Raw genomic sequence first — 57671 nt, 5'->3', positions numbered from 1 at the left:
AATCCATTACGCCTAATTTACCTTCGCGCAAAGCAGCAGCCAATGCATGTGGTACTTCTGATTCAGCTTCAACTACACGTGCCTGCATTTCCTGGGTATATGCTTTCATTTCCTGTTCTTTGGCAACAGCCATGGCTCGTCTTTCCTCAGCTTTGGCTTGTGCAATGCGTTTGTCAGCATCAGCCTGATCGGTTTGCAATTGAGCACCAATGTTTCTGCCTACATCAATATCGGCAATATCAATAGATAATATCTCAAAAGCAGTACCCGCGTCAAGACCTTTGCCTAAAACGGTTTTAGAAATATCATCAGGATTAGCCAGTACATCTGAATGGCTGATTGATGAACCGACAGTTGTTACAATTCCTTCACCAACACGAGCAATGATTGTTGGTTCACCGGCACCACCGACTAACCTATCAATATTAGCACGAACTGTTACACGGGCTTTGATTTTTAATTCAATACCATTTTGGGCAACTGCTGAAACAACAGGAGTTTCAATAACTTTAGGATTTACACTCATTTGAACTGCTTCAAGAACATCTCGTCCGGCGAGGTCAATAGCTGCTGCTCGTTCAAACGGTAAGGTGATTTGTGCACGTTGTGAAGCAATTAAAGCATCAACCACTTTGTCAACGTTACCACCAGCTAGATAATGAGCTTCAAGCTGGTTAGAATTGACGGTAAGGCCGGCTTTGTTGGCTTTTATAAGTGGCAAAATTATTTTTTGCGGCACTACACGGCGCATGCGCATACCAACTAAATTAAAAATACCAACCGAAACATTGGCAGCTAGTGCTGAAATCCATAATCCTAATGGAACAAAATATAAAAACATCATAACCGCAACAATAATTATGACAAGTAAGAAACCTGAGCCTAGTAATAATTCCATAATGTAACCTCCAAAATTTATATTTTTCTTACGATGATTCGACTGCCATCAATCTTTATTATACGAACAGATGCGCCTTTATTTATATAGACGCCTTCAGAAACAACATCAATAGGCTGTCCGTCAACCAATATTGTACCAGCAGGATGAAGCTCTGTTAGAACAATACCTTCACGCTGTAGTAAAGATGATTGATTGGTACTGCTTATATAACCTTGTTCAGAGGTAGAAGAATTCTGTAAAACAACTTTTTTCCATAATCTGCTCGAAGGTAAATGTTTTACGATAATAATAAAGATAATCACAGCGATAATTAAGGCACCTAAAAGCATGTAAATAGCACTAATGTTACCACCAAGAGCTAAAACCATACTGTACAGCATTAGAAAAATGCCGATAGCTGCCAGTATACCGGTGGCTGGTGTGATTAACTCAATAACTATTAGTAGTATGCCACCTAAAAATAAGGCAATTTGGTAAATACTTACTAAACCGTTTACATAGCTACTGCCCCAAAATACAGCAGCTGCCACTAAACCTAATAGAGCACCAATACCTAATCCACCAGTTTTTATTTCAATCATTATTGATAAGAAAATGATAGCCAGTAAAATTAATTGCAGGGCTGGCATATCAACAATTAGATTCATTATTATCACTCCTAGTTTATACAAGGAAATAATAGAACAACTTATTTTGATATATTACTATCTTACACTAAATTTACTTTAAGATAAAGTGAAAACTGACTTAGATTCATAAAATAAATTGGAAAAATTTTAGTCCTCAGATACTACCTGATTTGTGGCAGAAGGTGGTTTTTTAATATGGGCTGTAAGAAAAATAACTATTTCACTTTGAGTTTTAGAATTTTTGATATTGCGGAAAAAATTACCTATAATTGGCAGGTCACCCAAAAAAGGAATTTTACTCATGCTTTTTGCCTCTTCAGTGTCTATAAGACCTCCAATAACCATTGTTTCACCATCTTTAAGACGGACTACAGTATCAGCTGAACGGGTTTGGAAACGATAGGCTTTTAAATCAGCAACGTAAATAGGACTGCTGACTTCAGTATGAATAGAAGCAGTTATATATTTATCATTATTTATGCGTGGGGTATAGCGTAGTATAATACCGGTTTCATGATATTCATATGAGGTGGTGGTAGTAGAATCGGTAGTGCTTAATTTAGGGATAGGCACGCTGCCGCCGATATTTATAACAGCTTCGTGATTGTTTTGGGCAATTATGTTGGGTTTGGCGAGAACAGAGGCTTTACCATCAGTTACTAGAGCATTTATTTTAGCACCGTAATAAAATTCGAAAGGGACACCCTCAGGGCCTTTGCCGAATTGGATTATGCCAGGAATATTGCTCGAACCATTAAAAGTGCGTGTTACTGTATTGTGAGGGATATTTTCACTGATAGTCTGATAATTGCCGGCACTGTTTACAACAGAGTGCTCAATAGTTTGATAGGATTCACTGATTTGCGGATATTGCGGCAATTCCGACCAATTCCATTCAATACCAAGGTTTTTTGTAGCATCTTTTTGTATGGCGATGACTTTTGCTTCAAGCATTACCTGCTTGCAAGGTATATCTATTTTATTAATAAAAACTTTTAAAGCAGCTGCTTGTTGGGCAGTACCGTAAAAGAGCAGCGAATTATTGTCAGCATCAATAGTGATGTTGGTAGAAGCTGAAGTATTATTGTTTTTATCCTTTATTGCTGCTGGGGGATTAGCGTTTTGCTGCATATACATTTTTATGGTAGCAGCTAAAATTTTTAAATCGGCATATTTGATTTTAAAAATATGAAGAGAATTAAAATTTTGATTATTGCTTTGTTTGCTGCAAATAAAAATTATGCCGTTTTCTTCAGTGCAGATAAGATTTTTCATTTGGGCAATTGTTTTAATTGCATCATGTGGAGAAATATCATTTAAATTAATTGATATATTGCCAGTGACATCATCATTTATCAGAATATTGATATTATCACTGGCAGCTAAAGAAGTTAACAAATTGCGGACATCAATATTAGAGGCATGAATTGAAGCGGCATCAACAAGCACAGCAGGTACGATAAAAAGAGCAGTAATCAAGCTTATAATGAAAGTTTTATAGCGCATAATTTTCCCCTTAAAATTTATTGGAAATCATTTATATGCCACGTTTCTAAATGATTTATAATGTTTTTGGTTATGACGGAATCATTTCTTATTTCAATTACAGTTAGATTGGAAACCTGCTCACCAACTTTTACAGAGAAGACCTTCTTGTTTTGGGCAAAAATAGCAATTGATTTATTTTTATTTGTTATGATGCCAATAAGATGAATATCAGTATTAATAGGAGAAATAGTTTTTTCGGGGAGGGAAGTGACAGTAGATGCGATTTTATCATCTGTTTTTTTAGTAATAAGGTTATTTTGCGCTAGATGGAAAGGATCATGCAAATGTGCAGGCAGGGCTGCAAAATGATATGTATGGTCAACTGTCGCAGTAGCAACTGGTGGTATGGGTAATGTTTTTGGCATATTATCAGCATGGATTTTGCCAATGAGCAGAGAAAATATAAGCAACAGTAAAAGAATAAAAACAATGTGCATTTTTCTTGTTTTGATATATTGCAGAAAAGGAATATTGAAAAAATTTTTATTAAAATGCATTTGACACCATCCTTTTATAATGCAATAATATAGCAAAGAATATAATAAGTTATCAGTGATTTTGTTAATAAAATTATATGTTTTTTCATAAAAAGTGTCAATATTTAGATTATTTTGCAATATTGAACGATAATTGAGGAGTGGTATAAAACAAATAAACAAAAAATAATACTTTTAAAAGGATTTTTAATTCTATTGGAGAATATATAATATAAGCTCCAAGAATCAAAGAAAGGTGTTGAAGACATATGGCAACATTTATTATCCGAGGAAAAAATATCGAAATTACTCCAGCTTTGCATGATTATGTGGAAAAAAGGGTCGGCAAGGTCACAAAATATTTTGACACCGTAGGAGAGATAACTGTATTATTAACTGTTACTAAAGGGCGTCATATTGTAGAAGTTACGGTACCTGTTGAGGGCGTGTTGCTCCGTGGTGAAGAATCTACTATGGATATGTATACTTCTATAGATTTGGTTATAGATAAATTGGAACGACAAATTCGCAAACATAAAACAAAATTGGCAAGACGCTTCCGTAATGGTAATTTTCGTCCAGATGTATCAGCTCCAGCAGCTGCTGCTGAAGAAATTGACAGCAGTGACGATGATGAATATCCTGTAGTTAAAACTAAACGTTTTGCGGTTAAACCGATGGATGTGCAGGAAGCCATTATGCAGATGAATTTAATCAATCATGAGTTCTTTGTATTCCGTGATGCTAAATCTGAGGATGTCAGTGTTGTTTATCGTCGTAAAGATGGCAATTATGGTTTAATTGAACCTAGTCGTTGATTATAATAAATAAATAAAAATTTAGCCGGTTGCTGATAATAGGCACCGGCTTAATTTTTTGTTAAATATAATTATAAAATTGACATATTTACAATTTTTTTTCTTGACAAAGATAAAAGATGCTGGTATATTTCTATACAAGATGAAATGCAGTGAACAAGAGAAGTATATTAAGCAGTATTTTCCAGAGAGTCATGGGGCGGTGGAACATGATAAATGCGTTAATAGAAATACACTTGTGAGCAGCAGGCTGAAATTATAGTAGGCTGTGCCGGATTGCCTCCGTTATCTTGGGCTAGGATATGTTAGTATCCGAAAAAGTGGCTTGCAAAAAGCAAGTAGGGTGGTACCACGGGTAATTTATGCTCGTCCCTTTTTAGGGGCGGGTTTTTTTGTGCATTCATCTAAAAAATTATCTTAATTTTAGGAGGAAATATAAATGATTATTGTAATGGGACCAGATGCTACACAGGAAGATTTAGTAAAAGTAGAGAAAAAAATTGAAGCAGAAGGTTTATCTTATCATTTATCAAAGGGTGCAAGTCGTACCATTGTTGGTGTTATCGGAGATAAAAAAGTTATTTCAGGTTTGCAGATGAACGCGTTCAAGGGAGTAGAAAAAGCAGTGCGTATTACGGAAAAATATAAATTGGTAAGCAGAGAATTTCGTCGCGAAGATACAGTAGTTGATGTTAACGGTGTAAAAATCGGTGGAGCACATTTAGCAGTTATGGCCGGCCCTTGTGCAGTAGAAAGCCGTGAACAATTATTGGAAGCAGCTGAGTGTGTTAAACGCGGCGGAGCAGGATTTTTACGCGGCGGTGCATTTAAACCACGTACTTCTCCCTATGATTTTCAGGGATTGGCTGAAGAAGGATTGAAAATGCTTAGAGAAGCCGGTGACAAGTTCGATTTAAGAGTAGTTACTGAAATAGTTAATCAAAATGATATAGATTTAGTAAGTAAATATGCTGATGTTTTGCAGGTTGGTGCCCGTAATATGCAAAACTTCCAGCTATTAAAAGAAGTAGGCAGGACAAATAAACCTGTTTTATTAAAAAGAGGCTTATCGGCAACTATAAGTGAATGGCTTAATGCTGCTGAATATATTGCCAGCGAGGGTAATTATAATATAATTTTATGTGAACGTGGTATTAGAACATATGAAACATTTACAAGAAATACCTTAGATTTAAGCGCAGTTGCGGCTGTAAAGGAATTATCACATTTACCTGTAATTGTTGACCCAAGCCATGGCACTGGCAGATGGCAGATGGTACAGCCAATGGCTAGAGCTGCTATCGCTGCAGGAGCCAATGGTCTTATAATTGAAGTTCATCCGCATCCAGAAAGTGCGTTAAGCGATGGTGATCAGTCTTTAACACCAGAAAACTTCGAAGCAACTATGGCTGAGGTTAAGAAAATTGCGGCGATGATGGGAAAAGCATGAAATGACTAAATTAAAATTAGCTATCTTGGGCGTAGGCCTCATTGGCGGATCATTTGGTTTGGCTTTAAAAGATAAATTAGGTGATGATATTTTTATTACAGGGACGACTCGTACGGAAAATTCCTATAAAACAGCTGAAAAAATGGGTGCTATCGATAAAGGCTATGTAGATTCCAAAATGGCCGTACAAGATGCTGATATAATTTATTTAAGTACACCTGTATTACAGATGGTGCCGGTAGTACAGGAAATATTACCATATATAAAGAGTGGCGCTGTAATAACCGATGCGGGAAGCACTAAACAATATGTCGCAGACAAATTGCATGCTATGCTGCCAGCTGATATATATTATGTGTCGGCCCATCCGATGGCTGGACGGGAAAAAAGTGGTGTTACAGCAGCTACCAAGGATTTATTTAAAAATAAATGCTATGTTATAATTAAAGATGATAAAATGCAGGTGCCGGAACATATTGGTAAAAAGATTTATGAACTCATTGCTTTAACTGAGGCCAATATAGTGGAACTTGATTTGGCTAAACATGATCGCTGTGCATCAATGATAAGCCATGTGCCGCATATAGCAGCTGCGGCTTTGGTAACGCTTTTAAAGCATAATTACGCTGATATTGATGACTGTATAAAACTTGCCGGCGGGGGTTTTAAGGATACAACCCGTATTGCATCATCCAATGCCGATATGTGGGCGGATATCTGCATATCAAATCCGGCAGCAATAATTAATAATTTAAAGACTATGCAGGAAATAATAAATAATGTAATAACAGCGATAGACAGTAAAGATCGTGATAAACTATATGATTATTTTTCCTTAGCAAAAAAAACGCGTGACCAGGTAATTAATGAAACAAAAGATATCTATGAAATAGAATGACAAAAAAGATTCGAGGCAGCAGCTTCGAATCTTTTTTGTTTTAATCATATGACAATAATAATAAAATCCGTTATAATAAAATTTACGTGTGCTTTAACAACATGATAAAAAAATATATTTTAAATTATGTTGTGTTAGTTAATAGAAGAGTGTAGCCTTTAAAGTCGTCCCTTTAGGGAAGGTGACTTGACGAAGTCAAGCCGGAAGGGTTAACCCCTCAGGCAGCTTTGCTGCCAGCTCCGCACACTGTGTGTACTATATTTCTGCTCTGCTTACTACATTTCTAAGCACTAAAGTGCAAAGAACTGTAGCATAAGCGCTAAAGCGCAAATAACTATAGTATACAGGGGAGCCTTTAAAGAATATAAAATTTAATTAGCACAAATAGGATTTTAAATAATAAGGAGCGTTTATATGGAATGGATGCAGGTTTCAGTTCGAACATCACATGAGGCTATGGACATTATAGCAGAAATTTTTTCTGATCTGGGAGCTAATGGTGTATCAATGGATGATCCGGCAATTGTTAATGATTATATTAATTCCAATTTATGGGATTATACAGATATTCCCTTGCAGGAAAATACAACAGTAGTAACAGTAACTGCTTGGCTGGCTAAAGATGAGAAGATAGATGCTAAAATGATGCAGCTTAATACCCGCTTGGAAAAATTATCGAAAGAAATTTATACAGCACCTTGTGAGCTTATTGTATCTACGATTAAAGAAGAAGACTGGGCTAATAATTGGAAACAATATTTCCATCCGACCAAGATTGCCGATAGAATTGTTGTTAAACCTTCCTGGGAAGAATATCAGACGCAGGCAGACGAAGTCATTGTGGAACTTGACCCAGGCTGTGCTTTTGGTACAGGTACGCATCCTACAACATCAATGTGTGTTGGTTTTATGGAACAATATCTGCATGAAGATACAAAATTATTTGATGTAGGAACAGGGTCAGGAATACTGGCTATTTGTGCTGCTAAGCTGGGGCTTAAGGATATACAGGCAGCTGATTATGATGATGTGGCTGTAAAAGTAGCTAATCAAAATATCAAACAAAATAAAGTGGAAGATAAAATAGAGTGTTTTCAAAGTGATTTGCTAAAAAACTTTAAGGGCAAGGCAAATTTCATATCAGCTAATATAATTGCTGATATAATTATCCGTTTATTTGATGAACTGCCAGATAAATTGGAACATGATGGAATTTTATTAGCCAGCGGCATAATTGAGGACCGTCTGGCAGATATTGAACAGGCGGCGCAGCAGCATTCTATGTACATTGCTGAAATGCATAAAAAAGGCGGCTGGGTGGCACTTATAATAAAATTTAAGGATCATAAATAATGCGGCGTTTATTTATTGAAGATAAACTAAGTGAAATTATAAATATAACAGGTGAAGATGCTGTACATTTGCTTTACGCAATGCGGGCTAAGCCGGGACAGAAAATAATTGTTGCCGATAAGGATGGGCAGGTTGCTCAAACAGTGATAAGTGAATGTGCTGACAAAAAGGTTACGCTTAAGCTGATAAAAATATTAGACGAAAAACAAAACGAATCATTTGTGGAAATAATATTAATGCAGTGTCTGCCCAAGGGCGATAAAATGGATTATATTGTACAAAAAGCGGTGGAGCTTGGAATAAATAAGATTGTGCCCGTAAGCAGCCATAACTGCGTGGTCAAATACGATGCTGGCAAGAAAGAAAAGCGCCGGCAAAAATGGCAGAAGATAGCGCAGGAAGCGGCTAAACAATGCGGCCGTACTTTTATTCCTGAGGTGGAGGAAATCATTAGCATTGACCAGTGTATCAACAGCTTTAAGGATGTTGATAATGTAATTATTTGCTATGAAAATGAATTACAGCAATCTTTTAAAAATTATTTGCAGGCTGCAACAGGAAATAAATATGCTGTATTAATTGGGCCGGAAGGCGGGTTTACAACTGCTGAGGTTGAAAAATGTATCAATGGCGGGGCTGTTTGTGCCTCTTTGGGGCGGCGGATACTGCGCACGGAAACGGCATCGTTGGCTGCCATCAGCCTGATACAATATGAAAAAGGCGATTTAGGAATTTAAAAAGATAGATGTTTTATGGATAAATAGAAGGGACTTATATGGCTAAAGTTGCACTTACTACATTAGGATGTAAAGTAAATCAGTTTGAAACGGAAACAATGGCAGGCCTTTTCCGGCAAAGAGGCTATGAAATTGTTGATTTTGCTGAAAAAGCTGATGTATATATAATAAATACCTGTTCAGTTACACATTTAGGTGAGCGTAAATCACGTCAGCTTATTCGTCGGGCAGGGCATTTAAATGAACAGGCAGTTATTGCTGTTACCGGCTGTTATGCACAGGTTGCTCCCGAAGAAATAGAGAAAATTGAAGGAGTAAATGCTGTAATTGGCACTAATGAACGTAAAAATATTGTTGATATTGTGGAAAAAGCAGCCCAAAAGCAAGAGGTTGTGCTGGACATAAAGGATATTATGCAGGAACATGAATTTGAAGATATACCGATGTTTGGCATGCAGTCACGCACACGAGCTTTTCTTAAAATTCAGGATGGCTGTAATAATTTTTGCTCATACTGTATAATTCCATATGCGCGTGGTCCTTTGCGTTCACGTAATTTGGACAGCATAAAAAATGAAACACAGAAATTAATTGCTAATGGTTTTCATGAAATAGTATTTTCAGGTATACATTTAGGTGCTTATGGAAAGGAAAGCCCGGAAAATATAACATTAGCTGATGCAGTTAAAACAGTATTATCGTTGAATGGGTTAAAGCGGCTTCGCTTGGGATCGATGGAATCAATTGAAGTAGCTGATGAATTATTGGAATTATTAGCAGCAGATGATAAGTTTGCCCATCATTTGCACTTGCCGTTGCAGGCAGGACATGATGATGTGCTTACAGCAATGAACAGGCATTATACGACGCAGGAATTTGCTGATTTGCTGGCTAAAATAACTGCTAAAGTTCCAGATATAGCAATAACGACTGATATTATTGCCGGCTTTCCAGGGGAAACAGATGAACAGTTTGCGCAAAGCTTGGATTTTATACGTTCATTACCAATCAGCCGTATTCATGCCTTCCCTTATTCCAAGCGCAAGGGGACACCAGCGGCAATTATGGAAAATCAAGTCGATGAGCAGATAAAAAAACAGCGTGTACATGAATTGCAGAAAATCAGTCAGGAAAAATTAGCAGCATTTGAAGCGAAGTTTATTAATAAAACATTACAAGTATTAATAGAACAGATAAATGACGGCGTAGCCGATGGACATACGGGTAATTACATAAAGGTTTATACCGATGAAAAAATGGAAAAGGGTGAAATATATAATTTGAAAATGACCAAATTATATAAAGATGGCCTGTGGGGAACTAAATTATTTTAATAAATAAGAAGGTATTGTTAAAATAAAGCCGAATTATAATATTTAGGATTTTTCCTCGAACGGGGGTGTTGTTATGCCAGATTGTATTTTTTGTAAAATAGTTTCTAAAGAGATACCGTCTAATATGGTGTATGAAGATGATGTTGTAGTTGCATTTAAAGATTTGGAGCCGCAAGCACCAGTTCATGTGTTAATTGTTCCTAAAAAGCATATAAGAAGTTTAAATGATACCACAGCAGCGGATAAAGATTTATTATCTCATATAACAATAGATGTTATTCCAAAGTTGGCACAGCAGTGTGATATTGCTGATAGTGGCTATAGAATTGTAATAAATACTGGGGTCGAAGGTGGACAGACAGTGGATCATCTCCATTTTCATCTCATTGGCGGCAGGTCGATGCAATGGCCGCCAGGTTAATTATTATTGACAAGTATGGTGCTTGTCAGGTATAATATCTTGGTGTAGCGAATAAATACACTCCCATTGCGTGTGGAGGGGAGGGAAAATATAGATGTCAGAAGTTAAAGTTGGAAAAAACGAAACTATTGATAGTGCTCTTCGCCGTTTTAAACGCACCTGTCAAAAAGCTGGTACCCTCGCTGAAGTCAGAAAACGTGAGCATTATGAAAAACCTAGCGTAAAACGTAAGAAAAAATCTGAAGCTGCTCGTAAACGCAGATTTAGAGCATAATTCTTGGAGGCGCAGGTAAATGTCTATTAAAGACACATTGATGGCTGATATGAAAACAGCCATGAAAGCAAAACAAGCAGATCGTCTTACTGTTATCCGTTCAATTCGTTCAGCTATACGTCAAATCGAAATTGATAAAAAAGTAGATCTTGATGACGCTGGCGTAATCAGCATTATAAGTAAAGAACTTAAAATGCGTCAGGATTCTTTAGCAGAATTCAAAAAGGCTGACAGAGATGATTTGGTACAAAAGACAGAACAAGAAATTGCGACGATTATGCCTTATTTGCCAGAGCAGATGTCAGAAGCAGATGTACGCGAACTGGTAAAGGATACTATAGAAAAGGTTGGCGCAGCTGATGCTAAGGATATGGGTAAAGTTATGAAAGAACTGATGCCTAAGACTAAAGGTAAAGCTGACGGCAAATTAGTAAATAGTGTTGTTAAAGAATTGCTTGGCTAAATAGGACAGAGCATATTTCTATATTAAAATAAAGACTTCTATTCTTTGGAATAGAAGTCTTTATTTTTTTATTAATACAGAAATAATAAAAAATTATGAAATAACATAATGTTTATCAAAGGTGTTCTCGTAGGTTATGGTAGTGAGTTGTTTTTGATATTTGCGTGGCGAAATACCTTTATAGCGTTTAAAAATTTTAATGAAATAACTTAAATCATTAAAACCAGTAGAATAGGCAATATCGGTAATGGAAAGGTCACTACTAGACAGTTTTTGACAGGCAATTTCTATACGATAGTAATTTAAATAATCAATAGGTGTTCTATGGGTCATTTTTTGGAAAAATTTGCAAAAATAATTAGGTGACAGCCCGGCAGCAGTTGATAAATCATTAAGGGTAAGAGGCAGGGCGTATTGAGTGTTGATGAGATTAAAGGCTTGTTTTATCTGGCAGATATGATGACGGTTTATTGCCAACGAATAAGTAGTATTTTTATGATATAACTGATTTTTCAGTATTTCTCCAATAAAAGAATACAACATGCCTGTTACGATAAATTCGTAGCCTGTCTTTTGTGAATGCATAGCTATAAATAAATTTTTAAGTATTTTTTGAATTGCCGGATGACTATCATCAAAATAATTAATTATATAGAGCTCATGATTTAATATGGCTTCAATTTGAGAGTGCTGAACAATATTATCTTTAAGCAGTTTATTAATGTCAATTACAATACATTCATAAACACAATTTTTCGAAACCGGTACACCGCCATGGACGACACCATCAGGAATAAAAAGAAAACTGCCAGGAGTCATTTTAATTTCCGTTTCATTAAGAGAAATAGAAAATTCGCCATCGATTAAATACATAATTTCATATTCGATGTGCCAGTGATAAGGCATATTAAAACGGGGATGATTGTAATCAACGTAATGAAATTCTATGGGAAAATCAAAACGGCCGCGTTGTCGGACTTCGTTAAAACTGTCGTCTTTCATAAAAGGTCCTCCTAATATGTAATTATACAAATCATTATAAAATTGCAATAATTCATATAAAAAATAATATTGTTATATTTATAGTGATTATAACACAAGATATTAAAATTTTACAATGCTATAATGTATCCATAAACAGGAGAAAGTCCTTTAAAAGCTGCTGTTATAGAATTTATAAAAAGTGTTTAAATTTTTACTTATTTCCTACATAGTAATAAAACTATTCAATTAAAAAATGGAGGGATTCACATGACAAAAAGTAGACTAATTGGTGATTATCCGGTTATTGGAATAAGACCAACTATTGATGGAAGACGTGGTGTTTTGGATGTGCGTGGTTCTTTGGAAAAACAAACAATGGATATGGCTCACTCAGCAGCTAAAATATTTACGGAAAATTTGCAATATTCAAACGGTGAGCCAGTGCGAGTTATTATAGCTGATAGTACAATTGGCCGTGTCCCAGAAGCGGCAGCATGTGCAGATAAGTTTAGAAAAGCAGGAGTAGACATTACATTAACAGTAACACCTTGCTGGTGTTATGGTTCGGAAACAATGGATATGGATCCGTCAACAATAAAAGGGGTATGGGGCTTTAATGGGACGGAACGTCCTGGCGCTGTGTATTTAGCTTCAGTATTGGCAAGTCACGCCCAAAAAGGATTACCGGCATTTGGTATATATGGGAAAGATGTGCAGGCGGCAGATGCCAAGGAAATTCCTGAAGATGTAAAAAATAAGCTGCTGCGTTTTGGCAGAGCTGCTATAGCAGCCGCTACAATGCGAGGGAAATCTTATTTGCAGATAGGATCAATTACGATGGGAATTGCCGGTTCGATTGTAAACCCGGAATTTTTTGAAGAATATCTTGGTATGAGAATAGAATCTGTTGATGAAGTCGAAATAATTCGTCGTATGACAGAAAATATATATGATAAAGAAGAATATGAAAAGGCTTTGTTATGGACTAAAAAGTATTGTAAAGAAGGCTATGACAAAAATCCTGATTTTGTAAAAAAATCAGCTGAGGAAAAAGAAAAAACATGGGAATTTGTTGTAAAAATGATGTGTATAATAAAAGACCTTTATAATGGCAATGAAAAATTGCCTAAAGGCTGTGAGGAAGAAAGACTGGTACATAATGCGCTTGCAGGTGGTTTTCAGGGACAGCGTCAATGGACAGATTTTTATCCTAATGCTGATTTTCCAGAGGCGCTATTAAATTCATCATTTGATTGGGAAGGTGCGCGTGAACCGTATATCTTGGCAACAGAAAATGATACCTTAAATGGTGTAGCGATGTTGTTCAATAAATTATTGACTAATACTGCGCAGATATTTGCCGATGTCCGTACTTATTGGAGTCCAGAAGCAATAAAAGATGCTACTGGCTATGATCTTGAGGGAGTAGCTAAGGATGGAAAAGGGTTTATTCATCTTATAAATTCTGGTGCAGCATGTTTAGATGCTTGTGGTGCCGTTAAGGATAATAAAGGTAATTCAATTATTAAGCCGTTTTGGAATATGACACAAATGGATCAGGAAGCATGTTTAGCGGCGACAAAATGGTGTTCAGCAGATAATGGTTATTTTAGGGGCGGTGGTTTTTCTTCACGCTTTTTAACTAAAGGTGAAATGCCGGCAACAATGGTGAGAGTGAATCTGGTGAAGGGGTTAGGTCCAGTTTTGCAATTGGTAGAAGGTTATACGGTGGATTTACCAGAGGAAGTATCTGATAAACTTTGGAAACGTACCAATTATACATGGCCATGTACTTGGTTTACGCCAAGACTTACAGGCAAGGGTGCGTTTAAATCAGCATATGATGTCATGAATAATTGGGGAGCTAATCATGGTGCAATTAGTTATGGACATATTGGTGCTGATTTAATAACATTGTGCTCAATTTTACGAATTCCAGTTTGTATGCACAATGTTGCTGAGGATCAAATATTCCGTCCAGCGGTGTGGAATGCTTTTGGTGAAGATAAAGAAGGACAGGATTACAGAGCTTGCAGGGCATATGGTCCAATGTATAAATAATAGGTAAGTACGCCTGTTGATAATAGGTTTATTGACAGGCGTAATAAAAACAAAAGGTAGGAAAAGATTATGGCCAAACAAACAAATGTATTAGCATTTGATTTTGGTGCTTCGGGTGGACGCGCTGTTTTAGCAGGCTGTGATGGAAAAAAAATAGTGTTAAAGGAAGTACATCGTTTTTCTAATGACCCGGTTATGGTAAATGAGTCAATGTACTGGGATGTTTTACGGCTGTTTTATGAAATTAAACAGGGCCTGATTTTGGCAAAACAAGAATGTAACATTGATAGTATTGGAATTGACACGTGGGGTGTCGATTTTGCACTTTTAGATAAAGATGGACGAATAATGGAAAATCCAGTGCACTATCGTGATAAAAGAACTGATGGAATGTTACAGGAAAGTTTGAAGATTATAGATAAAAAGCTTTTTTATGAAGTAACAGGAAATCAGTTTATGGAAATAAATACAGTATTTCAATTATAGTATCAGGTATGGTAACAGAGGCCGACTGGGAGAATTGGCAGGAGAATGATTTTTTGCCATATTTAGATGCTGTATATGAAATTTTCGGTGATGATAATATTATATTTGGTTCGGATTGGCCGGTGTCACTGACAGCAGCAGAATATTTGCAAGTTGTGGAAATAATTAAGAGATGGCTAGTAATGCATCCAGAAGTTGAGAGCGATAAAATTTTTTATGCTAATGCAGTTAAGTTGTATCAACTAGAAATTTAATATGGAGGAGCAACGAAAATTAATGATTAAGTTAAATGCAATAAATGATACAGGCTTAAAAATACCGAGTTTGACATTAGGGTGTTCGGGGATGGGGAATCTATACCATAAATTATCGAATAAAGAAGCTATCGAAATAGCTGAAACGGCCATAAAAATGGGATGGCGTTCATTTGATGTGGCACCGCATTATGGCAGTAGTCTGGCAGAAATAAGATTAGGTTTAGCATTACGTGATTTGTCACGGGATGAATTTGTGCTATCTACAAAAGTAGGTCGCCTTTTAGAGCCGCGTCGAGAAGCTGGCTTGGAAAATGGTGAAGAATTTTACGATGAAAATCCTTTTAACCGTATTTATGATTATTCCTATGATGGTATTATGCGCTCGTATGAGGATTCGATTAAGCGTTTAGGTACACGGCGAATTGATATATTATATGTGCACGATATTGGTAAATATGCACATGGTACTACAGATAAAGAAAGAAAATACTTTAAGGATTTGTGCGATTCTGGATTTAAGGCACTGGAAGAATTGAAAAAGAATGGGCAGATAAAAGCATATGGAATAGGCGCCAATGAAACAGAAATTATGCTGGAAGCAATGGACTATGCTGATATGGACATAGTGTTATTAGCGCAGCGCTATAATTTACTCGAACCGCATAAAGAAGAATTTTTTGCTAAATGTAAAAAATATACTATAACGGTAGCAGCAGCTGCTGTTTTTGCATCAGGTGCGTTGGTGAAAAAGAACATAAATGAAGGCCATTACGAATATGGTAAAATAACGCCGGAAGTATTTACTAAAGTGCAGCAAATAGGCAAGATATGTGATAAGTATAATGTGCCTATTGGGGCGGCTGCTTTGCAATTTCCACTTAGGCAGAAGCAGGTTGTTTCTGTTGCTTGTGGTGTTAGCTCTGCAGCACAGGTCAAAAAAAATTATGAATGGGCGCAGTGGGATATTAGTGATGAACTGTGGAATGATTTGGAAAAAATAGGAATTTATTAAAAAAATATAGTTAAAGGCCGTCATATATGATTTTATTTATGGCGGTTTATTTATTTTATTTATAGAATTTATCAATATATAAATGTTGACTAATAACCAGAATTAATTTATAATAGTACCGTAAAGCCATAGATAATATTTATAGTTTTATTAATAAAAGGCTTTATAGAGGAAAAGCATCAGCTGAAATTTTTTGTTTATTGTTTAGGAGGACTTATGGAACTTTTAGGATTTATAGTATTGATTGCCTGCTTGGTAGTAGGGGTTCGTTACGGCGGACTTGGTCTTGCTGCGATATCAGGTATTGGTCTTGTTTTTTTTGTTTTTGGAATTGGTCTTGTACCAGGTAAACCACCGATTGCTGTTATGCTGACAATCATGGCGGTTGTAACATGTTCAGGTTTTTTACAGGCATCAAAAGGCCTTGATGTAATGCTTAAGTATGCTGAAAAAATATTACGTAGAAATCCAGAAAAGGTTACAATTTTAGCGCCAATAACAACATGGTTTTTGACGGTTTTATGCGGTACTGGCCATGTTGTATATACAATGTTTCCGATTATCTATGATGTAGCTATCAAGCAGAATATTCGTCCAGAACGACCTATGGCGGTATCATCAGTTGCAGCTCAAATGGGAATTGGGGCATCTCCAGCATCAGTTGCGGTAGTTTCCGTCGTGTCAATGCTGGCTGCCACTTCTCATCCATTCAGTGTTGTACAGGTTCTTTCTGTTTCTATGCCGGCAACTTTATGCGGTGTAATAGTAGCGGCGTTATGGAGCTTAAAACGCGGTAAGGATTTGGCTAATGATCCGGAATTTCAGGCTAAAATAGCAGATCCGGAACAACGTGCTTATATTTACGAAGAACAAGGTGAAGATTCTTCCCATAGAGAATTACCAAAATCTGCTTATAAGGCGACTTTTATTTTCTTAGCAGGTATAGTAGTTATTGCTTTGTTTGGTAGTTTCCCTAAAGAATTATTACCATTAGTACCAAATAGTAAAGGTATTTGGGCACCATTATCGATGACTCCGACTATTCAGTTGTCAATGCTTGTTATTGCTGCCATTATCTTATTGGTTTGTAAAGTAAAATCAAGTGATGTAGTCAATGGTTCTGTATTTAAATCTGGTATGGTTGCAGTTGTTTCTGTATATGGTGTTGCCTGGATGGCAGAAACTTATTTTGGTGCATATTTACCAGGTTTTAAAAAGACATTGAGCCAGGTGGTTTTAGATTATCCTTGGACTTATGCTATTGTTTTATTTTTAATATCAAAGCTTGTAAATTCACAGGCAGCAGCTCTTGCTATAGTTGTACCAATGGCTCTTAACATTGGTGTTGATCCGATAATAATATTATCCTTTATTTCAGCCTGCTATGGATACTTTGTGCTTCCTACCTATCCTTCTGATTTGGCTTGTATCGGTTTTGACCGTTCAGGAACAACTCGTATTGGTAAGTTTGTTATAAATCATAGTTTTATTATCCCAGGTTTTATCGGTATAGCAACTGGTTGTTGCGTTGGTTATGTTATTGCCCATCTTTTATATTGATATAAATAAAAAAATGCCTGCTGATTTTTAATCAGCAGGCATTTTTTAATATACTTTAGTAATTTGAAATCCGTGTTTTTCAAGTTCTTTGGTTATTTGGCTGATATGTTCGCTGTTATGAGTTTCAACGGTTACCTCCAGAACAACTTTTTCGAAGCTGTCAGTAACTTTGGCTTGATTATGATCCAAGTGAATGACATTAGCCTGCATGTCAGATAGAATTTGGGAAATTGCCAATAGCTGGCCGGGTTTATCAGGTAATTTTACACTAAAGCAAAATACACGGCCACGGGCAATTAAGGCTTTATCAATCAGTGCCGAAATTGTTGAGATATCGATATTGCCGCCGCTGACAATCGCAGCAATTTTCTTATTTTTACAGGATAATTTTTGCAGGGCAGCTAAGGATAAAACACCCGCACCTTCAGCAATCAGTTTATGTTTTTCAATCAACGATAAAAGTGCTGACATGATATCGAGCTCAGAAACAGTTATTACTTCATCGACGTATTTTTTTATGAAGGCAAAAGTTAGTTCACCAGGGGTTTTTACGGCCGTACCTTCAGCTACAGTATCGACGGAAGCTAAGGTAGTTATTTTATTTGCTTTTAGTGAACTGCTCATACAGGCAGCTCCAGCTGGTTCAACACCAATGACTTTGATAGCGGGGTTTACGAGCTTGGCGGCAAGAGCTACGCCGCTGGCAAAGCCACCACCACCGATGGGAACTAATATCACATCAACATCTTTGAGACTGTCGATTATTTCCAGTGCAGTAGTGCCCTGACCGAGAAGTACTTCTAAATTATTAAAAGGATGAATAAAAACATAACCATGTTTTTTTTGTAATTCAGAGGCTTTTGCTGAAGCATCGTCGAAAGTATCACCGTGTAGTACTACCTCAGCACCATAAGCACGGGTGGCTTCAACTTTTAATATTGGTGTTGTGGCAGGCATAACAATAACAGCTTTTATTCCAAGCTTTTGCGCGGCATAAGCAACACCTTGAGCATGGTTGCCAGCAGAGGCCGCGATAACACCGCGTTTTTTTTCTTCTTCTGATAGCTGGCTGATGCAGTTGTAGGCACCGCGTAATTTAAACGACCCAGTCTTTTGTAAATTTTCAGGTTTAATATAGACTTCGTTACCGGATATTTGAGAGAAATGTTCACTATAAACTAAATTGGTATGACGGACGACACCGTCTAATTGTTTGGCGGCACGATAGACATCAGCTATCGTGGTTTTTTCTACAATTTGCTCTGGGGTTAAAGCAGCAGATTGTTTTACAGCAGTTTTTTCCATTATAAACGCTCCTGTGTATACTGTATTAAATATCCGAGTAAAGTTCGGTAAAGACAATTATAACGAAAAAATACATCCTTTGCAATATTACAATAATAAAAAAATGATATAATATATTTTTGCAACAGAAATATATTATAAAAACTTTCATATTTTATTGTTATATTATATAATTTAGTTAAAGATAAGATATAATCTAGGAGGCTTTATATGAAAAAATATTTATCAGCAGCAGTTTTTCTTTGTGTACTAGTTTTTAATTTAGCAAATGTATCAGCTGAAGGATTGGTTTGGCAGGCAGATGATGCATATCTGGGTGATATAGCTAAAATCAATCTAGAAAAAGTAGTTATTCATGAAGGGGTAAAAGCTGATATAAATGAGCTCAGGGCGCAGTCTGTTATCCAAGAAGGAACAAGTAAACTGCAAAATATATTTTTAACAGCAGCGTCAATGGAAACGGACTTAAAAATAAAAACAACAATAAAATGGTGGGATGCCAAAACAACTGTCGTTCCAGGTCATTATGAAACCAAGACACGCTATGAGGATGTATATGAACCGGGGCATTATGATAGAAATGGCAACTGGACGCCAGGCAGAACAATAAGTCGGCCGCGGGATTATCAGGAATGGGTACCTGAAAGCAGTTATACAACACATTCATTAGGCGTTGATTATGAAGCCTATGATAGCTATGGTAATAAGGTTTTTTCCGTAAGTTATGATAAAAGCTCGGATTATAAGGATAATTACGATCTGCTGCGTACAAGTGCAAAAGATTTTTTTGGTAAATTATCAGATGCGAAAAGAAATGATAAGAGAAAAGGGCCTTCAATGAAGGCAAAAGTAAAAAAAATAATGGCGGCTGAAGATAGTAAATAAAAAATGTCACGCGGATTAAAAAGTTAATCGCGTGACATTTTCTTTATTTTAAAAAGCCATCTATAATATGTTGTTCGGCTTCTTTTTCGGTAAGGCCGAGTGACATTAGTTTTATAAGCTGCTCGCCGGCTATTTTACCGATGGCGGCTTCATGGATTAAATTTGCTTCGGGATTATTGGCTCTTATTTCAGGGACAGCAGCAATGTGAGCATCATCCATTATAATAGCATCACATTCAGAGTGACCATGACATTTATTATTGCCGTAAATTTTAGCAGTGAATAATTGCTGTGATCTATCCTGGGCAACAGCACGGGAAACTACATTAGCACTGGAATTTTCTCCATCCAGATTAACTTCAAAGTCGCTTTCAGCATATTGACTTTCGTGGGTGAGTAATTTTTCTTTTACAATAAATGTTCCGTTTTTATCAATACGGGCATTGGTTATACGCTTAGTGGAATTAATACCACGTATTTGGGTACTTTCCATTTCCATAAGGCCGTTTTCTGCGATATTGACAACAGTGGTTGGATTCATTATGCGGCTGCCGGTTCCACCACCTTCACCAAAATGTTTTTCGACATATTTTACTTTAGCGTTTTTGCCAATATAGAAGGTATGGATGCCATCGTGTTGTGAATCATGGGAGCCACAGTTGTTTATACCGCAGCCAGCGATAATAGTTACATCGGCATTTTCGCCAATATAAAAATCATTGTAAACCATTTCGGAATGACCAGATTCATCCATGATTACGGGAATATATACTTTTTCATTAATAGTGTTGGGCTCAATGCGAATATCAATGCCATCTTTGCCATCAGTCTTTTTTTCAATAGTTATATTTTGGGTAGAGGCACGTGACTGCGCCTGTCCATTTAAACGAATGTTATAGGCACCATCAGGGGTGCCGGTAAGGCCGGAAATAGCTTCTAATAGTTGTAATTCGCTGTCATTTAATTGATTTGGCATTAGTTGTTCACTCCTTTATAAATGTCACAGCTGCCAGCAACAGATACAAGTCGGGGGATGATTTCTTCCTTGGTGCCGATTTGTTCAACATGTCCATCGGCTATAAGAATTATTTCATCAGCAATATTTAGTATGCGTTCTTGATGCGAGATAATTAAAATAGTGTTATGCGTTTTATGCATTTTTTCAAAGACCTGGATGAGTTTTTGAAAACTCCATAAATCAATACCTGCTTCTGGTTCGTCGAAAATAGCCAGTTTGGTATTTTTCTTAGCTAGGATAGTTGCGATTTCTATACGCTTGATTTCACCGCCGGATAATGATGTGTCAACATCGCGGCCAATATAATCGGCGGCACATAAACCAACTTCAGATAAATATTCGCAAACCTGCTTATGGCAGTTTAGCTCACTGCCAGCGGCCAAGGATAAAAGTTTTTTTACGTCAATGCCTTTAAAGCGTACAGGCTGTTGAAAGGCAAAACTAATACCGGCTTGGGCACGCTGGGTTATATCCCAATCGGTTATATCTTCACCATTAAACAAGATTTGTCCCGCGGTAGGTTTTTCAATTCCCATAATAATTTTAGCTAAAGTAGATTTGCCGCCGCCATTAGGGCCGGTAATGACGACTGTTTTTTTCTCATTTATTGTAAGATTAATGTTTTTTAGGATATCTTTATGACCGTTTTCATCATCAATGGCAAAAGATAAGTTTTTTAATGTAAGCATTGCTTTCTCCTATAATAGATAATAAATATGATAATAAAATTATATCATGTAAAGCTTATCGTAACTAAATATATTTTAATTATGAAGGCAGATAATAAGCAGGGTATTATTATATAATGGATTGTCTTTATAAATGGAGAGTTCCTATATTTCTAAAATTTATAGTAATAGTAATTTAGGTATGCGGAATTATAAAATACCCATCATTAATTATTAGTAGATATTAACTACTCTATGTATTATATTATAAATTAAGTATTACTTCAAATGGATAATGTATAGATAAAGATTATATTTATTTTGGAAGATAATTAGTAGATATAAATATCTATTAATTAGAAATAAACCCAATTACATGATTGCTAAATACCTTATAAAAGCCTATAAGTGCTAGTGCTGAAAGAAAATTTTAAAAAAAATTAAAAAAAGACTTGCATTATTTTATAAATACATATATAATATATCTTGTTCGCAACGGGATGTAGCACAGTTTGGTAGCGCGCATCGTTCGGGACGATGAGGTCGCAGGTTCGAATCCTGTCATCCCGACCAGCACAAGAATTTAACTTTTGAAAAAAAGTAAAAAACTTCTTGACAGCCGGTTCGGAAGATGGTAATATATATAAACGACGGCTGAGATAACAGCGAATAAACAAAACACATAATATGCTGACATAGCTCAATTGGTAGAGCAGCTGATTTGTAATCAGCAGGTTGTAGGTTCAAGTCCTATTGTCAGCTCCATATCGCGGGGTGGAGCAGTTGGTAGCTCGTCGGGCTCATAACCCGAAGGTCAGAGGTTCAAGTCCTCTCCCCGCAACCAATATGCTGATGTAGCTCAGTCGGTAGAGCGTATCCTTGGTAAGGATAAGGTCACCAGTTCAATCCTGGTCATTAGCTCCATATGATATGGCGGCGTAGCTCAGTTGGCTAGAGCATGCGGTTCATACCCGCAGTGTCCGCGGTTCAAATCCGTGCGCCGCCACCAACAACAAAGAAGTTTAACCCCTTTAAATGGGGTTTTATTTATGTAAGCAGAAAATAAAAAAAGCTTGTTTTTGATTGACAGTGCCATCAGGTTATGGTAAAGTTTATTCGGGAATACGGCTGTTATTTTAGCTTTGAAATTACAGCATGTAATTTTAACTATATAAGTTAATTTATTATCGATAAGGAGTGCATGAGGAATGCGTAATGCCGTTACTTTGGCCTGCACAGTTTGTAAGCAACGCAATTATCAGACCAATAAAAACAAAAAGAACGATCCAGACAGATTGGAAATGAATAAATATTGTAAGTTCTGTCAAAAACATACATTACATAGAGAAACAAAATAAAATGTATGTCGTTTCATTTATAATGGAACGGGTTTTGTCAAATATGATATTTAATAAAGCATAAGTCATATATACTGTATTATAGGATGTGAAAAGTTTGGCTGATGGGAAAATGACAACTGATAACGAAAAAAATAGTGGTTTTAACATGAAACATTTTTTTACTGGTGTTAAGGCTGAGCTAAAAAAAGTAATTTGGCCGACCCGCAAGGAATTGTCTTCTTATACAGCTGTCGTCTTTATTGCAGTTATATTTGTTTGTGCACTTATCTGGATTTGTGATACTGTGTTTGCCAGAATTTTGGAAATGATTTTACGATAGTACCGGGGAGGTGTAATGAATGTCCATTGATACGGAAAATGAAAAAAGATGGTATGTCATTCATACTTATTCCGGTTATGAAAACAAAGTAAAAGCTAATCTTGAACGCAAAGTTCATTCTATGGGAATGGAAAGTGAGATTTTTAAAATCGTTGTTCCTTTAGAAAATGAAATTGAAAACAAAAATGGCAAAGAAAAAGTAGTAAGTCATAAAATTTTTCCAGGGTATGTACTGGTAGAGATGATCGTAAGTGATCGTTCTTGGTATGTTGTCAGAAATACACCTGGTGTCACAGGATTTGTTGGTTCGGGAACTAAGCCAATTCCACTTACTGAAAGCGAAGTCAAAAAGATTTTGGGCTCAATAAGTGATGACAGTGTTGCTGGAACAGCTAATATTGACGTTGAAGTAGGCGAAAGTGTTCAGATTAATTCTGGTGCTTTTGAAAACTTTGCTGCTACTGTGACTGATATCGACTATAGCAAGTCCAAGGTAAAACTTGTTGTTGATATGTTTGGCAGGGAAACGACTGTTGAAGTCGGCTTTGACCAAATTGAAAAGATTTAATTTAGTTTAAGGAGGTGTTATGAATGCCGAAGAAAGTCGTAAAAATGGTAAAATTACAAGTTGCCGCAGGTAAAGCTACTCCTGCTCCTCCGGTTGGTCCTGCATTAGGTCAAGCTGGGGTTAATATTATGGCATTTGTAAAAGAATTTAATGAACGCACTGCAAAACAAGCTGGCCTTATTATTCCAGTAGAAATCAGTGTATTTGAAGATCGTTCTTTTACCTTTATTACTAAGACTCCGCCAGCTGCTATATTGCTTAAAAAAGCTGCCGGTATTGAAAAAGGTTCTGGTGAACCAAACAAAACAAAAGTTGCTAAATTAGCACGTGCTGAAGCTGCAAAAATTGCTGAAAGCAAAATGGCTGATTTAAATGCTGCTGATGTTGAAGCTGCTACTCGTATGATCGAAGGAACAGCTCGCAGTATGGGTATTGAAATCGTAGACTGATTTCGTTATTTAAGTGGGAGGCAATAGCCGTTTAACCACGAAAGGAGAACATTATTATGGCCAAATTTGGCAAGAAGTATCAAGATGCTGCTAAACTTATCGAAGATAAGCTTTATGATGCAGCTGAAGCTATTGAATTAGTTAAAAAAACTGCTACAGCAAAATTTGACGAAACCATTGAAGTTGCTATTCATTTAGGTGTAGATCCTAAATATGCAGATCAGCAGGTACGTGGTGCATTAGTGTTACCACATGGTACTGGTAAAACTAAACGTGTTTTAGTTTTCGCAAAAGGTGATAAAGTTACTGAAGCAGAAGCTGCTGGAGCTGACTATGTTGGTTCTGATGAATTTGTTTCTAAAATTCAAGGTGGCTGGTTTGATTTTGATGTTACAGTTGCAACCCCTGATATGATGGGAACTGTAGGCCGTTTAGGTAAAGTACTTGGCCCTCGTGGCTTGATGCCAAATCCTAAATTAGGTACTGTAACAATGGATTTAACCAAAGCAATCAATGAAATTAAAGCTGGTAAGATTGAATACCGTACTGATAAAGCTGGTAATATCCATGTTCCTATCGGTAAAGCTTCTTTTGATAGTGCAAAACTTTTAGAAAACCTTAGTGTTTTAGTTGACACACTTATAAAAGTAAGACCAGCTGCAGCTAAAGGACAGTATATGAAATCTGTTAATGTTGCTGCAACAATGGGTCCTGGTATTCAGGTTAATCCGGTTATAAAAACCACTAAAGCTGAATAATATAATTCTTATATAACTTAAGACAGCAGGTGTCGTTTTACGGCATAATAGACAAGCCTGCCGAGGTTGATGGATTTTTGATATATATAGCATTTATTTGCTAAGATCATAAATACAGCCTACGGCAGAAATGTCGCAGGCTGTTTTAATTTACAATATTTTAATTTGAGAGGAGGTGTTTTCATGGCAGTACGTCCAGAAAAACAAGCTATCGTTGCAGAATTAAAAGAACAATTTTCAGGTGCACAAGGGATAGTACTTACAGGCTATAAAGGCCTTACTGTTGCTCAGGACACAAAACTTCGTGCTAAAATGCGTGAAGCAGGCGTTACTTATCGTGTAGTTAAGAATACCATGCTTCGTTTTGCAGCTACTGATCTTGGTTATGAAGATCTGATTCCTTACTTAGAAGGAACTACAGCTGTTGCTTATTCAGCAGAAGATCCAGTTGCTCCAGCAAAAGTGCTTGCTGATTTTATCAAAGAAAACAATTTAGATAAAGCAGAAGTATTAACTCTTAAAGCTGGTGTCGTTGACGGTAAAGTTATCGATGCAGCTGGTGTTAAAGAATTGGCATCTCTTCCATCCCGCGAAGTCCTCATCGCCAAAATGCTTGGCAGTATGCAGGCTCCTATTTCCGGTATGGTCAATGTACTTCAGGGTACAATACGCAATGCTGTTTATGTGCTTGAAGCTATTCGCAAACAAAAAGAATCAGCATAAGGCTATATAACATATATAATTAAAAAAATTAAAATTTTATTTTTGGAGGAATATTTAAATGACTAAAGAAGAAATTATGCAAGCCATTGAAGAAATGACTGTTCTTGAATTATCCGAACTCGTAAAAGCTATGGAAGAAAAATTTGGTGTTAGTGCAGCTGCTCCTGTAGCTGTAGCTGCTGCTGGTGTTGCTGGCGGCGCTGCTGCTGAAGAAAAAACTGAATTTGACGTAGTTCTTGCTTCCGCTGGTGCAAGCAAAATCAACGTTATCAAAGCAGTTCGTGAAGTAACTGGTCTTGGTCTTAAAGAAGCTAAAGCATTAGTTGATGGTGCTCCTGCTCCTGTAAAAGAAAAAGTTGCTAAAGACGAAGCTGAAACAATCAAAACTAAATTAGAAGAAGCTGGCGCAACTATCGAATTAAAGTAATTTAATTCCTGCGTATAGTAATTGGACCCGTATCGTTATGATACGGGTTTTTTTTTTATTTTGTAATATTTTTTTTGATAGTTGACAAAAATGATAAATACAGTTAATATTAACATGAAAATAAAATATTGTTGGAGACAGGTGTCAGAAATGACTTAATAGGGAATTCGGTATAAGCCGAAGCGGTCCCGCCACTGTAAGGACGAGTTTTTTCAAACTATGCCACTGGATATTTTTCTGGGAAGGCTTGAAAAAATGATGATTCTGAGCCAGGAGAACTGCCTGTTTTGACGTCACCGATAGCATCATATGATGCTTGTACCTGCGAGCGATGGGGAGGAGATTTTATACTATGCATGTAAATTCAGGCATTGGTCTATATTCTCCGGCTTTATTTTTAAGGCCGGATTTTTATTTGCTGAAATTTATTATGATGCTTTGTATTTATAATCCGTCTGTACTTGCAGGCGGATTTTTATTTTTTATAAATATGAAGGAGGGTCATAATGAACGATACGACAAAACCACAGGAAGATATTGACAGTGTTGATTTAAAGGCACTTTTAAAAAAAGCTGATGCACAGACAGACTTTCCTGATGTACCGTTAGATGAATTTACGCCGCCTGCTTATGATGAATGGAAAGAAGCTTGCGTAGCTTTATTAAAAGGTGCACCTTTTGAGAAAAAAATGTATACAAAAACTTATGAAGGAATAACATTCGAGCCTATGTATACAAAAGCAATGTCTGAAGCTATTTTGCCAAAAAATTCTTATCCAGGCATGGATGATTTTTTACGCGGCAGCAAGATTAATGGCTATGTGCAGGAACCATGGGGTGTGGCACAATCTTGTGATGAAACATTACCAAAAGAAAATAACGAATTATTGAAACATGAAATTGACGCTGGTTCAACGATTTATAATATCCGTCTTGACACAGCAACATTAGCTAATAAAGATGCACAATATGCCAGCTGTGTCGGTGATGAAGGCTGCAGTATATCTACTTTGGATGATATGCATCGTCTGCTCAATGGGCTTGATTTGGAAAAACACGGCTTATACATATATGCAGGAGCATCATCATTGCCAATATTAGCAATGACAGCAGCGGCTTTAAAAGCATCAGGCTATTCATTGCAAAATGTCCATGGATTCATTGGTGCTAATCCAATTGGTGAACTTGCCGCTAAGGGAACAAATTATGCGGCACTGAATAATTTATATGATGAAATGTATCAGTCGGCCAAATGGACTCAGGCAAACATGCCTAAACTTAAAACAATTATGGCTAACAGTGATGCTTTTAGTCGTGGCGGAGCTAGTGATGTTCAGGAAACAGCCTATACTATTTCTGTTGCTGCAGCATATATCAGAGCTTTAATGGAGCGTGGGCTGACTATAAAACAGGCAGCGGGGCAAATATATTTTGGTTTTTCCATGGGTGCTAATTTCTTTATGCAAATTGCAAAATTGCGGGCAGTGCGGCCAATCTGGGCAAAAATTGTAGCTGAATTTGGCGGCGATGAAGAAGACCAGCGGATGTATGTTCATGGTAAACCGGCATTATTCTTTAAAACAATATATGATCCTTATGTAAATATGCTTAGAAACACAACTGAAATATTTTCCGGGGTAGTTGGCGGTCTTGATTCTTATGAAAATTCACCGTTTGATGAACCTATCAGAAAAGGTGATGAGTTTTCCCGCCGCATAGCACGTAATGTACAAATTATGCTGCAGGAAGAATTTGGTCTGCTTAAACCTATTGATCCAGCTGGTGGATCATGGGCGGTGGAAACATTAACTAAAGAAATAAAAGAAAAAATTTGGGCAGAGTTTCAGCTGATTGAAGGTAAGGGCGGTATAGTAAAAGCACTGCAGGAAGAATACCCGCAATCACAAATTACAAAAATACTGGAAGAAAGATTTAAAAATGCTGAATATTGTAAAGATCGTATTGTCGGCAATAATATGTATCCCAATATGACGGAGGAATTACTCGATAAGCGCAGCGAAGATCATGATGAAATAAAAAGGCAAAGAATGAATGCTATTGGTGAATATTTAAATGATATGGATGATGTCTATAAACAAGAAAATATTGCCAAATTGGCAGAGCTAAAAGATGAACTATTAGCACAGGCTGTTCAGTCTATTCAGGCTGGTGCAACTATTGGCGAAATACGTGCAGCGTTAAACAAACATTATACGGGAAAAAATGAAAAAATTACGATAATAATGCCGCATCGCTGGAGTGAAAGATATGAGGCTTTACGTCAGGTAACAGAAAGTTATAAAGAAAAACATAAAGACAATGTTAAAATATTCTTGGCTAATATGGGGCCAATTCCTCAGCATAAGGCCAGAGCGGAATTTTCGACAAGCTTTTTGCAGGTAGGTGCATTTGATGTTGCACCTAATGATGGCTTTAAGACAATTAATGAAGCTGTTGCTGCTGCTGTGAAATCAAATCCGGATGTTGTAGTTATATGTTCCACTGACAAAACTTATCCGGAAATCGTGCCTGAATTAGCACCTAAATTAAAACAAATATTGCCACAGACTACTGTTTATCTGGCTGGGGCGGCGCCAAAAGATTTAGAAACTACGTATCGTGAAGCTGGTGTTGATGATTTTATTTCTGTCAAAGCTAACTGTTATAAGATTTTGCAGTTCCTGCAGAAGAAGAAAGGTATGGTTGAATAATGACTTTTCAAAATCCTGATTTTAGTAAAATAAGTCTTGGCGGTAAAGCCGCTGAGCATTCGCAGGAAGAATGGATAAAACGCTTGGAAAAAGAAACGGGTATGAGTTATGATGCGCTTGTGGGCAAAACCATGGAACATATTCCAATAAAGCCAATATATAATTTTGATGAGTATAATCATATGAATCATCTCGATTTTGCCAGCGGTATTCCGCCATGTTTGCGCGGACCATACTCTACAATGTATGTATTTCGTCCCTGGACTGTGCGTCAATATGCTGGTTTTTCTACAGCTGAAGAATCTAATGCGTTTTACCGTCGTAATTTGGCAGCCGGTCAAAAAGGTCTTTCTATAGCATTTGATTTGCCAACACATCGTGGTTATGATTCAGATAACCCACGTGTTTTGGGTGATGTTGGTAAGGCGGGTGTTGCTATCGATTCTATTTTGGATATGCGTATTTTATTCAGTGGCATACCACTTGACCAAATGTCGGTTTCCATGACAATGAATGGGGCGGTACTGCCAATAATGGCGTTTTATATATTGTCGGGTGAAGAACAGGGCGTTGATAAAAGCGTTATGGCCGGAACAATTCAAAATGATATCTTAAAAGAATTTATGGTTCGTAATACCTATATTTATCCGCCAGAAATGTCCATGCGTATAATTGGTGATATTTTTGAATATACAACAAAATATATGCCGAAATTCAACAGTATATCAATTTCCGGCTATCATATGCAGGAAGCCGGAGCGACTGCTGATATTGAACTTGGCTATACATTGGCTGATGGGTTGGAATATATCAGAACAGGTGTGAATGCTGGATTGCCAATAGATGCTTTTGCCAAACGTTTATCATTTTTCTGGGCAATAGGCAAAAACTATTTTATGGAAGTAGCCAAAATGCGGGCTGCCCGTGTTTTATGGGCCAAGATTGTAAAATCATTTGGAGCCAAAGAAAATAAATCAATGGCACTGCGTACGCATTGTCAGACCTCAGGCTGGTCATTGACCGCACAGGATCCATTTAATAATATAGCCCGTACATGTATGGAAGCAATGGGAGCAGCACTTGGTCATACCCAGTCACTGCATACAAATGCGCTGGATGAAGCAATAGCACTGCCAACTGATTTTTCGGCGCGCATTGCCCGTAATACCCAGCTTTATATTCAGGATGAAACCAAGGTATGCAAGATTATTGATCCATGGGGCGGCTCTTATTATGTAGAAGCTTTAACCAATGAAATAATCCGTCGGGCCTGGGCTCATATTCAGGAAGTTGAAGCACTGGGGGGGATGTCTAAGGCTATATCAACAGGACTTCCTAAAATGCGTATTGAAGAAGCAGCCGCACGCAGACAGGCCCAGATTGATTCAGGAAATGAAACAATTGTTGGGATTAATAAATATCGTTTGGAAAAAGAAGATCCATTGCAGATATTGGCAATTGATAATACAGCTGTTAGAAATTCACAGATTGAGCGCTTAAAGAAATTGCGGGCAGAAAGAAATGAAGCTGAAGTACAAAGTTGTCTGGAAGCTTTAACACATGCAGCTGAATCACGTGACAACGGTAATCTTTTGGAACTTGCAGTAAACGCCGCACGTGCTCATGCTTCACTGGGTGAGATATCTGATGCTGTAGAAAAAGTATCGGGTCGCTTCAATGCGGTTATTCATACTATTTCAGGGGTTTATTCATCGGAATTTACCGATAAAACCGAGCTTAATAAGGCCCGCAATATGGCTGATGAATTCGAAAAACTTACCGGTCGTCGTCCGCGTATTTTTGTTGCCAAAATGGGGCAGGATGGGCATGACCGTGGACAAAAAGTTATCGCTTCATCCTTTGCCGATATGGGCTGGGATGTCGATGTCGGGCCGTTATTCCAGACACCAGAAGAAACAGCACAGGATGCTGTAGATAATGATGTTCATATGGTAGGTTTCAGTTCATTGGCAGCAGGACACAATACACTTTTGCCGCAGTTGGTTGAAGAACTGAAAAAATTAGGGCGTGAAGATATATTGGTTGCAATTGGCGGTGTAATTCCGGTGCAGGATTATGATTACCTGTATGAACATGGTGCAGCTGCGATATTTGCACCAGGAACAAATATTCCTGAAGCAGGAATAAAATTATTGACACTATTAATAAATGATGCCAAGGATGAGTTAGCCGAGGTGTAACAGATGGCTGAATATAAAAGTTTTAAACCTGAATGGGCGCCTAATGACAATGATAAAGCATTTGCCTGCAGCGTCATGGATGGAATTGATAATATAAAAGATACTACAGTTGGCAATATAAATCCTAAAATAATACAAGGACAGCGTAAAAAAATACGCAGAAAAATACTGACTGTTGATGATTATGTTGATGGGGTAACCCGTGGCGAACGGATGGTGTTGTCGCGGGCAATTACCCTAATTGAAAGTAATAACCCGGCCCATTTTTCCAAAGCCCAGCAAGTGCTGCAGCGTTTGCTGGTGCGTACGGGAAAAGCACTGCGAATAGGAATAACTGGTGTGCCAGGGGCCGGGAAAAGTACGATAATTGAAGCTTTTGGTAATATGTTGTGTGAAAATGGACATAAGGTAGCTGTTTTGACAATAGATCCTACAAGTTCAGTTACTAAGGGATCAATTCTTGGTGATAAAACGCGTATGGGAACTTTGTCACGCAACCAAAATGCCTTTATAAGACCATCACCAGCTGGAGGAACTTTGGGCGGTGTAGCCAGAAAAAGCCGTGAAACAATGCTGATGTGTGAGGCAGCCGGTTATGATATTATCATTATAGAAACCGTTGGTGTCGGGCAGTCAGAAGTAACTGTCCGTTCCATGGTTGACTTTTTTATGCTGGTGGTATTAACCGGAGCTGGCGATGAGCTGCAGGGCATAAAAAAAGGAATAATGGAACTGGCTGATGCCATTGTTATCAATAAAGCTGATGGTGATAATTTGTTGAAAGCTAAGGTATCACGTGGTGAATATGAAAGAATGATTGAATATATCAGACCGGCAACAGAGGGGTGGAAGACCCATGCGTACCTTTGTTCTGCCTTAAAAAAGACAGGATTACTGGAATTGTGGCAGGTAATAAATGCTTTTGTTTCGGCAACCAAAGCCAAGGGATCATTTCAAAAACGGCGGGATAATCAATTATTGGCATGGGTGCATAGTATGATTGATGAACATCTGCATAATTTGTTTTTTGATGATCCGGTAATAAATGGTCGAATGCCGGAAGTTCGTGAAGCAGTATTGATGGGGAAAATTTCGCCCACGCAGGCAGTGGCTGAACTTATACAAGTTTTTGATATTGAGCGTGCTGCTAAGAAACGCGTTGATTTATTTAATACATCTCAGTAATTATCAATTGTCACATAAATTGGAAGGAAAGAAATGTTTATTAAAACAATATATTTTTCTGGCGGCAGTTTTTATGAACTGCAGAAAGTTTTTTCACGGATAAAAGGTGTGGTAAATGTAACAGCAGGCTATATTAATGCTGGGATGACAGCACCAATGTATATGCAGATTCTGAATGGTAATATTGATGCTGTGATGGGGATAAAAATTGAATATAATCCGAAAAAAATAGATTTATCGACATTGCTGGATGTCTTATTTACGGTAATTGATCCCTATAGTGAAGATAAGCAGGGCAAGTGTTCTGGGAGAATGTATCGAACAGGTATATATTATTGTGAGAATGAAGATTTGCCAATAATACAATTGTATATGAATTTTATAATCTCCAAGGGAAAAGCACCAGTTATTACGACAGCTAATATTACAGTGAATGATCCTTCAAGTGGAAAAACTTATAGAAAATGCTATGTTGAAACTAAAAAATTAGAAAATTTCTATGCAGCAGAAGAAATTCATCAAAATTATTTGCATAAAAATCCTACTAAAAAGACGTTTATCGATTTTGCACGGCTTAAAGAATTGTCAATAATTGACAATTAGCATAAACAGAAGTTATTGTTTTTGTTCCGACCCCCAAAAGTTAGACAAAAATCTAACAAATGGGAGGTCGGTTTTTTTATGACTTCTTTTTATATGGTATAATGAAGTAATTAAAAATAGAAAATTTGGCAAAATAGTTTTAGGAGAAATATTATGTTTGTACAGGAGCGGCAGGAAAAAATAATACAAGTACTGCAGGAAAATGCCAAAGTTTTGGTAAAAGAGCTAAGCGAAAAATTCTCGGTAACTGATGATTGTATCCGTAAGGATTTGGCGGTTTTAGAGAAAAAAAATTTGCTTAAACGTGTATATGGCGGGGCAGTTTTGGTAAGAAAAAACACTCATTTATTAAATGTGCAGCAGCGTAAAAATATAAATATTGCTGAAAAAAAAATCATAGCACAAAAGGCTAAAAAATTTGTTCAGACAGGTGATGTTATATTTCTTGATATATCTACGGCTAATATTGAGCTTATAAAAATATTGGCTGATGCTGGTATGAAGATTACTGTTATAACCAATATGATTGCAATAATGAATATAGCAGCATCAGTCCCCAATATTGAACTTATATTTATTGGCGGTGTGCTTAATTCCGGCAGTGACGGTTTTGTTGGTACTATTACTAATAACTTACTTAAAAAGTTTCATTTTGACAGTGCGTTTATTGGGACTGTGGGAATAGATATTGCGGCGAATGCAGTTTATACTTATAAAGCCGAAGATGGTTATACGAAAAAAACAGCGCTGCAGGCAGCCAGTAAGGTATATATGATGGCAGAAACAGCCAAGTTTTCTCATAGTGGTAATTTTCGTTATGCTGATATTACTGAATTTAATGCTATTATTACAGAAAAAGAATTATCAGAGCAGTTATATAAAAAATTACAAGAATATCAAATTGAAGTAATATAAGAAAAAAGACTTTTTAGTAGTGATATTAAAAGGTCTTTAATTTTTTTCCTGATTCATTGAAAAACAATAAAAAACAATATACAATAATATTAAACAATAATATTAAACAATAATAAAAGGGAGGGGATTACATGGAAAGCTTATCAAGGCAGAAAAGAATAAATTTATTAAAAGAAAGAATGCTGCGGCAAAAGCGGTATATGTCGATAGAGCAGGCACTTATAACGACACGTATTTATCAGGAAAATGAGGAAAAACCTGTAATAATAAAAAGAGCACTGGCGTTGAAGGCTGCTTTGCAGGAAATGGAAATAGCCATTGAGCCGGAAGAACTCATTGTCGGCAATCGTACTAAAGGTGTACGTTATGGTGTTGTGTCACCGGAAAGCGGTGGCTTGTGGATAGATAAAGAACTGGAAACGCTGCCAACTCGTTCACAGGATAAGTTTAATGTTAAAGGAGCAGATATAAAAACATATCGGGAAGTGATAAAACCATATTGGCAGGGAAAATCACTCGAAGATATCTTAAAAGATAAATTTGGCGAAGAGTTTTCGGCTATAAGTAAGGTAGCCAAAATAAACCAAACTGACCATTCACAGGGGCATATTTGCCCGGATTGTGATTTATGGCTGCAAATGGGACCAGAACAAATAAAGCAGCAGGCACAGCAGAAATTGCAAAGTGAAAATCTTACCAATAAGCAGCAAAATTTTTATAAAGCAATCATTATAACTATGGATGGTGCGCAAATATTTATGCATAGATATAGTGAATTATTAAAGCAAATGGCTGCTGAAAATACGCAGTATAAGAAAAATTTACTGGAGATGGCTGATATTTGTGGATTTATTGCCAATAATGCGCCTGAAAGTTTTCATCAGGCGGTTCAGTCACTGTGGTTTTTATTTGTCATATTGCAGATGGAATCTAATGCCTCATCTTTTTCACCGGGGCGTATGGATAGATATTTATATCTATTTTATAAGCGGGATATTGACAAGGGGAGCTTAGATAAAGAAAAGGCTTTAACAATAATAGAATGCTTATGGCTTAAGTTCAACCAAATTGTCTATATGCGCAATACCAATAGCGCTAAATATTTTGCTGGATTTCCCATTGGGTTTAATATAGCGATTGGCGGACTCGATGAAAATGGCAATGCTGCCGAAAATGATTTATCATATATGTTTTTGCAGGCACAGGAAGACTTGGGGTTGCCGCAGCCGAATTTATCGGTACGCTTAAATAAAAATACATCACAAAACTTATTGGAAAAATCAATAGCTGTTGTAGCTAAAGGCAGTGGTATGCCGCAGTTTTTTAATGATGAAGCTGTAGTTGATACAATGATAGAGTCTTTGCAGATTGCGCCTAAAGATGCTTTGGATTATGCCATTGTGGGCTGTGTAGAGCTTACTACGCAGGGAAATAATCTTGGGTGGAGTGATGCTGCCATGTTTAATTTAAATAAAGCATTGGAATTGGCAATGAATCATGGTAAGTGTCTGCTTACCGGTAGACAGATGGGGCTGGATATAGGGGGGCTTGACACATATGATTCATTTGAAGAATTAGAAAATGCTTTTGCCGGGCAGATCGATTATTTTATGGGAAAAATGATAAAAGCCTGTGCCGAGGTTGAGCAGGGACATATGGATTTACTGCCATCGCCGTTTTTGTCAGCGGTGATCGATGATTGTATGGAAAAAGGACTTGATGTTACAGCTGGCGGAGCCCATTATAATTTATCGGGTATACAAATAATTCAGGCAGCTAATATTGCTGATAGTATGGCAGTACTTTATCAATTAATTTATAAAGAAAAACGTATCACTGGTACAGAAATGTTAACAGCATTGCAAAAAAATTTCCAAGGATATCCAGTAATAAAAGCTATGGTTGAAAATAAAGTAGCTAAATATGGTAATGATGTTAAATGGGTTGATAATATCGCGGTTAAATGGGCACAATATTTTAGAGAAAAACTTACTCATTATAAAAATCATCGCGGCGGACTTTATCATACGGGTATGTATACAGTTTCTGCACATGTACCAATGGGGGAAAATGTTGGGGCAACGCCGGATGGACGATTAGCAGAGCAACCATTAGCTGATGGGGGAATGTCACCTGTATATGGGCGTGATGCAGCTGGGCCGACAGCTGTTTTACAGTCGGTAGGGCGGCTCGATAATAATTTGACGTCAAACGGCGGCTTATTAAATATGAAATTTCTGCCGGAATTTTTTGCAACTGAGCAGGGAATTAAAAAATTTGCGATGTTTTTACGCACTTTTGTCGATTTAAAGATTCCTCATATTCAGTTTAATGTTCTTCATAAGGAAGATCTTCAGGAAGCTAAAAAAAATCCAGAAAAATATCGCAGTCTTACTGTAAGAGTTGCTGGCTATACGGCTTATTTTACTGAATTAGATGGTAAATTGCAGGATGAAATAATCGCCAGAACCCAGTATGATGCCGTATGAAGAACAGGGCACTGATCTTTGATATCAGGCGTTTTTCTATGCATGATGGAGCTGGTATAAGAACAACGATTTTTTTTAAGGGATGTCCATTGCACTGTATATGGTGTCAAAATCCCGAAGGAATTGAGAAGAATGCCAGGCTTGTGCATTTTCCAGCAAAATGTATTTTATGTAATTATTGCATTAAGCTTAAAGATAATGCTGTCACAATGGAAAATAATAAAATTATTATTGATACCAGCAAAGTGATAGATGCGGCTGAATATGAATATATTTGTCCCAGTGGAGCTTTGCGTATGGACAGCAAATATTATAGCAGTGATGAATTAATGACAATAGTGAAAAAGGATATGCCATTTTTTAAATATGGTGGTGGTGTAACATTATCGGGGGGAGAACCTTTTTTTCAGGCTGATTTTATAATAAAATTTTTGGAAAAATTACAGTTGGCGGGTATTTATACAGCTGTGGAAACATCATTTTTTGCGGTCTGGGAAAAAATAGAGCAGGCTTTGCCATTTATCGATACATTGTTTGTAGATTTTAAGATATATGATAATGGTAAGCATAAAAAATATACAAACATGGATAATATTCTAATAAAAAACAATATAAAAAAAGTATTGCAGTCAAAGTATAGTAATAAGGTTATTATAAGAACGCCGCTTATTCCCAAATATACAGCGACAAAAGAAAATTTGTCACTTATTGCCGAGACGCTTGCTAAATGGAATAAAAATGTAAATTATGAATTATTAAATTATAATCCGCTGGCGCGGGCCAAATATCAGCATGTTGCTTACGATTATTGCTTTGTTGAAGATAAGCCGTTATATACACAAGCGGAAATGAATTCTTTTTACAGCATCATAAAAGAAGCTGGCATTAAAAATTTCCGCTGATTATGGAAGTTTTTTAAGCGGTAATATAGTGTGGGATTTTGTTATAATAGCTTAATAGAAAAATAAACTTAAGGGAGAAATATAATGAGATATTTAATTGATACTGCTAATTTGAAAATGATTGAAAAATGCAATGATTTATTGCCGCTTGCTGGTATTACAAGCAATCCCAGTATTATAAAAAAAGAGGGAAAAATTGATTTTTTTAACCACTTAAAAAAAATCCGCAGTATTATTGGTGCTGATAAGAGTCTGCATGTACAGATATTGGCACAAGATTATGCAGGTATTATGGATGAAGCACATACGATTTTGCAAAAAATCGATAAAGATGTATTTATAAAAATACCCGTTACACCCAATGGACTTAAGGCAATAATGGCACTGAAAAAAGAAAATGTTAATATTACAGCTACCGCTATTTATACTAAGACCCAGGGATTTATGGCCATGGAAGCTGGTGCGGATTATATAGCACCATATTTTAATCGTATGGAAAATCTTGATATTGATGCGGCAGCTACTATAGCATCCTTTGCTGAAATGATAGCTGTATATGGATATGGAACACAGATTTTGGCAGCCAGCTTTAAAAATATTGCTCAGGTTAATACAGCATTTGGCGCCGGAGCACAGACGGCAACAATTGCTCCTGATATTTTATTAGCCGCATTTGCAGTGCCATCAATACAAAAAGCAGTAGATGATTTTGCGGCTGACTGGCAGGCAATTTATGGCAATAAAACGCTTAATAAGCTTTAATTGATGAAAAAATACCAGAAATTTTATTTTCTGGTATTTTTTTATCACTATTATAATATTTTAAAATGTCGTATAATTTAAACAAAAACATAAATTATGATAAAAATATTAGATGTTAAAAACGCATAGAATGTATTACATTAAAGAATAGATGCGACAAACGCTTGCGATATAAGGCTTTATAGTATTAAGTGAAAATTTTCTTTAATTAGACAAATAAAAATTTTCTAGATAAACTTGCCATTGTTGTTATAATGAATTTATGAGGAAAGTGTTCTAAGTGAAAAAAAAAATATATATGTAAACTTAGGAGGTAAGGCTTTATGGATCCCGCAATTTTAACATTATGTGTTCTAGGGGTGGCAGCATTCTTTTTTGCTACAGAATTGATTCCATTAGCAGTAACAGCTATGGGGTCATCGGTGGCATTAGGTCTTTTAGGAGTGCTTACACCAAAGCAGGTTTTTTCCGGTCTTTCCAATTCAACAGTTGTATTATTCGCTGGTATGTTTGTTATCGGTGCGGCAATGTTTCAAACTGGGTTAGCCCAAAAAATTGGGATGACAGTAGTACGAAGCGCTGGCTCCAGTGAAAAACGTTTAATGGCGTATTTGATGATAATTACGGTTTTATTATCGGCAATATCATCTAATACAGCGACAGTAGCTTGCTTGATGCCGGTTGTTATTCAAATTTGTGCAGCAGCTCGTGTATCTGTATCCAAGCAATTGATGGCATTAGCAGTAGCTGCCAATGTCGGTGGTACTATCACAATGATTGGGACTCCGCCTAATATTTTGATGAGTGGGGCATTACAGGCAGCAGGATTTCGGCCCTTTGGTTTTTTTGAATATGCATGGTATTCCGCTAGCCATTGTAGCAATAATATACATGCTTACGATTGGCAGTAAGTTATGTCCGTCTAATATGGCTGAAGCTATTGATCCGACAGAAGTTTCTGATAAACCAAAAGATCCTAAGAAAATGATGATCTGTGCAGGAATTTTAATAATTGTAGTTTTAGGTATGGGTTTTCATAAAACCGTTGGTATACCAATGCAAAGTATAGCTATTATTGGAGCGTTGGCTTGTGTACTTACCGGCTGCTTAACTGAAAAACAAGCATATTTGGGTATTGACTGGGTTACAATCTTCTTGTTTGCCGGTATGCTGTCACTAGCTGGTGCTATGGATAAAACCGGTGCTGGTAAAATGATAGCTGATGGTGTTGTAAGTCTTATGGGAAGTAGTCCTTCACCAGTAATAATAGTTGTTGCCATGTTTATTTTATCATGTGGACTTACACAGTTTATGTCCAATACTGCCTCAGCGGCGCTTTTGGCACCTATTGGTATTTCCATTGCCCAAACCGTGCATGTATCGCCATTCCCAGTACTTATGGCAGTTGGTATAGCAGCTTCATGTGCTTTTACAACACCGGTAGCAACACCACCAAATACCTTGATTTTGGGGCCGGGGCGCTTTAAATTTATGGACTATGTGAAGGTTGGTATACCACTGGTAATTATATCATTGATTGTATGTTCAGTTGTAATTCCTTTCTTCTGGCCGTTTACACCTTGAGTTGTAAACAAACAATAAAACATCTTTTTTGAAAGGGAGATTATAAATGGATACAGAAAAAATTATCAGTTCGATAGCGGCTTTTGATCCAGAATTATATAATTATTTTCAGGATGAGCTGCAAAAACAAAAATATGCCCTGTCTTTTATGCCTGAGGAAAATTATACTTCACCGGTCAGTGCCTATATGGAGGGCAGTATTTTAAGCAATGCTTTAATGACACATCATGATGAAAAAACACCGACAGGATTGGAAGCAATGACTGTTGAGCGTGTAAATAAATTATTTGGCAGCGAGCATGCCAGTATTCGCACCAGTAATATAGCAGCAGCTTCACGTGTTGTATTCTACAGCTTATTAAAAAAAGGTGATACGGTTTTATCCTTGGATTGCCGTAAAAAAGACCATTGCAACAGTGAAAGCCTGCAGTTTAACTTTGTTAATTTTAGTATCAATCCTAAGGAACAGAAAATAAATCTTGATGAGGTTGAAAAATTAGCTAAAGAGCATAAACCACGTCTTATAATTTTTTCACCGGTCAATTATCCTAGGATCATTGATTATAAACGTCTTGGTGAGATTGCTAAATCAGTTGGTGCTTATATGTGGTTTGATATCTGCCAAAATGTTGGACTTGTTGCCGCTAAAGAAATTCCTTCACCAGTTCCTTATGCAGATGTAGTTACTTTTTCAACTCATGATGCCTTACAAGGACCGCAAGGCTGCGTAATTCTTTGCACAAAAAAATTGGCAGCGCAAGTTGATGAAACAGTTATTACAACAGGTCATTTTGCCCTGAAAAGAAATATTTTAGGCGCATTGGCTATTGCCTTTAAGGAAGCTAATACCCCTAAATACAACGAATACTGTCATCAGGTTGTATTGAATGCCAGAGCATTGCAAAAGGGACTTGAAGAAGAAGGCATGGATATATTATGCGGTGGTACTGATACAAATTTGGTATTACTTAACCTGACCAAGTTAAAAATGACCTGCAATGAGGCGGGAGCAGCTTTACGTTTGGCTGGAGTTATAACTAAGCCAACAGTCTTGACAACGGCTGATGAAAGCACATCCTTTGATATTTTGCGATTGTCCAGTCTACTTTTGACAACACGTGGCCTTAAGGAAGATGAATTTTATACACTAGGTCATATAATAGCAATGGTACTTAAAAATAAGAATAATCCGGAAAAACTAGAGGAAATAAAGCAGGATGTTACAGATATAGCAATGCAGTATCCGTTATTTTCTGATGAATGGGTTACGACTAAAGATGTATTAAGTCCTGTATATAGCGGTGGTAATTTAACTGTATCACATGAACTAGCGGCTGAACGTAAAAAAGCCGTATTAAAGAAAATACTGGGCTTTATGAGAAAATAAAAGGGAGTGTCACTTATGCATGGAACACAAGATCCGTTATTAATAATGATAATAAATATGGCAATTGTTTTTGCTGTTTTATTTGGATTAAGCCTGGTAATACGGGTTATAAAATATATCAACGATATTGTTTATGAATCGAAAAAAACGGCGGCAGAAGGAACGGCAACAGTAGTAAAACCAGCTCAGGCACCGGCAAGCCCCGTGCCCGTTGCAGTACCGGCAGCAGCACCGCTTGATATGGAAAATAAGACCTTGGTAGCAGTTATAACAACGGCAATTATGGCTTATGGCTATAAGGATGTAAAAATACGTTCTATTACTAAAAAGGCGTAAATAAAAGTAGAAATAATATAAATTGAGTGTGGAAGGAATGAGTAGTATGGATGGATTTTTCGGCGCATTTGCTGTTGCTATTCATGCAGTATGGTCGGATAGCGGCTATTTTGTCATGAATATGAATAATATTATAATGATGATAGTTGGTGCAGTATTATTATACTTAGCAATTGGTAAGGGGTTTGAACCATTGTTATTGACCCCAATTGCTTTTGGTTGTATATTAGCTAATATTCCTAATAATGGCTTTGATGAAGGCGTAATGAATGCCATAAGCATGGGGATTCATATGGAAATTTTCCCGCCGTTGATTTTTATGGGGGTTGGGGCAATGACCGACTTTGGACCGCTTATTGCTAATCCCAATACATTGTTATTAGGAGCAGCGGCACAATTTGGTGTATTTGTTGCTTTATATGGAGCAATGGCTATGGGCTTTACTAGTTCCCAGGCTGCGGCTATTGGTATTATCGGTGGTGCCGATGGTCCTACCGCTATATATCTTGCAACCAAGCTGGCTCCGGAAATTCTCGGTGCCATAGCTGTAGCGGCATATTCCTATATGTCATTGGTACCACTTATTCAGCCGCCGGTTATGCGCTTGCTTACAACAAAAAAAGAACGTGAAATACAGATGGGTCAGATGCGTCATGTAAGTAAATTCGAAAAAATTGTATTTCCAATTGTTACTACCATAGCTATAAGTTTATTATTGCCGGCAATTTCTTCTCTTATCGGCATGCTGATGCTGGGGAATCTATTTAGGGAATCATGCGTTACGGACAGACTTTCTGATACGGCGCAAAATGCCCTTATCAATACGGTAACTATTTTCCTGGCATTAGGAACGGGACTTACGATGTCGGGAGATGCTTTCTTAAAACTTGCCACAATAAAAATAATCGTGTTAGGTTTGGTAGCATTTATTGTAGGTACGGCAGCAGGCGTACTGTTAGGTAAAGTAATGTGTTATTTATCCGGTGGAAAAATAAATCCGCTTATTGGTTCTGCTGGCGTATCAGCAGTGCCGATGGCAGCTCGTGTATCCCAGATTGAAGGACAAAAAGCAAAGCCAGGCAATTATTTACTGATGCATGCAATGGGACCAAATGTGGCTGGGGTTATAGGAACAGCAGTTGCAGCCGGTACAATGCTGGCTATGTTTGGCGGCTGATAGATACTAACGGGATAAAGGGGTTATTATTATGCGGAATTATCATGTTATTATTGGAACGGAATCATTTGATTTGCAGGTAGCAGATGGCAAACCTATAAAGGAAAGACAATTTAATGTAGTTGTTGATAATACACTGTTTAATCTTGCTGTGCAGTATCAGGAATGTCCACCATTTTTTCGTTTGGATAAAATGAAACGTTGGTCATATTTGCGCACAGAAATGGCGCAGCGTGTTGATATAAAAAAAGACAAACGCAGAAAACATTAAATAAAAGGGGCTGTTTACATATGATAAAAAGTGTAAACAGCCTCTTTTATATATTATAATATATGTACATATATTATAATATGATGTATTATATAAAATAAATACTTAAAATGCGCTGTATTAATGGGAAAATAAAAAGAAACATTTATTATAAACGGACAGGGATGTCGGAAGGATTACTTTATGAAGTATATTGTGCTTGATTTAGAAATGAACCCCATAATAAATAAATTTAAAAAAGAACGACGCATTTGTAAAAATGAAGTTGTAGAAATCGGTGCGGTTTTAATTGATGAAAATTACAATAAAATTGCGCAGTATTGCCAGTATGTTAAACCGCAGTACAATGAAATAGCTAAACGCTATGAGGAGTTGACAGGTGTTACTAATGAACTTGTGTCTAATGCACCGGATTTTGCTGAGGCAATGCAATTGTTCTGTCAATGGCAGAAAAAATATTGTAGTGAAGAAGAGATAGTAGTATATGCCTGGAGTGAAAATGATCGTCGCCAATTGGACCAGGAAAGTGTACTGAAGCAATTGGATAAAGACGAATATTCTTTATTGATATGTCCTTGGTATGACTTACAAAAAGAGTATTGCTCCATGCTGGGCTTAGAGCGAATGATAACATTAAAAGCAGCAGTAGGCGCTATGGGCGAAGATTTTGTTGGCAGAATGCATGATGCGTTATGGGATGCGGAAAACACGGCTCGAATTTTTATATTATCACGTAATAAGGATAATTTTAAGAAAGTTATGCGGCCAGTCTTGGAAGTTTTGCAGCCGAGTGCACCTATGACCTATTCTTTGGGGGATATGTTTGCTGATAAGCTGAAAGATTTAAAAATAGAATAGGAGCAAAAGATGGGGATTTTTTATCGTTTTATTGAGTTCTACAAACCGCATAAGCGGTTATTTTTTTTCGATCTGATTTGTGCGACAATGGTGGCAGTTGTTGACTTATCATTTCCACAGCTGTTATATTATGCTACACATACTTTATTTGTTGGCGGCAATGACACAATAATAACCGGCTGTATCTATATAGCAATAATTATGGTAGTTCTTTATGCTGTGAGATATGCCTGTCAGCATTATATTACTACTTGGGGGCATATAATGGGGGCGCGCATGGAATCGGAAATGCGGCGCTTGCTGTTTAAAAAATATCAGGCCTTGTCATTTTCCTATTATGATAAAAATAATACTGGTGTAATGATGAGCAAATTGGTTTCTGATCTATTCGATATATCAGAGCTGGCCCATCATGGGCCGGAAAATGTTTTTCTGGCAATTTTAGAAATAGTCGGAGCATTTATCCTTATGGGCATGATAAATGTGCAATTGTCAGCAGTATTGTTTATTATTATGCTGTTGATGCTGTCTTTTGGTATTATGCAGAACAGGAAAATGAAAAATATCTTTCTTGATAATCGTAAAAAGATTGCTGGTGTTAATTCATCACTGCAGGATAGTTTGGCTGGCATAAGAGTTGTAAAGTCTTTTGCCAATGAAGCTATAGAGCATGCTAAATTTAAAGTCAGCAATGATGAATTTTTAGAATCAAAGACAGCCAGCTATATGGCTATGGGCAGCTTTGTCGCTGGCGGTGGGATTTTTGTTGGTCTCAGCTATATGTCAGTACTGGCAATTGGCGGTTATTTAATTGCGCATAATTTGCTAAAACCAACCGATTTAGCGGTATTTGCCCTTTATATTGGCATATTTTTAAATCCTATAAATATGCTGGTTAATTTTACTGAGCAATTTCAAAAAGGCTATACTGGTTTTTGCCGGTTTGTAGAAATAATGGATACACCAATATTGATAAAGGATAAAGAAAATGCTATTGATATCGGCAATGTCAAGGGGAAGATAACGTATGAGAATGTTTCCTTTGCCTATGAGGATGAGCAAAAGGTTCTTAAAAATATAAGCTTTAATGTTGATGCGGGTAAAACTATTGCTTTGGTTGGACCATCGGGTGGCGGTAAAACGACTATCTGCTCACTTTTGCCGCGCTTTTATGATGTAACAGATGGTAATATTTATATTGATGATAAAAATATCAAGGATGTGACTTTAGCATCACTGCGCGATAGTATTGGTATAGTACAGCAGGATGTCTATATGTTTAATGGCACAATAAAATCAAATATAGCTTATGGACGACCTGATGCCAGTGATGAAGATATAATAACAGCAGCTAAACAGGCTAATATCCATGATTTTATTATATCTTTGCCTGATGGCTATGATAGCCTGGTTGGTGAACGGGGAACTCGCCTTTCCGGTGGACAGAAACAGCGGTTGTCAATTGCCAGAGTGTTTTTGAAAAACCCCCGGATATTGATACTTGATGAAGCTACCAGTGCGCTTGACAATGAAAGCGAACGGTTTATTCAGCAATCACTTGATATGCTGGCAAAAGACCGCACAACAATAGTTGTAGCGCATCGTTTAAGTACAATACAAAACGCTGATGAAATTCTTGTTATCAGGCATAATCAAATAACTGAGCGGGGCAGTCATGCTGAGCTTATGGAAAATAACGGACTATATGCTCGCTATTATCGTATGCAATTTCATAAATAAATAATATTAATATATTAAAGGGAATTCTTATACTGATGATAAAAGTCTATGGCTGTTGGTATGAGTATTTTCTATGCTGATAAACGGCTAACATTATCAGGCTGTTTTATTTTATTAAATGTGGTAAAATTTACTTGCAGCAAATTTTACAATGGAGTATTTAATTATGAAAGAAAATACAAATAGATTATTACCGCTACTGATGTTTTTAAGTATAATAACAGTGTTTATAGTTGTTGGTGCTGTTTGGAAAGTAAGTTATCTGGGACTTAGGGAAATGGCAGTAGGCCTGCCAACATTTTTTTTAGGAATATGTGTACTGGTCATTGCTATGATGACGTTGTCACTGTTAAATACAGTATTGGTTATATCACCTTTGGCCAGATTCAGCTTTGGTCATAAGTATATTTATAAGATAGTAAATATGCTGTTTCCACTTATTGTTTTTTGGGGTAAATGTCTGCATGTATCACGGCGCAGTATCGAAAGATCTTTTGTAAGTCTTAATAATAAATTAATAAAATATCGCCATATAAAAGTAAAGCCTGATGAGCTGCTGGTATTGTCGCCACATTGTTTGCAGCTGGCATCGTGTAAATATAAGATAACCTATGATGTTAATAATTGTCATAAATGCGGCGGTTGTTCAGTTGGGGAAATGTTAAAGATGGCCGAGCAGACAGGTTTTCATTTTCATGTAGTCACAGGGGGGACTTTGGCTAGAAAACTGGTGAAAGAATTACATCCTAAGCTAATATTGGCAATAGCATGTGAACGTGATTTAGCCAGTGGGATACAGGATGTTTATCCATTACCGGCAGTGGGAGTTTTAAATATACGTCCCAATGGACCATGCTATAATACAACTGTAGATTTAACTGAGGTTAAAGAAGCAATAAACAAATATATAAAGAATGAGGATAGATAAGAATAATGAATGCCAGACGAGCAGCTTTGCAGATTTTGCGGGAAGTTTATGATAAAAATGCGTATGCTAATATTGTTCTAAATAAATATTTTAAAAAAAATGATATAGAAGAGATAGACCGGCGGTTTATAACAGAGCTTGTCTATGGTTCGATTAAAGCAGGTGATACTTTGCTTTGGATTTTACGGCAGTATATCAAAATGCCGGTAAAAAAAGTGCATCCGGTTATTCGTGATATATTGCGCTTGGGCATATATCAGCTGTTTTATATGGATAAAGTGCCGGAATCAGCTGTTTGTAATGAAGCGGTAAAATTGGCGAAAAAATACGGTCATCCAGGAACAGTGAAATTCGTCAATGCTGTATTACGAAATATAGTGCGTGACAAGAGTAAGGCAGATTTTGCCAAAGCAGGAGAAAATACAGCGCAGTATATTGCTTTGAAATACTGGCATCCATTATGGTTGGTGGAATTATTTATTAAGGAATTTGGTGTAGAGCAGGCAGCTTTATTGTGTGAATTCAATAATACAGATGCACCGATTTGTTTTCGCTGTAATACATTAAAGAATACTGTTGATGAGCTGCAAGAATTTTTAATAGCAAAGAATGCTCAATGCCATAAATCGGAGTTGTGTGCGGAAGCGCTTATTTGCACTAAGCATCCGGCGCTATCACAGCTGGAAGTTTTAGATGATGGACGTGCGCTTATACAGGATGAAAGTTCAATGCTCGTTGCCCGTGTGGTAGATCCGCAGCCGGATGAGCTGATTATTGACATGTGCAGTGCACCAGGCGGTAAAGCAACTCATATGGCAATGCTGATGGATAATACGGGAAAGGTTATTGCTAATGATATTTATGAGCATAAGCTTGAATTAATCAGGGAAAATGCACAAAAATTAGGTCTTACTAATATTAAAACGAATATGGCTGATGCTCGCTTTATGGCTGATAAATATATAGGTAAAGCAGATAAGGTGTTGGCGGATGTTCCTTGCTCCGGCATGGGAGTATTACGACGCAAGGCCGATTCCCGCTGGAATAAAACACCTGAGGAATTAAATGAACTGCCACAATTACAGTATGAAATCTTATGCAGTGCAGCTAAGGCCGTAAAGACAAATGGCATTGTTGTATATAGTACCTGTACGGTACTAAAACAGGAAAACGATGATGTCGTAAATAGATTTTTAGATGAACATACAGAGTTTATACTAGATGATGTGGAAGCATTTTTGCCAGAAAAACTGCGGGGACGAGGCAGTAAAACATTGCAGCTGCTGCCTCATCGTGATAATACCGACGGATTTTTTATTGCCCGCATTAAAAAAATTAAATAATTGTTTTTATATAGAGAAAGCAGGTAAATAGTGAAAAATATTTTCGGACTTACTTTAGCCGAATTACAAGCAGAATTTAAAGAAATAGGATTGGCGGCATTTCGTGCTAAACAAATAATTGAATGGATGTATCAAAAAAATGTTTATGACTTTGATGAAATGACTAATTTGTCATTAGTCATGCGTCAATCATTAAAAGAAGTATTTACGATAGATAATGGAACTACTGTTATTGAAAAAACCTCACAGGACAAAAAAACCAGTAAATTATTGGTGGAATTTACTGATAAGGTAGCAGTGGAAACTGTTTTAATGCGGCAAAAATACGGTAATAGTATTTGTGTATCATCACAGGCTGGCTGCAATATCGGCTGTGCATTTTGTGCATCAACAGTCAATGGCTTACAGCGTAATCTCACTGCTGGTGAAATGCTGGCACAGGCCATGAAAAGTCAGGAAATAGTAAAAAAAGAAGATGGGCGGATAAATAATATTGTAATAATGGGCAGTGGGGAGCCACTATTAAATTATGATAATGTTATTAAATTTATTCGTTTAGTTCATGAAAAGTATTGTATGGATATTGGTTATCGCAATATAACATTATCAACCTCGGGCATTGTACCGCAGATTAAACAATTGGCGCAGGAAGAATTACCAATAACTTTATCAATTTCACTGCATGCACCGGAAGATGAACTAAGAACGATGCTTATGCCGATTAATAAGAAATATAATATTGATGATGTGGTAGCAGCGGCTGATTATTATGCGGAGACGACTAAACGTCGTATAACTTATGAATACATTCTCATAAATGAAATTAATGATAATATTGCCCAGGCACACGCATTGGCAGATTTACTGCATAATCGTTTGGCAAATCTCAATATCATTCCGATAAATCCTGTAGAGGAGCGTGGCTGGAAACGTCCTACTGAGCAGCGCTTAAAAGTCTTTACAGAAACACTGACCAAGCGTCATGTCAATTATACTGTCCGCAAGGAAATGGGAACAGATATTGATGCTGCCTGCGGTCAGTTGCGCAATAAATATATTAATAATAAAGAATAATAAAAGTGACCCGCAGATATTAATGAAAATTTCTGCGGGTCAAAAAGTTGGCGGATTTATAATAATTATTCGTAATTATTAGCGCGAACCTGGAAAAATGCTTTAGGATGGTCGCAAACAGGGCAAATTGCCGGAGCTGCTGATGCTTCACAGACATAGCCGCAATTGGAGCAAATCCAAATAACCTTATCATTTTTAGTAAACACTTTATCTTCTTTGATATTGGTTAAGAGAAGTTGATAGCGCTCGTCATGTTCTTTTTCAATTTTGGCAACCATTTCAAAAAGTTTGGCAATTTTTTCGAAGCCTTCTTCATGAGCTGTTTTAGCAAATCCCGGATACATGCTGGTCCATTCATAATGTTCACCAGCAGCAGCATCTTTTAAATTTTCAGCAGTATCACCAATGCCATGCACTAATTTAAACCAGATTTTAGCATGTTCTTTTTCATTGCCAGCAGTTTCCTCAAAAATTTGGGAAATTTGTACATAGCCGTCTTTTTTAGCTTGGGAAGCATAAAATGTGTATTTGTTGCGAGCCTGTGATTCACCAGAAAATGCTTCCAACAAATTTTTTTCAGTTTGTGAGCCTTTTAATTCCATTGTATCCTCTCCTATTATAAAAGTAATTTGCTCAATTTTTATGTATAGAATAATGAGCACTATAATGATGGTTTTTATTAAAAGCACATCATTATATATTATTTATTCTACAATGGGAGCGAATATCATTTATTTTTTTGAATAATTTATGACTAATTGTATTTTACCCAATAAAGATAAAACAGCTTTGACTTAGTATATGATTTTGCATATAATGGTAATATTAAATTAGTCTAAGACAATGGGGCGATATAAATGTTGTTTTCAAAATTAGAGACTTTTTTGGAAAAACATATTGAAGGTTTTTTTGGGCGTAAGTTTGTCAGTGATTTGCAATTTTCAGAAATTGAAAAAGATATAGCGCATATTATGAAGCGTGATGGCAAGAAAACTGCTGGTAATTTATATATTCCTAATAATTATCAAATTACCATGGCTGCTTCTGATTACGAACGGATATGCTCGCGCAAGTCACAGGAAATGCTTTACGAATATATAGTTGGTACTGTTATGCGGCAAAATTTGTTTATAAAAGGACAGCTCAGTATAAAATTTAATAAGGACAATGCCATAAAAAAAGGTGATTGTGATATTAAATATGATTATATGGATGAGATGGCACAGACAATAGGTGTAAATGAAGTATCAGAAAGCACAATAATTATAAAAAAGCCAGGTATTAAGGAAACTGCACTTTTACATAATGAACATTATTATGCCAGACTCAGGGTTATCGATGGTGCAGATATAAGTGCGCAGCTTGATATAGGTGAAGGTCAGGTTCATATTGGACGGCGCGAAGAAAATGAATTTTTATTAACGGATGGCAACGCATCAAGAGTACATGCCTATATATCATTTTCTGACTATCGTCATATGCTGCACGACTGCAACAGTCTTAATGGAACTTTTATTAATGACAAACGTATTGCCGAGGAATATCTCAAGGATAATGATGTGATTACTATAGGCAACAGTCGTTTGGTATACGAGGTGTTTTAATGCTCAATATAGTAATGATTGCTCTTCAATATATATTATTATTTATAATATGTTTTTTTATCTATAAAATAATGAAAGCTGTTTATAAAGACTTGCACCAAGCTGCTTACAGCAGTGATACAGCAGGAAAAAAGGCCGCTCTTATTATTATTGATTCATATGATGAAAATATTATCAGTAATAAAATTAATTTTACGACCAGCGTAAGTATTGGCAGAGGAAGTGAAAATGATATAGTATTAACAGATAATTATGTATCACATCATCATGCCACAATAAACGCATTTAAAAATCAGTATCAGCTCGAAGACTTGCATAGTAGAAATTGTACTTATGTCAACGATGAAGCAGTAAATAAAATTTTTTTACAAAATGGCGATATAGTGAAAATAGGCAATACATCATTTAGATTTGAGAGGTGATAGTAATGAAAGTAACACATGGCAGCAATGTTGGATTAGTACGGGCAAATAATGAAGATAATTATATATGTATTGAACCAGATGTTTTTGCTGTTGCTGATGGCATGGGCGGACATGCCGGGGGGGAAGTAGCAAGTAAATTACTAATTGATGAAGTTAAAAAGTCTGTACAAGGCTGTAGAGACTGTAATCAAGTTATATTACAACAAATAATTCAAAAAGCTAATAATGAAATATTGGCTAAGGCTGCTGATAATACTGCTTTAAATGGTATGGGAACTACAGCAAGCATTATTTTTATTGATGATGCTGATGTTACTTGGGCCCATATTGGCGACAGCAGAATTTATTTACTGCATGATGATAAGCTTACGCAGATAACGACTGACCATTCTTTGGTCGAAATGTGGGTAGAAAATGGTACTATAACACAGGAAGAGGCACAGTTCCATCCGCAAAAAAATATACTTACCCGAGCAGTGGGTGTGAACACTGAAATCGAGATTGATACAGGCAGATTCAGCTGTGTGAATAAAGATATTATATTATTGGCAACTGATGGTCTTACTAACATGGTAAATAATGATAAAATTAAGCAGATATTGCTTGATACTGGAATAGAAAATAAGGCTGATTGCCTGATTGGTGAAGCTGTAAAAAACGGTGGCATTGATAATATAACGGCAATAGTGGTGGAAATTTAAATGGGACACTTGAAAAAAAATGTTTTATTGATGCCATCCTATATGCTGATTATTGGAACGTTAATAGCATATTTACAAAAGAAAACAGCTGTTGTAACGAGTGATATAATCTTTATTGTTGCAGCATCTTTTTTGTTTTTTCTTATTCCCTGGGGAATAAAAAAATATAATAAAAATATTGATGAATATATTTTGTCATTGGTGATTTTTTTATGCAGTATGAGCCTCATAATGCTGTTGCGCTTAAAAGTGTCTTTATTTAAACCACAAATGGAGTGGATTGGTCTAGGACTGGTATTGATGCTGCTTACTATAGTGTTTTCGGCGCAGTTATTAAAATTATTGGAATATCCTTACCTGCTGGGATTAGCCAGTATTCTTATAATATTTTTGGTGGTGGTATTTGGCACGGAAATAGGCGGTAATCGTAACTGGATTATAATGGGGCCATTTCAGGTGCAGCCATCAGAATATGCCAAATTATTGGTTTTAGGTTTCTTGACAGCATATTTACAGGAAAATAAAAACTTATTGAATTTGCCCAATAGAAAATGGGGATTTTTATACTTGCCGCCACTGCGATTTCTAGCACCGCTTATTATGATATGGAGCATGGCATTGTTAATGTTTGTTTATCAGCGTGACTTGGGTTCGGCACTGCTGTTCTTTGGTATGGCAGTAATGATGACATATGTGGCAACAAGTAATAAATCGTACATGTTTTTGGCCGCGGTATTTTTTATTTTGTCAGGTTTTGCCAGCTATATGGCATTTGGACATGTCAGGGTACGGTTTGATATTTGGCTCAATCCTTGGGCTGATCCTATGGGAAAAGCATATCAGATTGTCCAATCTTTATTCGCTTTAGGTTATGGTGGTTTATTTGGTGCTGGTTATTGGCATGGTTTTCCTGATATGATACCAGCGGTACAAACTGATTTTATTTTTTCAGCTATAGGTGAAGAATTTGGACTACTGGGCGTGTTAAGTGTCATAACAGCTTATTTGCTTATTTTCTTTCGGGCTATGAAAATTTCTTTTTCGTGCAGTGATGAAAAATATAAATTGTTATCATTCGGACTATCCGCAACAATGCTGTTACAGGCGTTTATTATATTGGCTGGAGTTACGAAGCTATTGCCATTGACAGGTATAACACTGCCGTTTATAAGCTATGGCGGCAGCTCTATGACAGCAAGCTTTATAACAATCGGATTGCTGCTGGCAATAGGGGCAAAGGAGAAAAATCGTGCGTGATGACAATATAAATAAAAATATATTTAGAATTGCTCAGGTTTTTATAGTACTATTCGTTATATTATTGATAAATCTATCATATATACAGATTGTTAAAAGTGATTGGTATACAAATAATTCATTAAATGCACGTATCATAAATAGAGAAAATAGTATATTACGCGGCGATATTATAGACAGTACTGGTAAAAAACTTGTCTATAGTGAAAAACAAAATAACGAAATTAAACGGATGTATCCTTATGGTGAGATATGTGCATTCCCCATAGGGTATTTTGGCAAAAATATTGGCAGTGCTGGTATAGAGCAGACACAAAATATTGATTTAGCCGGACTTAATATGACTATGCATAAGCTGGGACCGATTGAACAGCTGTTTGAAGGTAAAAAAGGCAATACAATAAAGCTTACATTAGATGTAAATCTGCAAAAAACTGCTTGGAATGCTATTGGCCAGCGTCGGGGGGCAGCTGTAGTTATGGATGCTGATACTGGTGCTGTGCTGGTAATGGCAAGTCGTCCGGCGTTTAATCCCAATACAATAAATGAAGATTGGGATAAGCTGCGCAATGATAAAAATAGTCCTTTAATAAATAGGGCGGCACAAGGCTTATATCCACCGGGGTCATCGATAAAACCACTGATTGCTGATGCGGCCTTGCAGCAAAAAATAATCAGTCCGGATACAAGAATAAACTGTGGGCCGTTTTATGATTTAGGCAATGGACAAAAAATTTATGAGGCGGATAAGGCGACATATGGTAATATTAATTTGGATGAAGGCCTTATTCATTCCAGTAATGTAATGTTTGCGGGATTAGCAGTTAAACTTGGCAATAAAGAATTGCAGCAGGCTTTTTCAAGATTTGGTTTTTATGATAAGGTAAAAAGTGATTTTTATACACAAACCCCGCATATGCCGGATTTTGGCAAATTAAGCACAGGGGAAACTGCCCAAGTGGGAATCGGGCAGGCTGATTTATTAGTTACTCCGCTTAGAATGGCGATGCTGGCAGAAGCATTTATTAATCAAGGAAAAATAATGCAGCCATATTTGGTTGATTCAGTACAGACTTTAGATGGTGTGACAATAAGGACGACATCACCAACTTTATTTAAAGAGGCTACTGATGTTAATCGGGCTGAGCTTATAAACTCATATATGGCTGATGTTGTAAAAAAAGGCACAGGAAAAAATGCACATGTAAATGGTATTGAAATTGCCGGCAAAACTGGTACGGCAGAAAATTCCCAAGGAGCTGATCATGCTTGGTTTATGGGAACAGCGTGCGTAAAAGGGAGAAATATTGCTTTTGCTGTTATTTTAGAAAATAGTGGTTTCGGCGGTGCTGAAGCTGCACCAATTATAAAACAGATAATAACAACCATGCTAAGGGAGGATTATGATGTCTAAGCAGATTTTAGCACAGCGATATGAATTGATAGAACGTATTGGTGACGGAGGAATGGCCTCTGTTTATCGGGCTCATGATCAGCTGTTAGATAGATATGTGGCAGTGAAAATATTGCATCCGCAATTTGCCAATGATGAGGATTTCATAGTTAGATTTAGAAAAGAAGCACAGGGAGCGGCAAAATTATCGCATGCTAATATTGTGAATATTTATGATGTAGGAGAATGTGATAACCAATATTTTATTGTTATGGAGTATGTGGAAGGTGAAACCCTGAAAAACAAAATACAAAGGGAAAAAACACTTTCTATTGAAGCAGTACTTGATATTGGTGGACAGATTGTGGGAGCACTTGAGCATGCGCATACCCATAATTTGATTCACTGTGATATTAAACCGCATAATATACTAATAAAACCAAATGGACAGGTAAAAGTAGCTGATTTTGGCATTGCCCGGGCGGCTTCTTCCACAACAATGACTTACAGCGGCAATGTTGTCGGTTCAGTTCATTATATTTCACCAGAACAGGCTCAGGGAAATTCAATAACACCAAAATCAGACATTTATTCGTTAGGTGTAGTTTTCTATGAAATGTTGACAGGACGGGTGCCATTCCAGGGGGAAAATGTTGTAAGTATCGCATTAAAACATTTACAGGAACAACCGCAGCCTATACATGAATTGAGACCTGAGGTTCCGCCGGTATTGGAAGCAATTGTTTTAAAGGCTATGGAAAAAGATCCACAAAAAAGATTTAGCAGTACACAGCTTATTGTTGATATACAAAATGCCCAAAAACAATTATTTCCAAATGAAGATGCAGTTGAAGATCCTTATGCTACAAGGGTTATACCACGTGCTACACTGAACAATATCAGAAACAGCAGCCCAAATACAGTGGCAAGAACACCAGCAAAACCATCAATTTTAAAAACAAAAAAGTTTATGGCAATATTAGTTGTTATACTGATAGCTGGCTTTTTTGCCGGGGCATTTTTATCATTTGGCAAGTTTTGGAGCAGTGAAGACATTAAGGTTCCTAATGTTGTAGGTAAAACAGTAGATGAAGCAAAAGAAACATTAATTGGTAAAAATTTGCGTGTAGAAATAAAAGAAATCGACAGTAACGATGTAGTTAAAGGCTATGTTGTGTCTCAGACGCCAAAGGCTGATTCAGTGGTAAAAGCAGAACGATTAGTAACCATTTATGTAAGTAAAGGCAGCGAAGAAGTAAGCGTGCCTGATATTACAGGCTTTACTAAGCAAGATGCCGAAAATCAGCTTAATAAAGTTGGGTTGAGCCTAGGTGTTGTAAAAGAGGAATACTCTGAAAAAAAAGCAGGGACTGTTTTGCGGCAGGACCCAATGCCAGGCAGTAAGCTTACTAAGGGGAAAGCAATAGACCTTGTAGTAAGTAAAGGACCTGAAATAAAGACAGGAAATGTTCCGGATGTTACAGGAAATACCTTAAGTGTTGCCAGAATAATGTTAGAAAAAGCAGGATTTGTTATTGGTAATATTCAAGAACAGGAAAGTGACAAAGCTGCTGGCACGGTTTTAGACCAGTCACCAAAAGCGGGCGAAATGTTAAAAGAAAAAAGTGCCGTAAATTTAGTTGTGGCTAAAAGCAAAGATACTAAAAAAGAAAGTACTAGTACGAGTAAAAAAGAAAATAGTGCCACAAAAGCACCTAGTAAAACAGGCGATTCAGCAATAAAAGAATAGTATAGTTTTTTATTTAGGAGGACTAATTTTGAAAGCAGTTATTTTATTATCAGGCGGATTAGACTCAACAGTTTGTATGGCAGTAGCTAAAAGCAAAGGATATGAGCTTTATCCAATAAGCTTTGACTATCATCAAAGACATAATATAGAACTTGAAAGTGCCAAAAAAGTTGCCGAATTTTTTGGCGCTAAACGTCATTTAATAATAGATACTAATATGGATCAAATTGGCGGCTCAGCGCTTACGGATAAAACAATTGATGTACCGGACAGAGACCCGGATGCCCAAGATGTGCCTATTACCTATGTACCAGCGAGAAATTTGACCTTTTTGAGTTATGCACTGGGGTATGCTGAGGTTTTAGAAGCACCATATATATACATCGGTGTCAATGCAGTGGATTATTCAGGTTATCCAGACTGTCGCCCCGAGTTTATAGAAAAATTTCAGACGCTGGCTGATTATGCTACTCGTGCTACAGCTGCCGAGCATAAAAAAATAACAATTGAAACACCTTTGCAGGACTTATCAAAAAAAGATATAGTTTTATTAGGACATAAGCTTAATGCACCGCTTAATTTAACACGCAGCTGCTATAATGGCGGGGAAAAGGCATGTGGACATTGTGATAGCTGTAAACTTAGATTAAGAGGGTTTGCTGAAGCAGGAGTAAAAGACCCAATTGAATATATGGAGTGATAGTCTGGTGAAAGATGTTCAAAATATGGGAGATACACGGGGAATAGCTATTCAAAGAGTTGGCATAAGTAAAGCTTGGCTTCCTTTTTTAGTAGCGGCAGAAAAAAGAGACTCGCAAAATGTAACGGCTTTGATTGAACGCTTTACAGTTGATTTACCAATGGAATATAAAGGCACACATATGAGCAGATTTATAGAGATTTTGCATGAATATGCTAATAAACCACTGAATTTTTCAGCAGTGGATGAATTATTAACTGAGGCGCTTGATAAGTTAGCGGCAAAATCAGCTCATATTGCTATAAGTTTTAAATATTTTGTGGCTAAAGAAGCACCTGTATCGGCTAAAGAATCATTATTGGATATTGATTGCACTTTTATTGGCGATAAAAGAGAGAATATGCCATTGGAATTTACAATGGAAATATCTGTGCCAGTGACTTCATTATGTCCATGCAGTAAAGAAATATCTAAATACGGAGCACATAATCAAAGGAGTACAGTTAAGGCAGCAGTCAAATTCAGCCAGGAAAATGAATTAACAATAGAAAAACTTACAACAATAATAGAAGGACAGGCATCTTCTTCGGTATATCCTATTTTAAAACGAGAAGATGAAAAATATGTTACAGAAACAGCTTATGAAAATCCTAAATTTGTTGAAGATATATTGCGCGATCTAGTATTGGCTTTGCGTAGTTTAGAAAAAATAGATTATTTTTCTATCGAATGCGAAAACTTTGAGTCAATTCATAATCATAATGCTTATGCTGCGCATCAAGAATATAGGAATTAAATTAATATCTGCCTGAAAATAAAAATCAGTTGTAATTAGCTTTTAAAAGCTAATTACAACTGATTTTTATTTATATAATTAAGTAGTAATACAGATTTAGGTGATACATGGAGAAGAAAACCACTAGAAATACAAAAAAAGTATTGACATTAAACTCTATTTTAGATATAATAATTTCTGCGCTTAAGGAAGTGGCAAGCACAAAAAACTGATTAACTATCAAGTTAAAAAGTTCTTGACACAAAGCAGAAGATAAGATATAATGATTTCTGCGCTTGAGAGAGCGGCAGGGGACTTGAAATCATCGAGAGATCGAAAGAAAAAAAGTTCTTGACAGAGCCAAACAGTTTAGATATAATATAAAAGCTGACTGTTGAGGCAGGCACCTTGAAAACTGAACAATACATCATTGTTTTAATGTTAAACAACCGGATGT

General features: G+C 36.7%; 57 protein-coding genes, 5 tRNA genes, 1 pseudogene, 1 riboswitch and 2 other annotated features (1 of these 66 running past the window's edge). Of the genes and pseudogenes, 54 read left to right on the top strand and 9 right to left on the bottom strand.

The window, feature by feature from the left end:
• The 4 genes from floA to HNR32_RS03455 all read right to left on the bottom strand — a co-directional run.
• Positions 1–898: the 5' portion of a flotillin-like protein FloA gene (floA, locus tag HNR32_RS03470; protein ID WP_183859697.1), read on the bottom strand. It extends 95 nt beyond the left edge of the window; the window shows 898 of its 993 coding nt (coding positions 1–898); the start codon lies at positions 896–898; its stop codon lies off the left edge, out of view.
• A gap of 17 nt (positions 899–915) precedes the next feature.
• A complete protein-coding gene (locus tag HNR32_RS03465; protein WP_183859695.1) occupies positions 916–1548 on the bottom strand; it encodes an NfeD family protein in 633 nt (210 codons plus the stop codon).
• Positions 1549–1677: 129 nt separating this feature from the next.
• Entirely contained in the window at positions 1678–3036 is a 1359-nt protein-coding gene (locus tag HNR32_RS03460) for a type II secretion system protein GspD (protein ID WP_183859693.1), read from the bottom strand.
• A gap of 17 nt (positions 3037–3053) precedes the next feature.
• Complete coding sequence (locus HNR32_RS03455; RefSeq protein WP_183859691.1) at positions 3054–3575, bottom strand: hypothetical protein; 522 nt, start codon at positions 3573–3575, stop codon at positions 3054–3056.
• Positions 3576–3823: 248 nt separating this feature from the next.
• Between HNR32_RS03455 and hpf the strand changes: the two genes are divergently transcribed.
• The 9 genes from hpf (at position 3824) to HNR32_RS03410 (ending at position 11302) form a co-directional block, all read left to right on the top strand.
• Positions 3824–4372, top strand: a complete 549-nt coding sequence (hpf, locus tag HNR32_RS03450) for a ribosome hibernation-promoting factor, HPF/YfiA family (RefSeq protein WP_183859689.1) — start codon at positions 3824–3826, stop codon at positions 4370–4372.
• Positions 4373–4515: 143 nt separating this feature from the next.
• Positions 4516–4749: a binding site (T-box leader), on the top strand.
• Between the two features lie 62 nt (positions 4750–4811).
• A complete protein-coding gene (gene aroF / locus HNR32_RS03445) occupies positions 4812–5822 on the top strand; it encodes a 3-deoxy-7-phosphoheptulonate synthase (protein ID WP_183859687.1) in 1011 nt (336 codons plus the stop codon).
• Position 5823: 1 nt separating this feature from the next.
• A complete protein-coding gene (locus HNR32_RS03440) occupies positions 5824–6720 on the top strand; it encodes a prephenate dehydrogenase (protein ID WP_183859685.1) in 897 nt (298 codons plus the stop codon).
• Between the two features lie 414 nt (positions 6721–7134).
• Positions 7135–8073 carry a 50S ribosomal protein L11 methyltransferase gene (gene prmA, locus HNR32_RS03435; protein WP_183859683.1) on the top strand — a complete coding sequence of 313 codons (939 nt, stop codon included), beginning with the start codon at positions 7135–7137 and terminating at the stop codon, positions 8071–8073.
• Positions 8073–8810, top strand: a complete 738-nt coding sequence (locus HNR32_RS03430; RefSeq protein ID WP_183859681.1) for a 16S rRNA (uracil(1498)-N(3))-methyltransferase — start codon at positions 8073–8075, stop codon at positions 8808–8810. Before prmA ends, HNR32_RS03430 begins: the two co-directional genes overlap by 1 nt.
• 38 nt (positions 8811–8848) lie before the next feature.
• A complete protein-coding gene (mtaB, locus tag HNR32_RS03425) occupies positions 8849–10144 on the top strand; it encodes a tRNA (N(6)-L-threonylcarbamoyladenosine(37)-C(2))-methylthiotransferase MtaB (protein ID WP_183859679.1) in 1296 nt (431 codons plus the stop codon).
• A gap of 73 nt (positions 10145–10217) precedes the next feature.
• Positions 10218–10565, top strand: a complete 348-nt coding sequence (locus HNR32_RS03420; protein ID WP_183859677.1) for a histidine triad nucleotide-binding protein — start codon at positions 10218–10220, stop codon at positions 10563–10565.
• 94 nt (positions 10566–10659) lie between these two features.
• Positions 10660–10839: a 30S ribosomal protein S21 gene (gene rpsU / locus HNR32_RS03415; RefSeq protein ID WP_132550575.1), complete on the top strand. Its 180-nt coding sequence runs from the start codon at positions 10660–10662 to the stop codon at positions 10837–10839.
• 19 nt (positions 10840–10858) lie between these two features.
• Entirely contained in the window at positions 10859–11302 is a 444-nt protein-coding gene (locus HNR32_RS03410) for a GatB/YqeY domain-containing protein (protein WP_183859675.1), read from the top strand.
• Between the two features lie 93 nt (positions 11303–11395).
• Here HNR32_RS03410 and HNR32_RS03405 read toward each other — a convergent pair whose 3' ends face one another.
• On the bottom strand, positions 11396–12304 hold the full coding sequence (locus tag HNR32_RS03405; RefSeq protein ID WP_183859673.1) for an AraC family transcriptional regulator: 909 nt from the start codon (positions 12302–12304) through the stop codon (positions 11396–11398).
• Positions 12305–12553: 249 nt separating this feature from the next.
• On the opposite strand from HNR32_RS03405, the gene HNR32_RS03400 reads away from it, so the two are divergent.
• The 5 genes from HNR32_RS03400 (at position 12554) to HNR32_RS03380 (ending at position 17662) form a co-directional block, all read left to right on the top strand.
• A complete protein-coding gene (locus HNR32_RS03400; protein ID WP_183859671.1) occupies positions 12554–14347 on the top strand; it encodes an L-fucose isomerase in 1794 nt (597 codons plus the stop codon).
• A gap of 69 nt (positions 14348–14416) precedes the next feature.
• On the top strand, positions 14417–14833 hold the full coding sequence (locus HNR32_RS03395; RefSeq protein WP_183859669.1) for an FGGY family carbohydrate kinase: 417 nt from the start codon (positions 14417–14419) through the stop codon (positions 14831–14833).
• A gap of 8 nt (positions 14834–14841) precedes the next feature.
• A complete protein-coding gene (locus HNR32_RS03390) occupies positions 14842–15087 on the top strand; it encodes an amidohydrolase family protein (protein WP_183859667.1) in 246 nt (81 codons plus the stop codon).
• A gap of 22 nt (positions 15088–15109) precedes the next feature.
• On the top strand, positions 15110–16102 hold the full coding sequence (locus HNR32_RS03385) for an aldo/keto reductase (protein WP_183859665.1): 993 nt from the start codon (positions 15110–15112) through the stop codon (positions 16100–16102).
• A 216-nt stretch (positions 16103–16318) separates the two neighbouring features.
• Positions 16319–17662, top strand: coding sequence for an anaerobic C4-dicarboxylate transporter (locus HNR32_RS03380; protein ID WP_183859663.1), 1344 nt, complete (start codon positions 16319–16321; stop codon positions 17660–17662).
• A 45-nt stretch (positions 17663–17707) separates the two neighbouring features.
• Here the strand turns inward: HNR32_RS03380 and ilvA are convergent, their stop codons facing one another.
• Positions 17708–18967 carry a threonine ammonia-lyase gene (ilvA, locus tag HNR32_RS03375; RefSeq protein WP_183859661.1) on the bottom strand — a complete coding sequence of 420 codons (1260 nt, stop codon included), beginning with the start codon at positions 18965–18967 and terminating at the stop codon, positions 17708–17710.
• 210 nt (positions 18968–19177) lie between these two features.
• Between ilvA and HNR32_RS03370 the strand changes: the two genes are divergently transcribed.
• Entirely contained in the window at positions 19178–19852 is a 675-nt protein-coding gene (locus HNR32_RS03370; RefSeq protein WP_183859659.1) for a hypothetical protein, read from the top strand.
• 43 nt (positions 19853–19895) lie between these two features.
• On the opposite strand, the gene HNR32_RS03365 is transcribed toward HNR32_RS03370, so the two are convergent.
• Together HNR32_RS03365 and HNR32_RS03360 are read right to left on the bottom strand one after the other, a co-directional pair.
• Complete coding sequence (locus HNR32_RS03365; RefSeq protein ID WP_183859657.1) at positions 19896–20828, bottom strand: SufB/SufD family protein; 933 nt, start codon at positions 20826–20828, stop codon at positions 19896–19898.
• A complete protein-coding gene (locus HNR32_RS03360) occupies positions 20828–21559 on the bottom strand; it encodes an ABC transporter ATP-binding protein (protein ID WP_183859655.1) in 732 nt (243 codons plus the stop codon). The genes HNR32_RS03365 and HNR32_RS03360 overlap by 1 nt, the downstream gene beginning before the upstream one ends.
• Before the next feature lie 475 nt (positions 21560–22034).
• On the opposite strand from HNR32_RS03360, the gene HNR32_RS03355 reads away from it, so the two are divergent.
• From HNR32_RS03355 to rlmN, 31 genes and pseudogenes are all read left to right on the top strand, one after another.
• Positions 22035–22111, top strand: a tRNA-Pro gene (locus HNR32_RS03355).
• 116 nt (positions 22112–22227) lie between these two features.
• Positions 22228–22303: transfer RNA gene (locus tag HNR32_RS03350), tRNA-Thr, on the top strand.
• Positions 22304–22306: 3 nt separating this feature from the next.
• Positions 22307–22382, top strand: a tRNA-Met gene (locus HNR32_RS03345).
• A gap of 4 nt (positions 22383–22386) precedes the next feature.
• A tRNA-Thr gene (locus HNR32_RS03340) sits at positions 22387–22462 on the top strand.
• Positions 22463–22470: 8 nt separating this feature from the next.
• A tRNA-Met gene (locus tag HNR32_RS03335) sits at positions 22471–22547 on the top strand.
• A 199-nt stretch (positions 22548–22746) separates the two neighbouring features.
• Complete coding sequence (gene rpmG / locus HNR32_RS03330; protein ID WP_183859653.1) at positions 22747–22896, top strand: 50S ribosomal protein L33; 150 nt, start codon at positions 22747–22749, stop codon at positions 22894–22896.
• 112 nt (positions 22897–23008) lie between these two features.
• Positions 23009–23218 (top strand): preprotein translocase subunit SecE, encoded by a 210-nt coding sequence (gene secE, locus HNR32_RS03325; RefSeq protein ID WP_231038043.1) that lies wholly within the window; start codon positions 23009–23011, stop codon positions 23216–23218.
• Positions 23219–23237: 19 nt separating this feature from the next.
• The gene (gene nusG, locus HNR32_RS03320) at positions 23238–23786 is read left to right on the top strand and encodes a transcription termination/antitermination protein NusG (RefSeq protein WP_183859651.1); all 549 of its coding nucleotides are present in this window, start codon (positions 23238–23240) and stop codon (positions 23784–23786) included.
• Between the two features lie 23 nt (positions 23787–23809).
• Positions 23810–24235, top strand: coding sequence for a 50S ribosomal protein L11 (rplK, locus tag HNR32_RS03315; RefSeq protein WP_183859649.1), 426 nt, complete (start codon positions 23810–23812; stop codon positions 24233–24235).
• 56 nt (positions 24236–24291) lie between these two features.
• Positions 24292–24993: a 50S ribosomal protein L1 gene (rplA, locus tag HNR32_RS03310; protein ID WP_183859647.1), complete on the top strand. Its 702-nt coding sequence runs from the start codon at positions 24292–24294 to the stop codon at positions 24991–24993.
• Positions 24992–25151 (top strand) — a sequence feature (ribosomal protein L10 leader region). (Overlaps the previous gene by 2 nt.)
• 25 nt (positions 25152–25176) lie before the next feature.
• Positions 25177–25716, top strand: a complete 540-nt coding sequence (gene rplJ, locus HNR32_RS03305; RefSeq protein WP_183859645.1) for a 50S ribosomal protein L10 — start codon at positions 25177–25179, stop codon at positions 25714–25716.
• 58 nt (positions 25717–25774) lie between these two features.
• Positions 25775–26143, top strand: a complete 369-nt coding sequence (rplL, locus tag HNR32_RS03300; RefSeq protein WP_183859643.1) for a 50S ribosomal protein L7/L12 — start codon at positions 25775–25777, stop codon at positions 26141–26143.
• 122 nt (positions 26144–26265) lie between these two features.
• Positions 26266–26443, top strand: a riboswitch (cobalamin riboswitch).
• Positions 26444–26495: 52 nt separating this feature from the next.
• Positions 26496–26684 carry a hypothetical protein gene (locus HNR32_RS03295; protein WP_183859641.1) on the top strand — a complete coding sequence of 63 codons (189 nt, stop codon included), beginning with the start codon at positions 26496–26498 and terminating at the stop codon, positions 26682–26684.
• Positions 26650–28854, top strand: coding sequence for a methylmalonyl-CoA mutase family protein (locus HNR32_RS03290; protein WP_183859639.1), 2205 nt, complete (start codon positions 26650–26652; stop codon positions 28852–28854). The genes HNR32_RS03295 and HNR32_RS03290 overlap by 35 nt, the downstream gene beginning before the upstream one ends.
• Positions 28854–31055 carry a methylmalonyl-CoA mutase gene (gene scpA, locus HNR32_RS03285; protein ID WP_221300548.1) on the top strand — a complete coding sequence of 734 codons (2202 nt, stop codon included), beginning with the start codon at positions 28854–28856 and terminating at the stop codon, positions 31053–31055. The genes HNR32_RS03290 and scpA overlap by 1 nt, the downstream gene beginning before the upstream one ends.
• A gap of 3 nt (positions 31056–31058) precedes the next feature.
• Positions 31059–32240, top strand: coding sequence for a methylmalonyl Co-A mutase-associated GTPase MeaB (meaB, locus tag HNR32_RS03280; RefSeq protein ID WP_183859637.1), 1182 nt, complete (start codon positions 31059–31061; stop codon positions 32238–32240).
• Between the two features lie 33 nt (positions 32241–32273).
• A complete protein-coding gene (gene msrA / locus HNR32_RS03275; RefSeq protein WP_183859635.1) occupies positions 32274–32843 on the top strand; it encodes a peptide-methionine (S)-S-oxide reductase MsrA in 570 nt (189 codons plus the stop codon).
• 153 nt (positions 32844–32996) lie between these two features.
• Positions 32997–33758, top strand: coding sequence for a DeoR/GlpR family DNA-binding transcription regulator (locus HNR32_RS03270; protein ID WP_183859633.1), 762 nt, complete (start codon positions 32997–32999; stop codon positions 33756–33758).
• A 131-nt stretch (positions 33759–33889) separates the two neighbouring features.
• A complete protein-coding gene (locus tag HNR32_RS03265; RefSeq protein ID WP_183859631.1) occupies positions 33890–36247 on the top strand; it encodes a glycyl radical protein in 2358 nt (785 codons plus the stop codon).
• On the top strand, positions 36244–37149 hold the full coding sequence (locus HNR32_RS03260) for a glycyl-radical enzyme activating protein (RefSeq protein ID WP_183859629.1): 906 nt from the start codon (positions 36244–36246) through the stop codon (positions 37147–37149). Before HNR32_RS03265 ends, HNR32_RS03260 begins: the two co-directional genes overlap by 4 nt.
• An 84-nt stretch (positions 37150–37233) precedes the next feature.
• The gene (locus tag HNR32_RS03255) at positions 37234–37911 is read left to right on the top strand and encodes a fructose-6-phosphate aldolase (protein WP_183859627.1); all 678 of its coding nucleotides are present in this window, start codon (positions 37234–37236) and stop codon (positions 37909–37911) included.
• 323 nt (positions 37912–38234) lie between these two features.
• Positions 38235–39495, top strand: a pseudogene (locus HNR32_RS03250) (SLC13 family permease).
• Between the two features lie 46 nt (positions 39496–39541).
• Positions 39542–40882, top strand: coding sequence for a serine hydroxymethyltransferase (gene glyA / locus HNR32_RS03245; RefSeq protein WP_183859626.1), 1341 nt, complete (start codon positions 39542–39544; stop codon positions 40880–40882).
• A 15-nt stretch (positions 40883–40897) separates the two neighbouring features.
• Positions 40898–41218, top strand: a complete 321-nt coding sequence (locus HNR32_RS03240; protein WP_183859625.1) for an OadG family protein — start codon at positions 40898–40900, stop codon at positions 41216–41218.
• 46 nt (positions 41219–41264) lie between these two features.
• Positions 41265–42395 (top strand): sodium ion-translocating decarboxylase subunit beta, encoded by a 1131-nt coding sequence (locus HNR32_RS03235; RefSeq protein ID WP_183859624.1) that lies wholly within the window; start codon positions 41265–41267, stop codon positions 42393–42395.
• A gap of 31 nt (positions 42396–42426) precedes the next feature.
• On the top strand, positions 42427–42666 hold the full coding sequence (locus HNR32_RS03230) for a hypothetical protein (RefSeq protein ID WP_183859623.1): 240 nt from the start codon (positions 42427–42429) through the stop codon (positions 42664–42666).
• 183 nt (positions 42667–42849) lie between these two features.
• Entirely contained in the window at positions 42850–43524 is a 675-nt protein-coding gene (locus HNR32_RS03225; RefSeq protein WP_183859622.1) for a 3'-5' exonuclease, read from the top strand.
• A 9-nt stretch (positions 43525–43533) separates the two neighbouring features.
• The gene (locus tag HNR32_RS03220) at positions 43534–45264 is read left to right on the top strand and encodes an ABC transporter ATP-binding protein (RefSeq protein ID WP_183859621.1); all 1731 of its coding nucleotides are present in this window, start codon (positions 43534–43536) and stop codon (positions 45262–45264) included.
• Between the two features lie 166 nt (positions 45265–45430).
• Positions 45431–46192: a DUF116 domain-containing protein gene (locus HNR32_RS03215; RefSeq protein WP_231038042.1), complete on the top strand. Its 762-nt coding sequence runs from the start codon at positions 45431–45433 to the stop codon at positions 46190–46192.
• Positions 46193–46197: 5 nt separating this feature from the next.
• Positions 46198–47535 (top strand): 16S rRNA (cytosine(967)-C(5))-methyltransferase RsmB, encoded by a 1338-nt coding sequence (gene rsmB, locus HNR32_RS03210; RefSeq protein ID WP_183859619.1) that lies wholly within the window; start codon positions 46198–46200, stop codon positions 47533–47535.
• Positions 47536–47565: 30 nt separating this feature from the next.
• Entirely contained in the window at positions 47566–48609 is a 1044-nt protein-coding gene (gene rlmN / locus HNR32_RS03205; RefSeq protein WP_183859618.1) for a dual-specificity RNA methyltransferase RlmN, read from the top strand.
• Positions 48610–48674: 65 nt separating this feature from the next.
• Here the strand turns inward: rlmN and rbr are convergent, their stop codons facing one another.
• Positions 48675–49211, bottom strand: coding sequence for a rubrerythrin (rbr, locus tag HNR32_RS03200; protein ID WP_183859617.1), 537 nt, complete (start codon positions 49209–49211; stop codon positions 48675–48677).
• A 255-nt stretch (positions 49212–49466) separates the two neighbouring features.
• Between rbr and HNR32_RS03195 the strand changes: the two genes are divergently transcribed.
• From HNR32_RS03195 to folE2, 8 genes are read left to right on the top strand one after another with little or no spacing between them, the layout of a single operon-like run.
• Complete coding sequence (locus tag HNR32_RS03195; protein ID WP_183859616.1) at positions 49467–50213, top strand: FhaA domain-containing protein; 747 nt, start codon at positions 49467–49469, stop codon at positions 50211–50213.
• Positions 50213–50635, top strand: a complete 423-nt coding sequence (locus HNR32_RS03190; RefSeq protein WP_183859615.1) for an FHA domain-containing protein — start codon at positions 50213–50215, stop codon at positions 50633–50635. Before HNR32_RS03195 ends, HNR32_RS03190 begins: the two co-directional genes overlap by 1 nt.
• 5 nt (positions 50636–50640) lie before the next feature.
• Entirely contained in the window at positions 50641–51339 is a 699-nt protein-coding gene (locus tag HNR32_RS03185; RefSeq protein ID WP_183859614.1) for a Stp1/IreP family PP2C-type Ser/Thr phosphatase, read from the top strand.
• A complete protein-coding gene (locus tag HNR32_RS03180) occupies positions 51340–52596 on the top strand; it encodes an FtsW/RodA/SpoVE family cell cycle protein (protein WP_183859613.1) in 1257 nt (418 codons plus the stop codon).
• On the top strand, positions 52589–54010 hold the full coding sequence (locus tag HNR32_RS03175; RefSeq protein ID WP_183859612.1) for a peptidoglycan D,D-transpeptidase FtsI family protein: 1422 nt from the start codon (positions 52589–52591) through the stop codon (positions 54008–54010). The genes HNR32_RS03180 and HNR32_RS03175 overlap by 8 nt, the downstream gene beginning before the upstream one ends.
• The gene (gene pknB, locus HNR32_RS03170) at positions 54003–55739 is read left to right on the top strand and encodes a Stk1 family PASTA domain-containing Ser/Thr kinase (protein ID WP_183859611.1); all 1737 of its coding nucleotides are present in this window, start codon (positions 54003–54005) and stop codon (positions 55737–55739) included. The genes HNR32_RS03175 and pknB overlap by 8 nt, the downstream gene beginning before the upstream one ends.
• 28 nt (positions 55740–55767) lie before the next feature.
• A complete protein-coding gene (queC, locus tag HNR32_RS03165; protein WP_183859609.1) occupies positions 55768–56439 on the top strand; it encodes a 7-cyano-7-deazaguanine synthase QueC in 672 nt (223 codons plus the stop codon).
• 7 nt (positions 56440–56446) lie between these two features.
• Positions 56447–57235 carry a GTP cyclohydrolase FolE2 gene (gene folE2 / locus HNR32_RS03160; protein WP_183859607.1) on the top strand — a complete coding sequence of 263 codons (789 nt, stop codon included), beginning with the start codon at positions 56447–56449 and terminating at the stop codon, positions 57233–57235.
• The last annotated feature ends 436 nt before the right edge of the window (positions 57236–57671 follow it).

This window comes from Pectinatus brassicae, from assembly GCF_014201835.1.
GTDB lineage: Bacteria > Bacillota > Negativicutes > Selenomonadales > Selenomonadaceae > Pectinatus > Pectinatus brassicae.
This window is presented reverse-complemented; position numbering and strand designations above follow the sequence as displayed.

Coding starts and splice junctions, on each gene's coding strand:
- HNR32_RS03290 (WP_183859639.1), top strand. CDS start 26,650: ATGAACGATACGACAAAACCACAGGAAGATATTGACAGTGTTGATTTA.
- HNR32_RS03220 (WP_183859621.1), top strand. CDS start 43,534: ATGGGGATTTTTTATCGTTTTATTGAGTTCTACAAACCGCATAAGCGG.
- HNR32_RS03465 (WP_183859695.1), bottom strand. CDS start 1,548: ATGAATCTAATTGTTGATATGCCAGCCCTGCAATTAATTTTACTGGCT.
- mtaB (WP_183859679.1), top strand. CDS start 8,849: ATGGCTAAAGTTGCACTTACTACATTAGGATGTAAAGTAAATCAGTTT.
- nusG (WP_183859651.1), top strand. CDS start 23,238: ATGTCCATTGATACGGAAAATGAAAAAAGATGGTATGTCATTCATACT.
- rplK (WP_183859649.1), top strand. CDS start 23,810: ATGCCGAAGAAAGTCGTAAAAATGGTAAAATTACAAGTTGCCGCAGGT.
- msrA (WP_183859635.1), top strand. CDS start 32,274: ATGTTTATTAAAACAATATATTTTTCTGGCGGCAGTTTTTATGAACTG.
- pknB (WP_183859611.1), top strand. CDS start 54,003: ATGTCTAAGCAGATTTTAGCACAGCGATATGAATTGATAGAACGTATT.
- HNR32_RS03260 (WP_183859629.1), top strand. CDS start 36,244: ATGAAGAACAGGGCACTGATCTTTGATATCAGGCGTTTTTCTATGCAT.
- HNR32_RS03185 (WP_183859614.1), top strand. CDS start 50,641: ATGAAAGTAACACATGGCAGCAATGTTGGATTAGTACGGGCAAATAAT.
- rpsU (WP_132550575.1), top strand. CDS start 10,660: ATGTCAGAAGTTAAAGTTGGAAAAAACGAAACTATTGATAGTGCTCTT.
- HNR32_RS03235 (WP_183859624.1), top strand. CDS start 41,265: ATGGATGGATTTTTCGGCGCATTTGCTGTTGCTATTCATGCAGTATGG.
- HNR32_RS03180 (WP_183859613.1), top strand. CDS start 51,340: ATGGGACACTTGAAAAAAAATGTTTTATTGATGCCATCCTATATGCTG.
- HNR32_RS03195 (WP_183859616.1), top strand. CDS start 49,467: ATGTTGTTTTCAAAATTAGAGACTTTTTTGGAAAAACATATTGAAGGT.
- HNR32_RS03385 (WP_183859665.1), top strand. CDS start 15,110: ATGATTAAGTTAAATGCAATAAATGATACAGGCTTAAAAATACCGAGT.
- HNR32_RS03190 (WP_183859615.1), top strand. CDS start 50,213: ATGCTCAATATAGTAATGATTGCTCTTCAATATATATTATTATTTATA.
- HNR32_RS03390 (WP_183859667.1), top strand. CDS start 14,842: ATGGTAACAGAGGCCGACTGGGAGAATTGGCAGGAGAATGATTTTTTG.
- rplA (WP_183859647.1), top strand. CDS start 24,292: ATGGCCAAATTTGGCAAGAAGTATCAAGATGCTGCTAAACTTATCGAA.
- HNR32_RS03215 (WP_231038042.1), top strand. CDS start 45,431: ATGAAAGAAAATACAAATAGATTATTACCGCTACTGATGTTTTTAAGT.
- rplL (WP_183859643.1), top strand. CDS start 25,775: ATGACTAAAGAAGAAATTATGCAAGCCATTGAAGAAATGACTGTTCTT.
- prmA (WP_183859683.1), top strand. CDS start 7,135: ATGGAATGGATGCAGGTTTCAGTTCGAACATCACATGAGGCTATGGAC.
- HNR32_RS03420 (WP_183859677.1), top strand. CDS start 10,218: ATGCCAGATTGTATTTTTTGTAAAATAGTTTCTAAAGAGATACCGTCT.
- rpmG (WP_183859653.1), top strand. CDS start 22,747: ATGCGTAATGCCGTTACTTTGGCCTGCACAGTTTGTAAGCAACGCAAT.
- ilvA (WP_183859661.1), bottom strand. CDS start 18,967: ATGGAAAAAACTGCTGTAAAACAATCTGCTGCTTTAACCCCAGAGCAA.
- rplJ (WP_183859645.1), top strand. CDS start 25,177: ATGGCAGTACGTCCAGAAAAACAAGCTATCGTTGCAGAATTAAAAGAA.
- HNR32_RS03225 (WP_183859622.1), top strand. CDS start 42,850: ATGAAGTATATTGTGCTTGATTTAGAAATGAACCCCATAATAAATAAA.
- rbr (WP_183859617.1), bottom strand. CDS start 49,211: ATGGAATTAAAAGGCTCACAAACTGAAAAAAATTTGTTGGAAGCATTT.
- HNR32_RS03270 (WP_183859633.1), top strand. CDS start 32,997: ATGTTTGTACAGGAGCGGCAGGAAAAAATAATACAAGTACTGCAGGAA.
- HNR32_RS03370 (WP_183859659.1), top strand. CDS start 19,178: ATGAAAAAATATTTATCAGCAGCAGTTTTTCTTTGTGTACTAGTTTTT.
- HNR32_RS03240 (WP_183859625.1), top strand. CDS start 40,898: ATGCATGGAACACAAGATCCGTTATTAATAATGATAATAAATATGGCA.
- HNR32_RS03460 (WP_183859693.1), bottom strand. CDS start 3,036: ATGCGCTATAAAACTTTCATTATAAGCTTGATTACTGCTCTTTTTATC.
- HNR32_RS03440 (WP_183859685.1), top strand. CDS start 5,824: ATGACTAAATTAAAATTAGCTATCTTGGGCGTAGGCCTCATTGGCGGA.
- secE (WP_231038043.1), top strand. CDS start 23,009: ATGACAACTGATAACGAAAAAAATAGTGGTTTTAACATGAAACATTTT.
- HNR32_RS03360 (WP_183859655.1), bottom strand. CDS start 21,559: ATGCTTACATTAAAAAACTTATCTTTTGCCATTGATGATGAAAACGGT.
- HNR32_RS03395 (WP_183859669.1), top strand. CDS start 14,417: ATGGCCAAACAAACAAATGTATTAGCATTTGATTTTGGTGCTTCGGGT.
- HNR32_RS03410 (WP_183859675.1), top strand. CDS start 10,859: ATGTCTATTAAAGACACATTGATGGCTGATATGAAAACAGCCATGAAA.
- HNR32_RS03430 (WP_183859681.1), top strand. CDS start 8,073: ATGCGGCGTTTATTTATTGAAGATAAACTAAGTGAAATTATAAATATA.
- aroF (WP_183859687.1), top strand. CDS start 4,812: ATGATTATTGTAATGGGACCAGATGCTACACAGGAAGATTTAGTAAAA.
- HNR32_RS03255 (WP_183859627.1), top strand. CDS start 37,234: ATGAGATATTTAATTGATACTGCTAATTTGAAAATGATTGAAAAATGC.
- HNR32_RS03295 (WP_183859641.1), top strand. CDS start 26,496: ATGCATGTAAATTCAGGCATTGGTCTATATTCTCCGGCTTTATTTTTA.
- HNR32_RS03230 (WP_183859623.1), top strand. CDS start 42,427: ATGCGGAATTATCATGTTATTATTGGAACGGAATCATTTGATTTGCAG.
- HNR32_RS03405 (WP_183859673.1), bottom strand. CDS start 12,304: ATGAAAGACGACAGTTTTAACGAAGTCCGACAACGCGGCCGTTTTGAT.
- meaB (WP_183859637.1), top strand. CDS start 31,059: ATGGCTGAATATAAAAGTTTTAAACCTGAATGGGCGCCTAATGACAAT.
- glyA (WP_183859626.1), top strand. CDS start 39,542: ATGGATACAGAAAAAATTATCAGTTCGATAGCGGCTTTTGATCCAGAA.
- HNR32_RS03455 (WP_183859691.1), bottom strand. CDS start 3,575: ATGCATTTTAATAAAAATTTTTTCAATATTCCTTTTCTGCAATATATC.
- rsmB (WP_183859619.1), top strand. CDS start 46,198: ATGAATGCCAGACGAGCAGCTTTGCAGATTTTGCGGGAAGTTTATGAT.
- HNR32_RS03365 (WP_183859657.1), bottom strand. CDS start 20,828: ATGCCAAATCAATTAAATGACAGCGAATTACAACTATTAGAAGCTATT.
- hpf (WP_183859689.1), top strand. CDS start 3,824: ATGGCAACATTTATTATCCGAGGAAAAAATATCGAAATTACTCCAGCT.
- scpA (WP_221300548.1), top strand. CDS start 28,854: ATGACTTTTCAAAATCCTGATTTTAGTAAAATAAGTCTTGGCGGTAAA.
- HNR32_RS03400 (WP_183859671.1), top strand. CDS start 12,554: ATGACAAAAAGTAGACTAATTGGTGATTATCCGGTTATTGGAATAAGA.
- HNR32_RS03265 (WP_183859631.1), top strand. CDS start 33,890: ATGGAAAGCTTATCAAGGCAGAAAAGAATAAATTTATTAAAAGAAAGA.
- HNR32_RS03380 (WP_183859663.1), top strand. CDS start 16,319: ATGGAACTTTTAGGATTTATAGTATTGATTGCCTGCTTGGTAGTAGGG.